General features: G+C 66.4%; 60 protein-coding genes and 1 pseudogene (2 of these 61 running past the window's edge). 15 read left to right on the plus strand and 46 right to left on the minus strand.

What is annotated here, in order from left to right:
- The 5 genes in view from carA to pyrR are tightly spaced (each overlapping or abutting the next) and all read right to left on the minus strand, a layout consistent with a single transcriptional unit that may run on beyond the window.
- Window positions 1-37, minus strand: the 5' end (the start) of a protein-coding gene (gene carA / locus AB4Z42_RS20030) for a glutamine-hydrolyzing carbamoyl-phosphate synthase small subunit (RefSeq protein ID WP_442010964.1). Its footprint begins 1,088 nt before the window's first position; only the first 37 of its 1,125 coding nucleotides appear in the window; the start codon lies at window positions 35-37; its stop codon lies beyond the left edge, outside the window.
- Complete coding sequence (locus AB4Z42_RS20035; RefSeq protein ID WP_442010965.1) at window positions 34-531, minus strand: PH-like domain-containing protein; 498 nt, start codon at window positions 529-531, stop codon at window positions 34-36. Before AB4Z42_RS20035 ends, carA begins: the two co-directional genes overlap by 4 nt.
- A complete protein-coding gene (locus tag AB4Z42_RS20040) occupies window positions 528-1,832 on the minus strand; it encodes a dihydroorotase (RefSeq protein WP_442010966.1) in 1,305 nt (434 codons plus the stop codon). The genes AB4Z42_RS20035 and AB4Z42_RS20040 overlap by 4 nt, the downstream gene beginning before the upstream one ends.
- On the minus strand, window positions 1,829-2,776 hold the full coding sequence (locus tag AB4Z42_RS20045; RefSeq protein ID WP_442010967.1) for an aspartate carbamoyltransferase catalytic subunit: 948 nt from the start codon (window positions 2,774-2,776) through the stop codon (window positions 1,829-1,831). The genes AB4Z42_RS20040 and AB4Z42_RS20045 overlap by 4 nt, the downstream gene beginning before the upstream one ends.
- Window positions 2,773-3,354, minus strand: a complete 582-nt coding sequence (pyrR, locus tag AB4Z42_RS20050; protein ID WP_442010968.1) for a bifunctional pyr operon transcriptional regulator/uracil phosphoribosyltransferase PyrR — start codon at window positions 3,352-3,354, stop codon at window positions 2,773-2,775. The genes AB4Z42_RS20045 and pyrR overlap by 4 nt, the downstream gene beginning before the upstream one ends.
- A 135-nt stretch (window positions 3,355-3,489) precedes the next feature.
- On the opposite strand from pyrR, the gene AB4Z42_RS20055 reads away from it, so the two are divergent.
- Window positions 3,490-4,695, plus strand: a complete 1,206-nt coding sequence (locus AB4Z42_RS20055; RefSeq protein WP_442010969.1) for a serine hydrolase domain-containing protein — start codon at window positions 3,490-3,492, stop codon at window positions 4,693-4,695.
- 16 nt (window positions 4,696-4,711) lie between these two features.
- Entirely contained in the window at window positions 4,712-5,935 is a 1,224-nt protein-coding gene (locus AB4Z42_RS20060; RefSeq protein ID WP_442010970.1) for an FAD-dependent monooxygenase, read from the plus strand.
- Between the two features lie 2 nt (window positions 5,936-5,937).
- Here the strand turns inward: AB4Z42_RS20060 and AB4Z42_RS20065 are convergent, their stop codons facing one another.
- Genes AB4Z42_RS20065 through AB4Z42_RS20080 form a run of 4 tightly spaced genes read right to left on the minus strand, consistent with a single transcriptional unit; the run spans window position 5,938 to window position 8,694 of the window.
- Window positions 5,938-6,492: a hypothetical protein gene (locus AB4Z42_RS20065; protein ID WP_442010971.1), complete on the minus strand. Its 555-nt coding sequence runs from the start codon at window positions 6,490-6,492 to the stop codon at window positions 5,938-5,940.
- A complete protein-coding gene (gene nusB / locus AB4Z42_RS20070) occupies window positions 6,492-7,025 on the minus strand; it encodes a transcription antitermination factor NusB (protein WP_442010972.1) in 534 nt (177 codons plus the stop codon). The genes AB4Z42_RS20065 and nusB overlap by 1 nt, the downstream gene beginning before the upstream one ends.
- Window positions 7,018-7,581, minus strand: coding sequence for an elongation factor P (efp, locus tag AB4Z42_RS20075; protein ID WP_442010973.1), 564 nt, complete (start codon window positions 7,579-7,581; stop codon window positions 7,018-7,020). Before efp ends, nusB begins: the two co-directional genes overlap by 8 nt.
- 18 nt (window positions 7,582-7,599) lie before the next feature.
- Window positions 7,600-8,694: a M24 family metallopeptidase gene (locus AB4Z42_RS20080; protein ID WP_442010974.1), complete on the minus strand. Its 1,095-nt coding sequence runs from the start codon at window positions 8,692-8,694 to the stop codon at window positions 7,600-7,602.
- 33 nt (window positions 8,695-8,727) lie between these two features.
- Here AB4Z42_RS20080 and AB4Z42_RS20085 point away from each other — a divergent pair, with 33 nt between their 5' ends.
- Together AB4Z42_RS20085 and AB4Z42_RS20090 are read left to right on the plus strand one after the other, a co-directional pair.
- Window positions 8,728-9,276, plus strand: coding sequence for a B-4DMT family transporter (locus AB4Z42_RS20085; protein WP_442010975.1), 549 nt, complete (start codon window positions 8,728-8,730; stop codon window positions 9,274-9,276).
- Between the two features lie 34 nt (window positions 9,277-9,310).
- Window positions 9,311-10,234: a hypothetical protein gene (locus tag AB4Z42_RS20090; RefSeq protein ID WP_442010976.1), complete on the plus strand. Its 924-nt coding sequence runs from the start codon at window positions 9,311-9,313 to the stop codon at window positions 10,232-10,234.
- On the opposite strand, the gene AB4Z42_RS20095 is transcribed toward AB4Z42_RS20090, so the two are convergent.
- From AB4Z42_RS20095 to pcaH, 6 genes are read right to left on the minus strand one after another with little or no spacing between them, the layout of a single operon-like run.
- On the minus strand, window positions 10,190-10,873 hold the full coding sequence (locus tag AB4Z42_RS20095; protein WP_442010977.1) for a 3-oxoacid CoA-transferase subunit B: 684 nt from the start codon (window positions 10,871-10,873) through the stop codon (window positions 10,190-10,192). The two genes, AB4Z42_RS20090 and AB4Z42_RS20095, sit on opposite strands and share 45 nt — an antisense overlap.
- Entirely contained in the window at window positions 10,870-11,571 is a 702-nt protein-coding gene (locus AB4Z42_RS20100) for a 3-oxoacid CoA-transferase subunit A (protein ID WP_442010978.1), read from the minus strand. Before AB4Z42_RS20100 ends, AB4Z42_RS20095 begins: the two co-directional genes overlap by 4 nt.
- Window positions 11,568-12,743 (minus strand): bifunctional 3-oxoadipate enol-lactonase/4-carboxymuconolactone decarboxylase PcaDC, encoded by a 1,176-nt coding sequence (gene pcaDC, locus AB4Z42_RS20105; RefSeq protein WP_442010979.1) that lies wholly within the window; start codon window positions 12,741-12,743, stop codon window positions 11,568-11,570. Before pcaDC ends, AB4Z42_RS20100 begins: the two co-directional genes overlap by 4 nt.
- Window positions 12,740-13,939, minus strand: a complete 1,200-nt coding sequence (locus tag AB4Z42_RS20110) for a lyase family protein (protein ID WP_442010980.1) — start codon at window positions 13,937-13,939, stop codon at window positions 12,740-12,742. Before AB4Z42_RS20110 ends, pcaDC begins: the two co-directional genes overlap by 4 nt.
- Complete coding sequence (gene pcaG, locus AB4Z42_RS20115; protein ID WP_442010981.1) at window positions 13,936-14,508, minus strand: protocatechuate 3,4-dioxygenase subunit alpha; 573 nt, start codon at window positions 14,506-14,508, stop codon at window positions 13,936-13,938. The genes AB4Z42_RS20110 and pcaG overlap by 4 nt, the downstream gene beginning before the upstream one ends.
- Entirely contained in the window at window positions 14,508-15,296 is a 789-nt protein-coding gene (gene pcaH, locus AB4Z42_RS20120; RefSeq protein WP_442010982.1) for a protocatechuate 3,4-dioxygenase subunit beta, read from the minus strand. The genes pcaG and pcaH overlap by 1 nt, the downstream gene beginning before the upstream one ends.
- A 71-nt stretch (window positions 15,297-15,367) precedes the next feature.
- On the opposite strand from pcaH, the gene AB4Z42_RS20125 reads away from it, so the two are divergent.
- A complete protein-coding gene (locus AB4Z42_RS20125) occupies window positions 15,368-16,117 on the plus strand; it encodes an IclR family transcriptional regulator (RefSeq protein WP_442010983.1) in 750 nt (249 codons plus the stop codon).
- Between the two features lie 56 nt (window positions 16,118-16,173).
- On the opposite strand, the gene AB4Z42_RS20130 is transcribed toward AB4Z42_RS20125, so the two are convergent.
- The 3 genes from AB4Z42_RS20130 to AB4Z42_RS20140 all read right to left on the minus strand — a co-directional run bounded on the left by AB4Z42_RS20130 (window position 16,174) and on the right by AB4Z42_RS20140 (window position 19,175).
- Window positions 16,174-17,532, minus strand: coding sequence for an MFS transporter (locus AB4Z42_RS20130; RefSeq protein WP_442010984.1), 1,359 nt, complete (start codon window positions 17,530-17,532; stop codon window positions 16,174-16,176).
- Window positions 17,533-17,577: 45 nt separating this feature from the next.
- Window positions 17,578-18,435, minus strand: coding sequence for a shikimate dehydrogenase (locus tag AB4Z42_RS20135; protein ID WP_442010985.1), 858 nt, complete (start codon window positions 18,433-18,435; stop codon window positions 17,578-17,580).
- A gap of 98 nt (window positions 18,436-18,533) precedes the next feature.
- On the minus strand, window positions 18,534-19,175 hold the full coding sequence (locus AB4Z42_RS20140) for a TetR/AcrR family transcriptional regulator (protein ID WP_442010986.1): 642 nt from the start codon (window positions 19,173-19,175) through the stop codon (window positions 18,534-18,536).
- A gap of 91 nt (window positions 19,176-19,266) precedes the next feature.
- Here AB4Z42_RS20140 and AB4Z42_RS20145 point away from each other — a divergent pair, with 91 nt between their 5' ends.
- Window positions 19,267-21,093 (plus strand): bifunctional sugar phosphate isomerase/epimerase/4-hydroxyphenylpyruvate dioxygenase family protein, encoded by a 1,827-nt coding sequence (locus AB4Z42_RS20145; RefSeq protein ID WP_442010987.1) that lies wholly within the window; start codon window positions 19,267-19,269, stop codon window positions 21,091-21,093.
- 13 nt (window positions 21,094-21,106) lie between these two features.
- Here the strand turns inward: AB4Z42_RS20145 and aroQ are convergent, their stop codons facing one another.
- From aroQ to AB4Z42_RS20210, 13 genes and pseudogenes are all read right to left on the minus strand, one after another.
- A complete protein-coding gene (gene aroQ / locus AB4Z42_RS20150) occupies window positions 21,107-21,568 on the minus strand; it encodes a type II 3-dehydroquinate dehydratase (RefSeq protein ID WP_442010988.1) in 462 nt (153 codons plus the stop codon).
- A 2-nt stretch (window positions 21,569-21,570) separates the two neighbouring features.
- On the minus strand, window positions 21,571-22,653 hold the full coding sequence (gene aroB, locus AB4Z42_RS20155) for a 3-dehydroquinate synthase (RefSeq protein WP_442010989.1): 1,083 nt from the start codon (window positions 22,651-22,653) through the stop codon (window positions 21,571-21,573).
- A 139-nt stretch (window positions 22,654-22,792) separates the two neighbouring features.
- A pseudogene (locus AB4Z42_RS20160) lies at window positions 22,793-23,293 on the minus strand (shikimate kinase); the annotation flags it as partial.
- Entirely contained in the window at window positions 23,293-24,507 is a 1,215-nt protein-coding gene (aroC, locus tag AB4Z42_RS20165) for a chorismate synthase (protein WP_442011248.1), read from the minus strand. The gene aroC and the pseudogene AB4Z42_RS20160, both read right to left, overlap by 1 nt.
- Window positions 24,508-24,553: 46 nt before the next feature.
- The gene (locus AB4Z42_RS20170) at window positions 24,554-25,156 is read right to left on the minus strand and encodes a TetR/AcrR family transcriptional regulator (RefSeq protein WP_442010990.1); all 603 of its coding nucleotides are present in this window, start codon (window positions 25,154-25,156) and stop codon (window positions 24,554-24,556) included.
- Window positions 25,157-25,190: 34 nt separating this feature from the next.
- Window positions 25,191-25,682, minus strand: a complete 492-nt coding sequence (locus tag AB4Z42_RS20175; protein ID WP_442010991.1) for a DUF3237 domain-containing protein — start codon at window positions 25,680-25,682, stop codon at window positions 25,191-25,193.
- Complete coding sequence (locus tag AB4Z42_RS20180) at window positions 25,679-26,062, minus strand: nuclear transport factor 2 family protein (RefSeq protein ID WP_442010992.1); 384 nt, start codon at window positions 26,060-26,062, stop codon at window positions 25,679-25,681. Before AB4Z42_RS20180 ends, AB4Z42_RS20175 begins: the two co-directional genes overlap by 4 nt.
- Window positions 26,063-26,106: 44 nt before the next feature.
- Window positions 26,107-26,538 (minus strand): prepilin peptidase, encoded by a 432-nt coding sequence (locus tag AB4Z42_RS20185; RefSeq protein ID WP_442010993.1) that lies wholly within the window; start codon window positions 26,536-26,538, stop codon window positions 26,107-26,109.
- 9 nt (window positions 26,539-26,547) lie between these two features.
- On the minus strand, window positions 26,548-27,360 hold the full coding sequence (locus AB4Z42_RS20190; RefSeq protein ID WP_442010994.1) for a shikimate dehydrogenase: 813 nt from the start codon (window positions 27,358-27,360) through the stop codon (window positions 26,548-26,550).
- Window positions 27,361-27,366: 6 nt separating this feature from the next.
- Window positions 27,367-28,638, minus strand: coding sequence for an endolytic transglycosylase MltG (gene mltG, locus AB4Z42_RS20195; RefSeq protein WP_442010995.1), 1,272 nt, complete (start codon window positions 28,636-28,638; stop codon window positions 27,367-27,369).
- Window positions 28,631-29,158, minus strand: coding sequence for a Holliday junction resolvase RuvX (gene ruvX, locus AB4Z42_RS20200; RefSeq protein WP_442010996.1), 528 nt, complete (start codon window positions 29,156-29,158; stop codon window positions 28,631-28,633). Before ruvX ends, mltG begins: the two co-directional genes overlap by 8 nt.
- Before the next feature lie 5 nt (window positions 29,159-29,163).
- Window positions 29,164-31,854, minus strand: coding sequence for an alanine--tRNA ligase (gene alaS, locus AB4Z42_RS20205; RefSeq protein ID WP_442010997.1), 2,691 nt, complete (start codon window positions 31,852-31,854; stop codon window positions 29,164-29,166).
- A gap of 126 nt (window positions 31,855-31,980) precedes the next feature.
- Entirely contained in the window at window positions 31,981-32,382 is a 402-nt protein-coding gene (locus tag AB4Z42_RS20210; protein WP_442010998.1) for a secondary thiamine-phosphate synthase enzyme YjbQ, read from the minus strand.
- 124 nt (window positions 32,383-32,506) lie between these two features.
- Between AB4Z42_RS20210 and AB4Z42_RS20215 the strand changes: the two genes are divergently transcribed.
- Entirely contained in the window at window positions 32,507-32,815 is a 309-nt protein-coding gene (locus tag AB4Z42_RS20215) for a GlsB/YeaQ/YmgE family stress response membrane protein (protein ID WP_442010999.1), read from the plus strand.
- A gap of 71 nt (window positions 32,816-32,886) precedes the next feature.
- On the opposite strand, the gene AB4Z42_RS20220 is transcribed toward AB4Z42_RS20215, so the two are convergent.
- From AB4Z42_RS20220 to AB4Z42_RS20240, 5 genes are all read right to left on the minus strand, one after another.
- On the minus strand, window positions 32,887-33,297 hold the full coding sequence (locus AB4Z42_RS20220; RefSeq protein ID WP_442011000.1) for a VOC family protein: 411 nt from the start codon (window positions 33,295-33,297) through the stop codon (window positions 32,887-32,889).
- Complete coding sequence (locus AB4Z42_RS20225) at window positions 33,297-33,770, minus strand: SRPBCC family protein (RefSeq protein WP_442011001.1); 474 nt, start codon at window positions 33,768-33,770, stop codon at window positions 33,297-33,299. Before AB4Z42_RS20225 ends, AB4Z42_RS20220 begins: the two co-directional genes overlap by 1 nt.
- On the minus strand, window positions 33,767-34,129 hold the full coding sequence (locus AB4Z42_RS20230; protein WP_442011002.1) for an ArsR/SmtB family transcription factor: 363 nt from the start codon (window positions 34,127-34,129) through the stop codon (window positions 33,767-33,769). The genes AB4Z42_RS20225 and AB4Z42_RS20230 overlap by 4 nt, the downstream gene beginning before the upstream one ends.
- A gap of 200 nt (window positions 34,130-34,329) precedes the next feature.
- Window positions 34,330-35,655 (minus strand): replication-associated recombination protein A, encoded by a 1,326-nt coding sequence (locus tag AB4Z42_RS20235; RefSeq protein ID WP_442011003.1) that lies wholly within the window; start codon window positions 35,653-35,655, stop codon window positions 34,330-34,332.
- Window positions 35,656-35,675: 20 nt separating this feature from the next.
- Window positions 35,676-36,509, minus strand: a complete 834-nt coding sequence (locus AB4Z42_RS20240) for a DUF3097 domain-containing protein (RefSeq protein ID WP_442011004.1) — start codon at window positions 36,507-36,509, stop codon at window positions 35,676-35,678.
- A gap of 23 nt (window positions 36,510-36,532) precedes the next feature.
- Between AB4Z42_RS20240 and AB4Z42_RS20245 the strand changes: the two genes are divergently transcribed.
- Together AB4Z42_RS20245 and AB4Z42_RS20250 are read left to right on the plus strand one after the other, a co-directional pair.
- Window positions 36,533-36,697 (plus strand): hypothetical protein, encoded by a 165-nt coding sequence (locus AB4Z42_RS20245; protein ID WP_442011005.1) that lies wholly within the window; start codon window positions 36,533-36,535, stop codon window positions 36,695-36,697.
- Window positions 36,694-37,119 (plus strand): hypothetical protein, encoded by a 426-nt coding sequence (locus tag AB4Z42_RS20250; RefSeq protein ID WP_442011006.1) that lies wholly within the window; start codon window positions 36,694-36,696, stop codon window positions 37,117-37,119. Before AB4Z42_RS20245 ends, AB4Z42_RS20250 begins: the two co-directional genes overlap by 4 nt.
- Here AB4Z42_RS20250 and AB4Z42_RS20255 read toward each other — a convergent pair.
- From AB4Z42_RS20255 to AB4Z42_RS20275, 5 genes are all read right to left on the minus strand, one after another.
- Window positions 37,103-38,158 (minus strand): zinc-binding metallopeptidase family protein, encoded by a 1,056-nt coding sequence (locus AB4Z42_RS20255; RefSeq protein ID WP_442011007.1) that lies wholly within the window; start codon window positions 38,156-38,158, stop codon window positions 37,103-37,105. The genes AB4Z42_RS20250 and AB4Z42_RS20255 overlap by 17 nt on opposite strands.
- Window positions 38,151-39,062, minus strand: coding sequence for a transglutaminase family protein (locus AB4Z42_RS20260; protein ID WP_442011008.1), 912 nt, complete (start codon window positions 39,060-39,062; stop codon window positions 38,151-38,153). The genes AB4Z42_RS20255 and AB4Z42_RS20260 overlap by 8 nt, the downstream gene beginning before the upstream one ends.
- The gene (locus tag AB4Z42_RS20265) at window positions 39,059-41,698 is read right to left on the minus strand and encodes a circularly permuted type 2 ATP-grasp protein (protein ID WP_442011249.1); all 2,640 of its coding nucleotides are present in this window, start codon (window positions 41,696-41,698) and stop codon (window positions 39,059-39,061) included. The genes AB4Z42_RS20260 and AB4Z42_RS20265 overlap by 4 nt, the downstream gene beginning before the upstream one ends.
- Window positions 41,698-45,015, minus strand: coding sequence for a transglutaminase family protein (locus AB4Z42_RS20270; RefSeq protein WP_442011009.1), 3,318 nt, complete (start codon window positions 45,013-45,015; stop codon window positions 41,698-41,700). Before AB4Z42_RS20270 ends, AB4Z42_RS20265 begins: the two co-directional genes overlap by 1 nt.
- Window positions 45,016-45,079: 64 nt before the next feature.
- A complete protein-coding gene (locus AB4Z42_RS20275; protein ID WP_442011010.1) occupies window positions 45,080-46,009 on the minus strand; it encodes a DUF389 domain-containing protein in 930 nt (309 codons plus the stop codon).
- Window positions 46,010-46,041: 32 nt separating this feature from the next.
- On the opposite strand from AB4Z42_RS20275, the gene AB4Z42_RS20280 reads away from it, so the two are divergent.
- The gene (locus tag AB4Z42_RS20280; protein WP_442011011.1) at window positions 46,042-46,422 is read left to right on the plus strand and encodes an MmcQ/YjbR family DNA-binding protein; all 381 of its coding nucleotides are present in this window, start codon (window positions 46,042-46,044) and stop codon (window positions 46,420-46,422) included.
- Here the strand turns inward: AB4Z42_RS20280 and AB4Z42_RS20285 are convergent.
- Window positions 46,419-46,889: a winged helix-turn-helix transcriptional regulator gene (locus AB4Z42_RS20285; RefSeq protein ID WP_442011012.1), complete on the minus strand. Its 471-nt coding sequence runs from the start codon at window positions 46,887-46,889 to the stop codon at window positions 46,419-46,421. The genes AB4Z42_RS20280 and AB4Z42_RS20285 overlap by 4 nt on opposite strands.
- 94 nt (window positions 46,890-46,983) lie before the next feature.
- Here AB4Z42_RS20285 and AB4Z42_RS20290 point away from each other — a divergent pair, with 94 nt between their 5' ends.
- Window positions 46,984-48,165 carry a thiolase family protein gene (locus AB4Z42_RS20290; RefSeq protein ID WP_442011013.1) on the plus strand — a complete coding sequence of 394 codons (1,182 nt, stop codon included), beginning with the start codon at window positions 46,984-46,986 and terminating at the stop codon, window positions 48,163-48,165.
- A gap of 52 nt (window positions 48,166-48,217) precedes the next feature.
- On the opposite strand, the gene AB4Z42_RS20295 is transcribed toward AB4Z42_RS20290, so the two are convergent.
- Complete coding sequence (locus AB4Z42_RS20295; protein ID WP_442011014.1) at window positions 48,218-48,649, minus strand: nitroreductase family deazaflavin-dependent oxidoreductase; 432 nt, start codon at window positions 48,647-48,649, stop codon at window positions 48,218-48,220.
- Between the two features lie 57 nt (window positions 48,650-48,706).
- Between AB4Z42_RS20295 and AB4Z42_RS20300 the strand changes: the two genes are divergently transcribed.
- Window positions 48,707-49,504, plus strand: coding sequence for an SDR family NAD(P)-dependent oxidoreductase (locus AB4Z42_RS20300; RefSeq protein WP_442011015.1), 798 nt, complete (start codon window positions 48,707-48,709; stop codon window positions 49,502-49,504).
- On the opposite strand, the gene AB4Z42_RS20305 is transcribed toward AB4Z42_RS20300, so the two are convergent.
- Together AB4Z42_RS20305 and aspS are read right to left on the minus strand one after the other, a co-directional pair.
- The gene (locus tag AB4Z42_RS20305) at window positions 49,501-50,409 is read right to left on the minus strand and encodes a DUF4436 family protein (protein ID WP_442011016.1); all 909 of its coding nucleotides are present in this window, start codon (window positions 50,407-50,409) and stop codon (window positions 49,501-49,503) included. The two genes, AB4Z42_RS20300 and AB4Z42_RS20305, sit on opposite strands and share 4 nt — an antisense overlap.
- Before the next feature lie 45 nt (window positions 50,410-50,454).
- Window positions 50,455-52,221, minus strand: a complete 1,767-nt coding sequence (aspS, locus tag AB4Z42_RS20310; RefSeq protein WP_442011017.1) for an aspartate--tRNA ligase — start codon at window positions 52,219-52,221, stop codon at window positions 50,455-50,457.
- Between the two features lie 75 nt (window positions 52,222-52,296).
- Here aspS and AB4Z42_RS20315 point away from each other — a divergent pair, with 75 nt between their 5' ends.
- Both AB4Z42_RS20315 and AB4Z42_RS20320 read left to right on the plus strand, forming a co-directional pair.
- Window positions 52,297-53,214, plus strand: a complete 918-nt coding sequence (locus AB4Z42_RS20315) for an oxidoreductase (protein WP_442011018.1) — start codon at window positions 52,297-52,299, stop codon at window positions 53,212-53,214.
- Window positions 53,215-53,278: 64 nt separating this feature from the next.
- Complete coding sequence (locus AB4Z42_RS20320; RefSeq protein ID WP_442011019.1) at window positions 53,279-53,779, plus strand: SRPBCC family protein; 501 nt, start codon at window positions 53,279-53,281, stop codon at window positions 53,777-53,779.
- Here AB4Z42_RS20320 and AB4Z42_RS20325 read toward each other — a convergent pair.
- On the minus strand, window positions 53,776-55,314 hold the full coding sequence (locus AB4Z42_RS20325; RefSeq protein WP_442011020.1) for a carboxylesterase/lipase family protein: 1,539 nt from the start codon (window positions 55,312-55,314) through the stop codon (window positions 53,776-53,778). The two genes, AB4Z42_RS20320 and AB4Z42_RS20325, sit on opposite strands and share 4 nt — an antisense overlap.
- Before the next feature lie 74 nt (window positions 55,315-55,388).
- On the opposite strand from AB4Z42_RS20325, the gene ypfJ reads away from it, so the two are divergent.
- Window positions 55,389-55,485: the start of a KPN_02809 family neutral zinc metallopeptidase gene (gene ypfJ / locus AB4Z42_RS20330; protein WP_442011021.1), read on the plus strand. 788 nt of this gene lie beyond the right edge of the window; only the first 97 of its 885 coding nucleotides appear in the window; it begins with the start codon at window positions 55,389-55,391; the stop codon falls past the right edge of the window.

Here is a 55,485-nt window from a genome sequence, read left to right on the forward strand (position 1 = left end):
CGTCTGCCAGAACCAGCAGTGCCGTACTAAAACTCATACCGCCTCCAGCCACGGCGTGTACGCGGCGCGGTTGTCGGCACGGAACCCGGTGTCGATCTCGGTGCCCGACGGCAATCGCCACCTGATCGCGAGGATCCCCTCATGCGTGAGCGCTTTACCGGCGACTCCCCGCTCCGTGCGGATGGCGGTGATGGATTCTTCGGGTATCCAGATCGGACCTGCGCCGGTGCGCTGCAACATTATTCCTTCGGGGTAACGGGTCAGCACCGCCTTGTGGCGGAAGCCGAGATCGCCAGCCGCGACGCGGTCGTTCCAGTTCGGGACGAGCGTGCTGCCGACGTACAGACCTTTGGTGGCGGGAATGATCGCCGATCCCACCGTGTCGGGCAGCGTCGGCAGGGTGCCGATCAGTTCGGCCTGACGCTCGGCGCGACGACGCCAACCGCGCAACATCCCCTGGATGATGAAGGCGATCAGCACGGCCAGTACCGCGGCCATGATCAGCGACCCGACAAGGGTTCCGGTGTTCATGCCGGGCTCTTACCATCGCGGGCGGTGACCTTGCCGCGCAACAACGTCAGCGTCACCGTCGCGGGTAACTCCATCGATTCGTACGGGGTGTTGTCGGAGCGACTCGCCAGCGCCGTACCTTCGACAGTCCAGGTGGCGTCGGGATCGACGACGGTGAGGTTGGCCGGCTCGCCGATCTCCAGGGGTCGCCCCTGGTCCGGCAATCCGACGATGCGCGACGGGCTTTCGCTCATGACGCGCGCGACGTCGCGCCATGTCAGCAGCCCTGGACGCACCATCGTCTCGACGACCACCGACAGCGCGGTCTGCAGCCCGAGCATCCCGGGCCGCGCGACGGAGAACTCGCAGAACTTCTCGTGCTCGGCGTGCGGCGCGTGGTCGGTGGCCACGCAGTCGATGACACCGTCGGCGAGTGCCTGGCGCAGCGCCTCTGCGTCCGCCGCCTCGCGAAGCGGCGGGTTCACCCGGTTGCGGCCGTCGTAGGTGGCCAGGCGCCGGTCGTCGAGCATGAGGTGGTGCGGTGTCACCTCGGCGGTGATCGAAATACCTTGTTCCTTGGCCCATCTCACGATCTCCACGGTGCCTGCCGTCGAGGCGTGGCAGATGTGCACGCGCGCCCCGGCGTCGCGGGCCAGCAGCGCGTCCCTGGCGACGATGGATTCCTCGGCAGCGCGGGGCCAGCCCGCCAGTCCCAGCAGTGCCGCATTGGGACCCTCATGCGCGACGGCGCCGACGGTGAGGCGAGGCTCTTCCGCATGCTGGGCGATGAGGACACCGAGGCCTGTCGCATATTCCAGTGCGCGGCGCATGATCAGCGGATCGTGCACGCAGATGCCGTCGTCGGAGAACATCCGCACCTGCCCTGCGCCGGCGGCCATCATGCCCATCTCCGTGAGCTGCGCGCCCGCCAGCCCCATCGTGACGGCGCCGACGGGATGCACGTCGACGAGTCCGACCTGCCTGCCGCGGTGCCAGACGTGGTCGGTGACGACCGGGCTGTCGGCGACCGGGTTGGTGTTGGCCATCGCGAAGACCGCGGTGAAGCCGCCCAGAGCCGCTGCCGCCGAACCGGTTTCGATGTCCTCGGCGTACTCCCTGCCGGGCTCGCGCAGATGCGTGTGCAGGTCCACGAAACCGGGCAGCAGGATCTGGCCGGTGGCGTCGACGACGTCCCAGTCGTTTTCGAATCCTCCGGACCCAGCGAGCCCCGGACCGATATCGGCGATCTGGCCGTCCGACACCAGAACATCGACCCGGTCACCCTCACCGTAGAGCCGCACCCCGCGGATCAAGACGCTCATGCGCTGATCGCTTCCGTCTCAGCGCCCACCAGCAGGTGAAACAACACGGCCATTCGGATGTGCACACCGTTGGAAACCTGTTGCAGGACCGCCGATTGCGGAGAGTCGGCGACCGAGAATGCGATCTCCATACCGCGCACCATGGGGCCGGGGTGCAGCACCACCGCATGGCCAGGGAGCATTGCCTGCCGCTTCTCGGAGAGCCCGTAACGCACCGAGTACTCGCGCGCCGACGGGAAGAACCCGCCGTTCATCCGCTCGGCCTGCACACGGAGCATCAGCACCGCATCGGCGACAGGCAGTTCGGCGTCGAGGTCGTGCGAGACGGTGACAGGCCAGCCGGCGACCCCGACCGGCAGCAGCGTGGGCGGTGCGACGAGCACCACCTCGGCGCCGAGCGTGTCGAGCAGCAATACGTTGGAGCGCGCGACCCGGCTGTGCAGGACGTCGCCGACGATCACCACACGCTTGCCCTCGATGTCGCCCAGCCGTTGGCGGATGGTCAGCGCATCGAGCAGCGCCTGGGTCGGATGCTCGTGGGTGCCGTCCCCGGCGTTGATCACCGCGGGCCCGCCCTGTTCGGTGGCCGTCCACTCCGAGAGCTGCTGGGCCGCCCCCGACGCGGGGTGGCGGATGATCAGCGCGTCCGCGCCTGCGGCACGCAGGGTGAGGGCCGTGTCACGAAGCGACTCACCTTTGGACACAGAGGATCCCGACGCGCTGACGTTGATGACGTCGGCGCTCATCCACTTGCCTGCGACCTCGAACGAGACCCGGGTGCGGGTGGAGTTCTCGTAGAACATCGTGATGATGGTGCGGCCACGCAGCGTCGGAAGTTTCTTCACCTCACGGCCGAGCAGCGCCTGACTGAATCGGTCGGCGTTGTCGAGGATGGCCACGGCGTCGTCGCGGGACAGGTCCGCGGCAGAGAGAAGGTGCTTCATCGTGGGGGCCCTCCCTGCGGGGCGATCCAGATCCCCTCGACTTGGTCGTCTTCGGTCAGACGCACCTTGACGTTCTCACTGCGCGAGGTCGGCACGTTCTTGCCGACGTAGTCGGCGCGCAGTGGGAGCTCCCGGTGGCCACGGTCGACGAGGACCGCGAGTTGGACGGCGCGGGGCCTGCCGATGTCGCGCAGTGCGTCCAGCGCCGCACGCACGGAGCGGCCGGTGTAGAGGACGTCGTCGACCAGAACCACGAGCGTGCCGTCGACGCCGCCCTCGGGGATCGAGGTGTCCTCCAGCGGCCGTGGGGGCTTGCTGTCGAGATCGTCGCGGTACAGCGTGTTGTCCAGGGAGCCGCGGGGAACGGTGACGTCGGCGAATTCCTTGATCTTCTCGGCCAGCCGTGCGGCCAGAGTGACGCCGCGGGTGGGAATGCCGAGCAGGATGACGCGGGGCGCATCGGGACCGTCGAGCGCAGTCTTCTCGATGATTTGATGGGCAATACGGGAGATCGTGCGGCTGACGTCCGCTGCGGACATCAATTCCCGGTCGGTGCCTGAAGAGCCTGGCGAGCCCACGTGACCCTGACCTCCTTCTCCGCCTCTCGGGACGGCTCTTTAAAGGATGTCGAAACTGCGGGGAGCTTAGCACCAGCTTTCCGGGCGGCGACAGGCGACACAGACCGTCACCGCCGCTTCAGTACGCTGACGCGGATGAAGCTCGACAGTAACCAGGCATCGATTCGCGAGGCGGTCGACGCGGGGCTGCTCGCCGGTGCGGTCACCCTGGTGTGTCGCGCCGGTGAGGTGCTGCAAGTCAACGAACTCGGCTATCGGGACGTCGACGCCGGACTGCCGATGCAGCGCGACACGATCTTCCGCATCGCCTCGATGAGCAAACCTGTCACCGTCGCCGCCGCGATGAGCCTGATCGAGGAGGGCAAGCTCGCGCTGACCGATCCCGTGGCGACGTGGCTGCCGGAGCTGGCCGATATGCATGTGCTCCTCGATCCACACGGTCCACTCGACAAGACCACTCCCGCCCAGCGGCCGATCACGATCGACGATCTGATGACGCACCGCAGCGGGCTTGCTTACGCGTTCACCGTGCTCGGTCCGTTGAGCAAGGCGTACGGCCGGATGTCCTTCCGCCAGGATCAGGACCGCTGGCTGGCTGAGCTTGCGACTCTACCGCTGGTCCACCAGCCCGGTGACCGACTCACCTACAGTCACGCAACCGACGTCCTCGGCATCGCGTTGTCGCGGATCGAGGGCAAATCGCTGTCTGATGTCCTGTCCGAGCGCATCTTTCAGCCGCTCGAGATGCCCGACACCGGCTTCTCGGTGGGCATCGCGGGACGCCCTCGCGCCGCGACGATGTACAAGCTCGACGCGAACATGGCGCTGCAGCACGACGTGATGGGCCCGGCGCACATCACCGATCCGCCGTTCTGCAGCGGTGGCGGCGGCCTGTGGTCGACCGTCGATGACTACCTGCGATTCGCCCGGATGCTGCTCGCGGACGGCACGCTCGACGGCATCCGGGTGCTGTCCGAGGAATCCGTGCGCCTGATGCGCACCGACCAATTGACCGATGAACAGAAGCGGCAACCCTTCCTGGGCGCACCGTTTTGGGTCGGCCGCGGCTTCGGGCTCAACCTCTCGGTGGTGACCGACCCCGCCAAATCACGTCAACTGTTCGGTCCCGGTGGACTCGGCACCTTCGGCTGGCCCGGTGCATACGGCACGTGGTGGCAGGCCGACCCGAGCAACGATCTGGTGCTGATCTACCTGATCCAGAATCTCCCCGAGCTCACCGCCGATACCGCCGCGGCCATTGCGGGCAATACCTCGTTGGCGAAACTTCAAAGCACGCAACCCAAATTCGTCCGCCGGACCTACCAGGCCCTCGACATCTAAGCGCTACGGTGACGCCATGACACAGCCCACCGTGGTGATCAGCGGCGCCGGGATCGCGGGTCCATCGCTGGCGTTCTGGCTGACCCGCAACGGATACCGCGTCATCGTCGTGGAGATCGGACCGGGCATCCGGCCGGGCGGTCAGACGGTCGACCTGCGCGGCGCGGGCGGCGACGTCGTCGAGCGGATGGGCCTCATCGACCAGATGCGCGACCGGGCACTGGAACAACGCGGTGCGGCTTGGGTCAAGTCGGACGGGAGCAGGCGCGCCGAAATGACGGTGACCGCCTTCGATGGAAACGGGCTGGTATCCAAGCTGGAGATTCTGCGCGGGGATCTGGTCGACGTGCTGTACCAAGCCACCAGGGACACCGCCGAATACCGCTTCGGAACCAGCATTTCGGATGTGACGCAGGCCGGCGACGGCGCCCAGGTCATTTTCGCCGACGGAACGGCGGTGCGGGCGGACCTCGTCGTCGGCGCCGACGGTCCGCACTCCGCGGTGCGGCGAATCGCCTTCGGCCCCGAGGAACAATTCGTGAAGCCGATCGGCGGGTATAACGCCTGGTTCTCGGCTCCAGATCGCGTCGGCCTGGACGGCTGGTTTCTGCTCTATCAAGCGCCGGGCGGTCTGAACGCCTCGATGCGCCCGTCACACGATCCGTCGATCGCGAAGGCGGGCTTGGCTTTTCAATCCGACCCGATTCCCTACGATCGACATGACCTCGACTGGCAACGCCAGCTCCTGATCGAGCGATTCGCCGGCGCGGGATGGGAATGCGACGCGCTACTGGCCGCGGCCCAGGACGCCGACGACTTCTACTTCGACTCCTTCGCACAGGTCGACATGCCGACCTGGTCGTCAGGGTGCGTCACGCTGGTTGGCGATGCCGGCTATTGCGCATCGCCGCTGTCCGGGATGGGCACCAGCCTGGCCCTGGTCGGCGCTTACGTCCTTGCCGGTGAACTCGGAGCGGCGGATTCGTTTGACGCCGAACATCTTCCGGCGAAGCTGTCCCGGTACGACAGTGTCATGCGCCCTTACGTCGACAAATGCCACGACCTGCCCAACACCATCGACCGGTTCGCCCCGAAGTCGGCGTCCGACATCGCCGCCAATGCCCTGGTGATGAAGTGGATGCAGCGATGGCCCTTCCGGCCGCTGGCCGCCAGGCTCTGGTTCACCGCGGCGGATTCGATCGAGTTGCCCGACTACGCCGACGCTTCGGCGGGCACGTAGCGCTATTCCATACAGCGCGACAGCACCCGACCGAACTGCAGTAGGCGCTGCATCTGGGCCAGACCGCCGTTGTCGACCGACTTGTAATAGCGGAACGATTCGCAGTAGATGTCGGTCTCGGTGAGCGACTTGTGCCGCGATCGCGTGACCAGTTGCGTGTACATCCGCAGTCGCACCTCGTACAGGCGGCGGGTGCCGTCGTCGAATGCCTCGTACTCGGTGGTGAGCACGTGATCGGTGATCGTCGACAGCAGGATTGTGCGGACCGAGGCGTTGAGCACCCGGCGCTCGCGGTCGTCGATGCTCGATGTCTCGTCGTCGGCGCGCCAGATGATCAGCCGGTGCCCGTCGGTGAGCACGATCTCCTGCCACTGGGGATTGTCGTCGGTGTCCCCCCACGAGCCCTCGCTGAAGCCGCGCGACATGATGAACGATCTGATCGCGGGAAGGTCGACGACTGAACGCAATTGGTCCAGTGCGAGCTCGGGATCACGCAGGTACACCTTGGCCGCCTCGTCCACACTCGAGTACGGCGCCCAGTCCTGCGGTGCTCCCACTATTCTCCCGCGCCTTCGTCTCCAGTCCCCCGGACTGCTTGCGCGGCCGCCCGGATCTGTGGTGTCACGAGCATTACCTGGCCCAGCACACCGTTGACGAAACCCGGTGAGTCGTCGGTGGATAACTGCTTGGCCAGCTCGACGGCCTCGTCGACGGCGACGGGTTCGGGAACGTCGTCGGCGTGCAGCAGTTCCCACACCGCCACCCGCAGGATCGCACGATCAACGGCAGGCAGCCGGTCCAGCGTCCAGCCCTGCAGGTGCGTCGCAATCAGATCGTCGACGTGTGCGCTGTGTTCGGTCACGCCTCGCGCCACCGTCACCGTGTACGGGTTCAGCGGTGAGACATCGGACTGCGTCTGCGCCAGGACATTCCGCGCGTCGGCGACATCGGCCGGGGTGAGCCCGCGCGCCTCGGCCTCGAACAGCAGGTCGACGGCGCGCTTGCGGGCCTGGTGGCGCCCACGGTCGGGCCGAGAAATCCCGCTCGAGTCGGATCTGCGGCTCTTCCCGTCGCCCCGGGAGTCAGGCATTCACCCTTCCCAGGTAGCTGCCGTCGCGTGAATCCACCTTGAGCTTGTCGCCGGTGTTGATGAACAACGGCACCTGGATCTCGGCGCCGGTCTCCACGGTGGCCGGCTTGGTGCCCGCACTGGAGCGATCGCCCTGCAGGCCGGGCTCGGTGTGGGTGACCACGAGTTCGACGGTGACCGGCAGTTCCAGATACAGCGGCGCGCCGTTGTGGAACGCGATCTGCACGGGCAGGCTCTCGAGCAGGAACTTGGCGGCATCGCCGACCAGCGACTCCGAGAGCGGGTGCTGCTCGTAATCCTGGGAGTCCATGAACACGAAGTCGGAGCCGTCGCGATACAGATAGGTGGCATCGCGACGGTCCACGGTGGCCGTCTCGACCTTCACACCGGCGTTGTAGGTCTTGTCCACGACCTTGCCCGACAGCACGTTCTTGAGCTTCGTACGGACGAAGGCGGGGCCCTTGCCGGGCTTGACGTGCTGGAATTCGATGATCTGCCAGAGCTGGCCGTCAATCTGAAGGACGAGCCCGTTCTTGAAGTCGGCGGTCGATGCCACGGTCGGTTGTTCTCCTGTTCAGAGGATCGCGAGTTCCTTCGGGAACCGGGTGAGTAGATCGGGAGTCTGTTGCGAGTCACTGCCGACGACGAGCGTGTCCTCGATTCGGACACCGCCGCGGTCTGGCAGATAGACGCCGGGTTCCACGGTCACCGCGGAGCCAGCAAGCAGTGTACCTGCGGATGAGGCGCTGATTCCCGGCGCTTCGTGGATCTGCAGACCCACGCCGTGTCCCAGTCCGTGGCCGAAGTTCTCGGCGTATCCCGCGTCGGCGATGATCTGCCGCGATGCCGCGTCGACCTCTTTGAGGCTGACGCCCGGTGCGAGCGCCTCCCGACCCGCGCGCTGGGCGCTCGCCACCAGTTCGTAGATGTCGTGCTGCCACTGTGCGGCCGGAGACAGCACGAACGTGCGGGTCATATCGGAGTGGTATCCGCACACCAGGGCTCCGAAGTCGATCTTGACGAAGTCGCCGGGAGCCAACACCGCGTCTGTGGGCCGATGGTGCGGGATCGCCGAGTTGGGTCCGGCGGCCACGATGGTCTCGAACGACACGCCGTCGGCACCATGATCGAGCATCAGCGCCTCGAGCTCGCGACCCACCTCTTTTTCGGTGCGCCCCGGCCGCAGCCCGCCGCGCTCGACCAGATCGTGCAACGCCGCGTCGGCCGCTTCACACGCCAACCGCAATAACGCGATCTCGCCCGCGTCCTTGACCTCACGTAACGCCTCGACTGTGCCGGAGGCACGGATCAATTCGGTCAGCTCGCCCGCGGCCTTGGTGAGCACACCGAACATCTCCACGGTGACCACGTGGCTCTCGAAACCGAGGCGTGACACCCCGTCGGCGGCCGCGCGCGCGACCAGATGGGGTCCGCAGGCCCGCTCGATGACGAGCTCGGCGTCGGGAGCCTGCTGAGCGGCCTGGGTGCGGTAGCGCCCGTCGGTGGCGAGCACCGGTGTCGCGTCCTCGGCCCGAATAAGAAGCGCGGCGTTCGACCCGGTGAAACCCGACAGATATCGGACGTTGACCAGGTCCGACACCAGCATCGCGTCCAGGTCGGCAGCGACCAGTCGCTCACGCAGCCGGTCCCGACGCTGAGAAAGAGTCACGGTTGATGAACCTACTCGCTAAGGTGTGGCCTCATGAGTAAGTGGTTGCTGCGCGGACTGGTGTTCGCGGGCCTGATGGTGATCGTGCGATTGCTGCAGGGAGCGTTGATCAACGCGTGGGAGACCAAGGCGGGGCTGATCAGCATCGTTCTTGTGGTCCTCTTCGCCGTCGCAGTGTTCGTGTGGGGGCTGGCCGACGGTCGCGCCGACGCCCGTGCCAACCCGGATCCGGACCGCCGCGGCGACCTGTCGATGACCTGGCTGCTGGCCGGCCTATTCGCGGGCATCGTGAGCGGCGCCGTCGCGTGGCTCATCCACATCTTCTACAAGAGCCTCTACGTCGAGGGGCTCATCAACGAGCTCACCACCTTCGCGGCATTCACCGCCCTGCTGGTGTTCCTGGTGTCCCTCGCGGGCGTCACGCTCGGCCGCTGGCTCGTCGACCGCAAGGCGCCCGAATTTGTACGCCACGGCGTACATGAGGACGAGCGGGCGGATACGGACGTGTTCGAAGCCGTCCGCCAGCCCGACGGTGAGCAGACGGAGGAGTACGAGACGACCGAGGCCCGTCGCGACAGCTAGGCCTGGCCCCATCCCGGCGTCCTGACCCTCCCCCATGAATCCGGACGAATTCTGTACGTCCGATCAGTGGAGTGCGCTGACGTCGGCGGCATCGCACTCCCAATTCGCCGGCGTGCTCGGCGGATTCCTGATCACCGCGATCGCGCTGCTGATGGACAAGAACAGCCGCGAGAGCGTTCACACGCTTGCGCTGTTCTCCTCGGCGGTGCTGATCCTGATGCTGGACAGCTTTCTGTTCAGCCTGATCACCGGCACCCAGGTTCCGTCCGAAGGCGATCGGCGCGGTATCTGCGCTATCGCGTGGACCCAGGGTGCGGTGTCGACGGGGATGCTCGCCGCGGGCGCGACGGCGCTGTTCGGCGGGTTGGGCTGGATGCTCGCCAGCCATGCGGTCAAGAAGATCTCAGAAGAGGACGCCGAAGACGCCGGCGCCTACAGCTTTCTCGCCGATCTGGGCGGCTGGCTGACTTTCGCGGCGACGATGACAACGACGCTGATCCTGTCCGAGACGACGATCGATTACCTGCATTTCATGTTCGGTCGCCGGCCGGACCTGTGGGCCACCGCCCTCATCGTCATCAGTGCGGCCGTCACCATCGGCGTGAATTTCCTGTTGGTCTACGTCCGAACCAGGACACTTCGCAAGTCGTTGGCCGACACTTCCGAGCCGACGCGTCTGGCGCTGCGCTCGATCAAGGTCGCCACCGTGACCCTGCTCGGCTTGGCGATCGTCGCCTCCTGGCTCGCCGTCAGCCTTGCCCGATTCCCCCAGGGCTGGTTGACCGAACCGAACATCGGCTTCGTCGTGTTCGTCGCGATGCTGACGTTCGTGCTGCCCACAATCGTGGCTACCGCGATCTGCTACTCGGTGGCCAGCACCGACGAAGGCTTGTCTATTCGAAACTGGCGACCGCTAGTGCAGCGGGACCGACATTCTGTCGCCCAGCGCACGAACTGAGAGCCCGAATGTCTCCAGCACCCGCAGCCCGCCGTCATCGGCGGAGTCGATCGCAAAGATGGCGTGATCGGTGTAGACGCGGCTGACGCACCTGACACCGGTGAGCGGATAGGTGCACTCTGGCACGAGTTTGGCGGTGCCGTCCTTGGCGAACAGGTTCATCATGACGAACACGTTCTTCGCTCCGATCGCGAGATCCATGGCTCCGCCGACCGCAGGGATGGCATCGGCCGCGCCGGTGTGCCAGTTGGCCAGATCGCCGCGCTGACTGACCTGGAATGCACCAAGGACGCAGACGTCGAGATGACCACCGCGCATCATCGCAAAGGAGTCGGCATGGTGAAAGTACGATGCGCCTGCGGTCTCGGTGACGGGCACCTTCCCCGCATTCGTCAGATCCCCGTCAACCTGATCGCCGACCGCTTCGCCGCCCATGCCGAGCATGCCGTTCTCGGTGTGCAGCACCACATCTGCTTCAGGCGGCAGGTACTCGGCGACGGTGGTCGGCTGCCCTATGCCGAGGTTGACGTATGAGCCGGGCGGAATATCGCGAGCGATGATGGCGGCCAGTTCCCGACGATCCAGCGGTCCGCGATCGAGATGTTCGACCGTGGTTCGGCTTGGGACATGCAGCGTCACGATGCCACCTCCGTCATATGGTCGCCCGATACGGCCGACAGATCGAGGATGCGGTCAACGAAGATTCCCGGCGTGACCACAGCTTCCGGATCGATGGCACCCGCGTCGACGACGCGGGACACTTCGGCGATCGTGAGTGACGCCGCAGTGGCCATCACCGGACCGAAATTGCGGGCGGTCTTGCGGTACAACAGGTTTCCCGCCCGGTCGCCGACATGGGCGCCGATGAGTGCGACGTCGCCGCGGATCGGATACTCCAGTACATAGGCGCGGCCGTCGATCGTGCGGGTCTCCTTTCCCTCTGCGAGGGGGGTGCCGACACCGGTCGGGCAGAAGAACGCGCCGATGCCCGCACCAGCCGCCCTGATCCGTTCGGCCAGATTGCCCTGCGGCACCACCTCGAGCACGATCCTGCCCGAGCGGTACAGCTCGTCGAACACATACGAATCAGACTGTCGCGGATACGAACAGATGACCTTGGTGACGCGACCGGCCGCCAGAAGCGCCGCGAGGCCGGTGTCACCATTGCCTGCGTTGTTGCTGACGATGGTGAGATCGCCGGCGCCCTGTTCGATCAGTGCGTCTATCAGCGTGGTCGGCATGCCGGCCATCCCGAATCCGCCGACGAGAACTGTTGAACCATCCTCTATTCCGGCGACTGCTTGTCGGGCGGTCTCGCAGATCTCGGTGCGGCTCATGGCCTATCCCCCTTGTCGTCGAAGTCGGGTAGCACGTCGGCGGCAATCCGAAACGCCGTGTTGGCGTCCGGCACTCCGCAGTAGATCGCTGTCTGCATCAACAGTTCCTTGATCTCGTCGTTCGTCAGGCCGTTGCGACGTGCGGCAACCAGGTGCATCTTGAGCTCCTCGTGATGGCCGCGCGCCACCAGGGCAGTAAGCGTGATCAGTGACCGGCTTCGGCGGTCAAGGCCCGGTCGGGTCCAGATTGAGCCCCAGGCATATTCGGTGATGAACCGCTGGAAGTCCGCGGTGAAATCGGTGGTCGCTGCGATGGCCCGGTCGACGTGCGCGTCACCGAGGACCTGACGCCGCACTGCCAGCCCGCCGGCATACACCTCGTCCGTGCTCATCGGCGCCGTCGACGCGTGTGCGTGTTCGGCGATCAGTTGCGCAACACGAACCGGGGCCTCGGCGGGCGCAAGATGGCCGACGCCGTCCAGCACGACCAGTCGGCCGTCCTTGACCCCGGAGGCGATGCGCTGCAGATCGTCCGGCGGAGTCGCGACGTCCTGGGCGCCTGCGACCGCAAGGACCGGTGTGCTGATCTCCTGAAGTCGGTCGGTGACGTTGAATTCGGCCAATGCGTCACACACCTGGGCATAGGAGCCCGAGTCCGCGTGACGCAACGCATCGAAAAGCCCTGAGCTGACAGCGGGCTCACGCTCGGCGAAGTCAGTGGAGAACCACCGCTGTGCCGCTGCGGCCTCCATGATATCCGTTCCCTGTGAACGGACGGTTGCCGCGCGCTCCCGCCACGCCTGCCGGGTGCCGATCACCGCACCGGTGCACAGCAGGGTGGCCGACGCGATCCGGTACGGCGCGTCCAGCAACAGTTGCAACCCGACGCAACCTCCGACCGAATCACCTGCGTAATGGAACGTTTCGCGGGTGTACTCGTCGGCGAGTGTCAGTACGCCCTCGGCGAGTTCGGCGATGGTGAAGTCGTCCGAGATCCCACCACGGCCGTGTCCTGGAAGGTCCCAGCCCACCACACGCCAGGTCTGGCTCAGCTCGACGGCGGCCTCGCTCCACAACGTGGCGGCCGAGCTGCCCAGCGACGGGCCGAGAAGAAGCAGAGGGGCGGTCGGCGGTCCGCCGAACTCGGTGCCGACAATGCGCGGAATACTCACGGCGTGTCCTTGAGATAGTGCGTGGCGCGCTGGACTGCGGACTCGACGAGCTGTTCGGCGGCTCCGAGATAATCCGGATTCGGTACGCGTCCGGTCAGTTCGGCCATCGTCTGCTGTTCGGACATCACGCCGTCGGCGGCTGCCAGATTCGCGGCTGTGCGTGCCGCGTCGATCTGCAACCCGGCCAGCAGTTCGGTCGCGTGGGAGGCGGCGACGACGGTGCGTCGCGCCAATGTGCGCAGTGTCGCCCATTCGGTATGCCATGCGCCGTCGGCGCGTTCGTCGACGGACATCCCCGATGCGGTGTGCAGTGTGGCGGCCAGCGGGCCTGTGGTCATCGCGGCGCGACGGATCAGCACGGAGCGCACCGGATTGTTCTTGTGGGGCATGGTCGACGACCCGCCCCCGCCCGTTTCGGCCAACTCAGCGATCTCGGGTCGGCTGCCGGTGGCGACGTCGGTGGCGATGTAGCCCCACGCGTCGCAACAGGTGGCCAGGGCATCGCCGATGCGAGTGACCACGGAACGCGTTGTGTGCCAGGGTGGCGCCGGTTCGAGCCGCAGCGCGTCCGCCAGCGAGTCGCCAAGGCCGATCGCGCCTTCCACCGATCCGCTCAGCTCGACGGCTGCGGCCAGGGTGCCCGCCGCCCCTCCGGCCTGGACCGGCAGCCTCAACTCTGCAAGTGTTTCCGCGGCGTCCAGCACCGCCAAGAGCCACCGCGCCACCTTCACACCGGCGGTACTCGGCAACGCCGCCTGCGTGAGGGTCCTGGCGAGCATCGGTGTGGCACGGTGCGTTTCGGCCAGCCGCGACAACGTCCGCACCTGGTCGGCAAGTTCCTCGCGGATACGGGCGAGCGCATCCCGTATGCAGAGCATCAGCGCCGTGTCGACCACATCCTGGCTCGTCAAACCACGATGCAGCCATTGGGCGGTCGGCCGCTCCGTGCGCTCGCGTAGCAGCGCAACGAGACCGCTGACCGGATTGCCGTCGACATCGGCGCCGCGTGCAATCGCTTCGAGGTCGCCGTCGGCCAGATGCCCGCCGAGGTCGGCCCGTGCCGACGCCGGTGCGATTCCGGCACCGATCAGCGCGTCCAGCCACGTCTGTTCGACGGCGACCATGGCAGCCAGAAGCGCACGGTCGCTCATCAGAGTGCCGGCGCGATGATCGCCGGGCCAGAACAGGTCGGTCATGGTCGATGTCCTGGGTAGCTGAGGAAGACGGTTTCGCCGTCGGCTTGTGCGCTGGCCTGCAGCTTGATGTCGAACCGCAGGCCGGCCGCGTCGCGGGAGCCGATCAGGGTCTGACGCCGTTGCGCGGGAAGCGAATTCAGAAGCGGGTCATTGGCGATCCGATCACCGGGGAGGTAGGCCCTGGTGAACAGCCGGTTGAGCAGTCCGCGGGCGAACACGGTGACGTGAATGAACGGCGCCGAGCCGGGAGCCGTCGCGCCGGGTAGCACCGTGGAGAAGCTGTAACGGCCGGCATCGTCGGTGGCGGCGCGGCCCCAGCCGGTGAACGTCCAGCCGTCGCGCCGCAGCGAGCCGGTGGCCGACGGAATCGCACCGTCGGCGTCGGCCTGCCAGATCTCCAGCAGCGCATCGGGAACCGGGTTTCCCATGCCGTCGGTGACCACGCCGTGAAACTGGATCGCACCGGGCGAACCGGGCGGCACGAGATCGCTGCCCCGGTCGAACGGCAGTGCGTAGCCGAAGAACGGCCCGACGGTCTGTCCGGGGGTGGCGGTCAGCAGTGTGGACATCAGTGATCGGTTCCTTCCTCGACGGGGGTCCGATTGGAACCGGTCAGCACGATGTCCCAGCGGTAACCGGTGGCCCATTCGTGGGTGGTCACGTCGTGGTCGTAACTCGCGACGAGCCGATCGCGCGCCTTCTGGTCGGTGATCGACTGGTAGATGGGGTCCAGCGCGAACAGCGGATCGCCCGGGAAGTACATCTGGGTGATCATGCGCTGCGTGAATTCGGTTCCGAACAAGGAGAAGTGGATGTGCGCGGGCCGCCACGCGTTGTGGTGGTTCTTCCACGGATACGGCCCGGGTTTGATGGTGGTGAACCGGTAGTAGCCGTCGTCGTCGGTCAGGCAGCGTCCGACACCGGTGAAGTTGGGGTCGATCGGCGAGGGATGCTGGTCGCGCTTGTGGATGTAGCGCCCGCCCGCGTTGGCCTGCCAGATCTCGACCAGCTGCCGACGCACCGCCCGACCCTCGCCGTCGACGATTCGGCCGGTCACCACCATCCGTTCGCCGATCGGTGCGCCGGTGTGCTGAATCGTCAAGTCGGATTCGAAGGAATGGACGTCACGCCCGCCGAAACACGGTGTCCACAACTCGACACCTTCCGGATCGGCGTGATGGAGATCCTTCGTGGGGTGGCGCAGCAGGCTGCTGCGGTAGGGCGCGTAGTCGAGGCGCGGCTGCGTCTCCTCGACCCCCGAGCGCTGGTAGGCCGATTCGATCGCACCGATCTCGCTGCTGATCTCGGCCTGACTTGCCGAAGCGCTGTCGGAGTTGATCGCGGGCGTTGCTGTCATGATGTGCACGGTATCGGGCCCTTCGGTGCGCCGTGAAGACTAGACTTCCGCTCAGCGGAAGGAATGAAAGAATGGCGGGGAACACCTCGACGCCGGGCACGACCGTCACAAGTCGTTTGCTCGCAATCGTCGGCGCATTTGACGAACGGCACCGTAGCCTGTCCCTTTCGGAGCTCGCCCATCGCGCGGATCTGCCGGTTCCCACCGCACATCGGTTGACCGCCGAGCTCGTCGCCGGACACGCACTCCAGCGCCGGGAAAACGGGCGCTTCGAGGTGGGCAGGTTGCTGTGGGATGCGGGCCTGCTGGCACCCGTCGAAGGCAGATTGCGTCAGATCGCCGAGCCTTTTCTGCACGACGTCTATGCGGCGACACTGGCTACCGTGCACCTTGCGGTTCGGGAGGGCGACGAGGTGCTCTATCTCGAGCGGATGATGGGCCGCGCATCGGTGCCCATCGTCAGCAGCGTGGGAAGCAAACTGCCCATGCACTGCACCGGGGTCGGCAAGGTCCTGCTCGCCAACGCACCGGCGGAGGTTCGGGAGCACGTGTTTGCCAAACTGACCCGCATCACGCCCTACACGATCGTTGCGCAACCGGTCCTCGCGGCGCAGCTCGAGCGTGTCCGTCGGGACGGTGTAGCCACCACCATCGAGGAGATGACGCTCGGCGCGTGTTCGCTGGCCGTTCCCGTATCGCGGTCGTCCGACGACACCGTGGCGGCGGCGATCGGGGTGGTCGTGCCGAATCTCAAACGCGGTCGCCAGAGACTGCTCGGTGCCCTGCAGGTCGCTGCGCGCGGCATCGGCCGCTTGCTGTGACATTCCCGCCCAGCTCCGCCCGCCCGCTGACCGGCAGGGCACCATGGCGCGACTCCTCAGTGGTCGACGAGTTGCCGCGCCGAATCGGGAGCCTTGTGGCCGAGCAGCGCGGTCGGCACGTCCTTCGTCTCTCTCGCCGTCAGTGCGGCAGCACTGGCGATGAGGCAGACGACTGCGGTGAAGATACTGGTCGCCACCCAGCCGCCTTCGCTGACACCACCGAGCGCGGTGACGATCGCAGGCGCGAAACCCGCTACCAGGAAACCCAATTGGGTGCCGATCGCGAGTCCGGAGAAACGGACCTTGGTGGAGAACATCTCGCCGTAGAAGGACGGCCAGACCGCGTTGGCCGCTGCGTAGCCGAAGGAGAAGGTGGCTATCGCCAAGGCGAACATCAGTACGTCGTTGCCACTGGTCATGGACAGCAGATACAAGGGCATCAGTGCCGCAGACGACAGCGCACCGTAGATGAACACCGGCTTGCGTCCGATGCGGTCGGCGAGCTTTCCGAACATGGGCTGAGTGCCAAGCGCCACGATGTTGGCGACCACGACCAGCCAGAGCGTCTCATCGGCGTTGAGCCCCATCTTCTTGCCGTAGGCGATGGCCAGGTTGGCAAACACCGTGGAGACCGCGGCGATGAAGGCGCAGAAGATCACTCGCAGAACGTCGCGCCAGTGGTCACGCAGCAGCGGCTTCAGCGGCATCCGGGCGATGGTGCCCGCGGCTTTCGCCTCTTCGAATTCCGGGGTCTCGTGCAGGCGGCGACGAATGAAGTAGGCGACCACCACAACGACGGCGCTGAGCCAGAACGGCACCCGCCAACCCCACGCGAGCAGGTCTTCCTCGGGCAGCGCCACGACCGGGATCACCACGAGTGAGGCCAGAATCAATCCGCCCTGGGTGCCGGTGAGTGTCCATGAGGTGAAGAACGCCCGCTGGTGGTCGGGGGAATGTTCAAGCGTCAGCGAGCTGGCGCCGGCCTGTTCGCCAGCGGCCGAGAAGCCTTGAAGCAGCCTGCACGCCACCAGGAGTATGGGTGCGAGTGCCCCGACCGACGCGTAGGTCGGTAGGCAGCCGATCGCGAAAGTCGACGCGCCCATGAGGATCAGCGTGAACATCAACACGTTGCGACGCCCGATACGGTCGCCGAAGTGCCCGATCACGAACGCGCCGATCGGCCGGGCGATGTAGGCGACCCCTAGGGTGGCGAACGACTGGGCCAGCGCGACCGTCTCGTTGCCCTCGGGGAAGAAGATCTTCGGAAAGACAAGGGCGGCAACGAAACCGAATACGAAGAAGTCATAGTACTCGACGGCGCTGCCCATGAAACTGGCCAGGGCTGCTTTCTTCGGCGTCCGCTCCGGTGTGCCCGCGGGCGCACCATCGGGCGGATTACCATCGACGACGCTCATGGGTTCCTCCTAGTTTCTGATGAAATGGTTCTCACGGAAGGGAATTCACCCGACAAGACTGCGAAAGTGCCGGGACATGCGATCGGCGTCCGGGGAGATCCCGGTGATCAGTTCGAAGGCGGTAGTGGCCTGGTGCACGGCCATGTGGCCGCCGTCGAGTGTTCGGCAGCCGACTTCACGCGCCGCGGCCAGCAATTCGGTCTTCAGCGGTCGATAAACGATGTCGGCGACCCACAGCCCGGGATGCAGGAGTGCCGCCTCGAACGGCATGCCCGGGTGATCAGCCATTCCCGTCGGCGTGCAGTGCACTACCCCATCGCTGACCGGCAGCAGCACCGACAGCTTGTCGAATGCCGACGCGTCGACCCGAGCGTTAGGGTGCCTGCCTGCCAGCTCGCGAGCCAGAACGGTCGCCCGATCGACGTCGAGGTCGACGACGGTCAGATGTTCGGCGCCCAAATCGAGCAGCGCATGCCCGACCGCGGCACCCGCCCCGCCTGCGCCGACGAGCGTCACGGTCTGCATGGCCGCTCCGGGTAACCCCTCGTTGAATCCGATGCCGAAGCCAGGCGCGTCGGTGTTGTAGCCGACCGTGCGGTCGGCCTCGAACACCACGGTGTTCACCGCGCCGAGCGCCGCTGCGCCCTCGTCGAGTGCGTCGAGGTGATCGATCACCAACCGCTTGCAGGGGTGGGTGACGTTGAGCGCGTTGTAGCCCAGCGCACGCGCCCACACCAGAACCTCGCCGATGCGCTCGGGCGCGATGTCTGCGGTGGTCAGGTCGATGGTGCGGTACACGTAGTCGAGGCCGTTCGCACGGCCTTCTGCCATGTGCAGTGCCGGCGTCAGCGACGGTCCGACACCCTGGCCGACGAGGCCGACGAGATATGGGTTTGAACTCACGGTGCACCGTCCTGACTAATGTACTAACTAGTACGTACGTGAAGTAGAACATTGTGGTCCGCGTCTCGTCAAGGGTCAGGGGTGACGCAGCTCTCTGATCAGCGAGCGGTGAGCCAGCCGACGACGACATCGCCGATCATGCGTCGCAGGTGCGCCCGCCGGCTGACCTCGGTGAAGTCGACACCGAACAGGAATCCGAACGTGTAGCGGTTTGCGACCTGGAATACGCAGTAGGCACTGATGACCATGTGGACGTCCAACGCATCCACGTCGTCGCGAAACACGCCCTGTGCGTGGCCCCTGGCCAGGATCTGGTCCAGCAGCGACGTGGCCGGCTGTGAGAGATCGCGCAGTGAGTCGAGGCGACTGATGAATTGGCCCCTGTGGATGTTCTCGATCGACACCAGCCGGATAAAGGCCTGGTGATCGAGGTGATGATCGAAGGTCAACTCGGCGAGCCTGCGCATCGCCACGACGGGATCGACATGGTCGACCTGCAGTCGCTGCTCGGCTTCGCGGATGCCGCGGTACGCGTTCTCCAAGACCGCCATGTAGAGCTGTTCTTTGCCGCCGAAGTAGTAGTAGATCATCCGCTTCGTGGTGCGGGTGCGCTCGGCGATGTCGTCGACGCGGGCGCCGGAATAACCGGATTCGGCGAAGACCTCCGTCGCGACCGCGAGCAACTCAGCGCGCGTGCGCTCGGCGTCGCGCTGAAGCTCGGGGCGGGACTCGGCGGTCACCTTCGGCAGCTTACTGGCAGGTGCGGCGCTTTAATCAACACTCTTCCAAAGTAATTAACTAATTGGTACATTATGTTCGAATGGAGGCATCATGAAGACGTCCATCGCCACGGTCTCGATCAGCGGCTCCCTCACGGAGAAATTGCATGCCTGCGCAGCGGCCGGATTCGACGGCGTCGAGGTGTTCGAACCCGACCTCATCGCCAGTGACCACAGTCCCGAGGAGATTCGCAGCCTCGCCCGACGCCTGAGCCTGTCACTGGATCTCTACCAACCGCTCCGCGACATCGAGGGCGTCGACGAGACGACATTCGCGGAGAACCTTCGCCGCGCGGAAGCCACCTTCGTCACCGCCCAACGGCTGGGTATCCGGACGGTCCTGGTGTGCAGCAACGTCGCGACCGCAACCGTCGACTCCGACGAACACTCCGCCGACCAACTTCGCCGATTGGGCGAGCTGGCGCAGAGGCACGACATCAAGGTCGCGTTCGAGGCACTCGCCTGGGGTCGTTTCGTCGATGACTACCGGCGATCGTGGCGGATCGTCGAGTTGGCCGACCATCCGGCGGTCGGACTCTGCCTGGACAGCTTCCACGTGCTTTCCCGCGGTCACGACACCTCGGCCATCGAAAGCATCCCCGGCCACAAGATCTTCTATCTGCAGCTTGCCGACGCTCCCGCGTTGTCCATGGATGTACTGTCCTGGAGCCGCCACCACCGGCTGTTCCCCGGTGAAGGCGACTTCGACCTCGCGACCTTCGTATCGCGTGTGCTCGCGACCGGCTACGACGGACCGCTGTCATTGGAGGTATTCAATGACACGTTCCGCCAGACCGACCCGGACCGGACCGCCGTGCACGCGCTTCGCTCACTGGTATGGCTGCAGGACAAGGTGGCCGCACAGCAGACACCGGCAGACCGCACACGATTACAGCCGGTGACAGATGCCAAGCCGCCCAACGGCTTTGACTTCGTTGAGCTGAAGGCCGAGGACACCACCGAGGTCGAGGTGCTCCTCGAGCAGCTCGGCTTCACTCCGCGTGGACGGCATCGAACCAAGCCGGTGTCACTGTGGGTCGCCGGCGACGCCCGCGTCGTCCTCAATGAACAGCAGGCTCGCGATCTGGATCCACATGTCGCCGCGATCGGCCTGCAGGTGCCCGACGCCGCCGCCACCACCCGACGGGCCGAGGATCTGATGGCTCCGCCCGCATACCGACGCACCTATGCCTCCGAGCAGCCGATGGGCGGCGCCGTCGCGCCGGACGGATCCGAGATCTTCTGGGTCACCGCGCCTCCGACGGGGCTGCCGCCGGCGTGGGTCGACGAGTTCGAGAACGGGATGCCTGTCGACTCGAACACCGCGGTGCGCGCCATCGATCACGTCAACCTCGCGCTGCCATGGCAGACCGCCGATGAAGCGGTCCTTTTCTTGACGAGCGTCTTGGGACTGTCCGCTGATGCTCCCACTGAGGTGGCCGCACCCACCGGGCTGGTGCGCAGTCAGGTGATGCGAACTGTCGACGGCGCGGTGCGGTTGCCGCTCAACGTCGCCCCGCATGTGCTCGCCGATTCCCGGATGCCCCAACACATCGCCTTCGCATGCACCGATGTCTTCGAGGTGGCACGCCGCGCCCGTGACCGTGGGCTGCCGTTCCTGTCGATTCCCGACAATTACTACGACTACGTCGCGGGCCGCTTCGGCGTGGACACCGGTGCGGTCGCGGCGCTACGCGAGCTAGACCTGCTCTTCGACAGAAGCCCTCATGGCGAATTCATACACTTCTACACCCGCACGATCGGGTCGGTGTTCTTCGAATTCGTCGAGCGGCGCGGCGACTACGACGGCTACGGCAGCGATAACGCGCCGGTCCGGCTGGCCGCCCAACGGGCAGGCCGCGTCAGCTCACTGCGATGAGAAGGCGCGTAATCTACTGGACCGCCGCGATATACCGCAGCGCCAACACGTAACCCTGCACGCCCAGTCCGGCGATCACGCCCGTCGCGACAGCGCTGATGTAGGAATGGTGCCGGAACTCCTCGCGGGTATGCACATTGGTGATGTGAACTTCGATCAACGGCGCCCGCAGCTCGGCGCACGCGTCGCGGAGAGCCACCGAGGTGTGCGTGAGCGCCCCGGCGTTGAGAATCACCGCGTCGCCCGCGTCGGCCGCGGCATGAATCCAGCCCAGCAGGTCTGCTTCACTGTCGCTCTGTCGCACAATGGCTTTCAGGCCAAGCCCCTCGGCTTCGCGTTCGATGAGAGCGACCAACTCGTCGTGGGTCGTGCTGCCGTACTTCTCGGGCTCACGGCGGCCGAGCCTGCCGAGATTGGGCCCGTTGAGCACGAGAACAGTTGACGGTCGCTGATGCTCTTCGGCCACGTCGCTCATCTCTAGGTCACCTTTCCGATCACCGAGTATGCCGCCGCCAGCAGCGACGGATCCGGCCCCTCCAGGCGCCCCGGCTTGCCCAGTCCGTCGAGTACGACGAAACGCAGCACACCGGCACGGGTCTTCTTGTCGCCCGCCATGTACTCCAGCAGTTGTGGCAGCGCGTCGGCGTCGTACTCGACCGGAAGCCCCAGCGCCTCGAGGACGGTCCTATGCCGGTCCGCGGTGCCGTCATCCAGACGTCCGGCCAGCCGGCCCAGTTCGGCGGCGAACACCAGGCCAACCGACACCGCCGCACCGTGGCGCCATTCGTAACGCTCGCGCCGTTCGATCGCGTGGGCGAGGGTGTGGCCATAGTTGAGAATCTCGCGAAGCGCGGACTCCTTCTCGTCGGCCGCGACGACTTCGGCCTTGACGGCGATCGCGCGCCTGATCAATTCGGGCAGCACCGTTCCCGTCGGGTCCACTGCGGCCTCGGGATCGGATTCGATCAGGTCGAGAATGACAGGGTCGGCGATGAAACCCGCCTTCACGATCTCGGCCATTCCGGCCACGAGCTCGTTGCGCGGCAACGTTTCCAGCGTCGCGATGTCGACGAGCACGGCCGCGGGCTGATGGAACGCACCGACGAGGTTCTTGCCCGCGTCGGTGTTGATCCCGGTCTTGCCGCCGACCGCGGCGTCGACCATTCCGAGCAGCGTGGTGGGCACGTGCACGATGTCGATTCCGCGCAGCCAGGTCGCCGCGGCGAAACCGGCGACGTCGGTCGCGGCGCCACCGCCGAGGCTGACGACAGCGTCCTTGCGGCCGACCCCGATGCGGCCGAGCACTTCCCAGATGAATCCGAGTACCGGTAGGTCTTTACCCTTCTCAGCGTCGGGGATCTCGATGCGATGCGCGTCGATTCCCTTGTCCGCCAGAGCGTTCCGAATGGTTTCGGCGGTCTTTCCAAGCGTCGGCTGATGCAGGATGGCGACCTTGTGCCTGCCTGCCAGGGTGCGTTCCAGGTCGCCGAGCAGACCGGTGCCGATGATCACCGGGTACGGCGGGTCGACGAGTACCTCGACGGTTACCGGTTCAGCCATGGGGACCCGCCGCTTTCTTTGCCGCCATGTCCGCAGGCGACGGGGGCGCCTCGGTCGTCGGGGCCGGTGTCAGCGTCGTTGGAGTTCGACGCCACGGTGGACGGCGGCGTCGCCGGTGCTGACGCGACGATTCGGAGTTCTCCAGCCGCTCGACGATGTAGCGCACCACCGCGCCGGGATTGCGACGGTTGGTGTTGACCCGCAATGTCGCGACTCGCCGGTACAGCGGGACACGTTGGGTCATCAGCGTTTTGAACTTTTCGCCACGGTCGCCACCGGCCAGCAGCGGTCGCACCGTAGGGCCGCTGGTACGGCGTACGCCCTCTGCTGCGTTGATCTCCAGGTAGATGACGGTATGGCCCGCCAGCGCGTCGCGGACACCCGCCGTGGTCACCGCTCCCCCGCCAAGAGACAACACCCCGTCATGGGACACCAGCGCGGACCGGATGACGGACTCCTCGATACGGCGGAACTCGTCTTCGCCGTCGGCGGCGAAGATGTCGGCGATGGTGCGGCCGGTGGTCTCCTCGATCGCAGCGTCGGTGTCCAGCAGCGTGAGATTCATCGCCTTGGCCAGCCGGCGGCCGATCGTCGACTTGCCCGATCCGGGCAGCCCGATCAGCACAGCCTTCGGCGCCATCAGCCCGACGCCTGGACCGGCTGCGACGACGGTTCGCGATCGGAGACCGCGCGCAGATAGTTGTCGACGTTTGCTCGCGTCTCGTTCAGCGAGTCGCCACCGAACTTCTCCAGCGCCGCACGCGCCAGAACCAGCGCCACCATCGTCTCGACGACGACGCCCGCGGCGGGTACCGCGCACACGTCGGAACGCTGATGGATTGCGACGGCCTCTTCGCCGGTCGCCATGTCGACGGTGGCCAGCGCCCTCGGCACGGTCGAGATGGGTTTCATCGCCGCACGCACCCGCAGCGGCTGACCGTTGGTCATCCCGCCCTCCAGACCGCCCGCACGATTGGTCGAACGCATCACGCCATCGGCGCCGGGGTAGATCTCGTCATGGGCGACGCTGCCGCGCCGGCGTGCGGTCTCGAACCCGTCGCCGATCTCCACGCCCTTGATCGCCTGGATGCCCATCACGGCACCGGCCAGCTGGCTGTCGAGGCGGTTGTCACCGCTGGTGAACGAGCCGAGCCCGACAGGTAGCCCGTGGACCACCACCTCGACGATTCCGCCGAGCGTGTCACCGTCCTTCTTCGCCGCCTCTATCTCGGCGATCATCGACTCCTGTGCCGCCTCGTCGAACGCGCGAACGGGACTGTCGTCGATGGCCGCCAGATCGGAGAACTGCGGCGGTGGCCCGTCATAGGGTTTCGAGGCACCGATGGAGATCACATGCGACAGGACCTCGACGCCGAACGCCTCCCGGAGGAGCGCTCTGGCGAAGGTGCCCGCCGCGACCCGAGCGGCCGTCTCGCGTGCGCTGGCCCGCTCCAGGACGGGCCGCGCATCGTCGAAGCCGTATTTGAGCATGCCCGCGTAGTCGGCGTGACCTGGTCGCGGCCGGGTCAGCGGCGCGTTGCGCGCACTCTCCTCTTGGAGCAGAGACTCGTCGACCGGGTCGGCGGCCATCACGGTCTCCCACTTCGGCCATTCGGTGTTGCCGATCTCGATGGCGATCGGACCGCCGAGGGTGAGGCCGTGTCGGACTCCCGCGAGCATCGTGACCTGGTCCTGCTCGAACTTCATCCGGGCGCCGCGGCCGTAGCCCAGCCGGCGCCGGGCGAGTTGTCCGGCGATGTCGTCGGTGGTGACGTGGACGCCCGCGATCATGCCTTCGACCATGGCCACCAAGGCGCGGCCGTGTGATTCACCAGCTGTAGTCCATCGCAACACGCGTCCCATTTTCGCACAGTGCTCTTTGGGCGCTTGCGCCCCTGAATCAGCCGATGGCGAGGCCGTCCAGGACCCGGCCGATCTCGGCGACAGCCTGCCGTTGCGCCGTCTTCTGATCGTCTGCCCTCGCAACAATCATCGCCACCTCGCAGGTCGCGCCGAAGAGGAAGTGAGCGAGCGGGCCGGGCGGTCTCTTGGCGATGCGGCCGGCGTCGACGGCACGCGAGATCGCGAGCTCCATCAATTCCAGCAGTGGGGCTTCCAGCCGGCGGATGCCCTCCCACCCGATTGCTGCGGGCGCATCCAGCAGAACGATCCGCTGCAGTCCGGGCTCCAGACACTCGTCGAGGAACGCGCGGCTTGCCGCCTTGAAGGCGTCCCACGGGTCCTTCTTTCGTGTGTACGCGGCCGCGAGCGGGGTCGTGATTCGCTCGATTTCACGACTGAACACGGCTTCGAACAGCTGCCGCTTTCCGTCGAAGTGGTGGTAGACGGCGCCTTTCGTCACGCCCGCCCGCGCCGCCACCGCATCGAGTGAGGTCGTGTCGTAGCCATCGCGGGCGAACAGCTCACGTGCGGCGTCGACCAGCGCGGCGGTAGTCGCCTCGGTGCGCTCCGCCTGCGTTCGTCTGGCCACCCTTGTCGCCACGGGCCGACCATAGTCGAACGTCACCTCCGGCGGATCACAGCACCTGATAGACGCGGTAGTCAATGTGGTTCGGCGACAGGATGTTGTAGCCGACGGAGACGAGGGCGGACAGCCACGCGTAGCGCTCGTCGGCCGTCTCGAATGTCGGCGTGGTCCGCACATACGTTTCACCGAAGGGCAGGACGTCGCCCGCGGCGAGCCGTTCGAGCCCATCCGCCGGAATCTTGATGGTTCCCCGTGCCTCGTAGTGGATCAGCACGCCGTCGCGGGTTCGAATGGTGGCGCGGACGTCGACGCGGCCCACACCGTCGGCGCCGATCATCAGCCAGTCGCCACCGCCGGGCAGGACCTCCCCCTGGAGTTTCGGCCCATCGATGGCGCCGCCTGTCGTGATGAAGGTCATCCGCAGCCCGACGGGTGTCGTGATCGGTTGCGCGGGCTCAAGATCGACGTGCATGTCGAACAGATGCTCAACGGGCAGCGCGTCAATCAGCGGCAACTGGTCGGCCGGCGTTGCAGTAGTCACGCGATCGCCTCCAGCGCCGCCTGCAGTTGTGTGGCGTCGACGAAGGTGTCCTTGCGGGCGACGAGGCCTTCCGGCGTCACATTGACGACGTCGAGGCAGTCGAATCGGACATCGCCGGAGATCAGTGCCCAGTCGAGAATCCAGTGGTCCTCGCCGAGGAGCACCCGGTATGTCTCCCAGGTCAGATCGGGGAATTGGGCGAAGATCTCGGCGAAGGTGACGCGCACGGCGTCACGGCCGACAACGGGGTCACCGCCCATGTGCATCCAGAATTCAGTGTCGGGCGTGTGCAGCGCCACGATCGCGTCCGGATCGTGGGCCGCCCACGCGGCGAAATAGCGCTCAGAAACGGTTTTCAGATCTAGCTTGGTGATTTGCATACCTTGAGTATGCATTAACCTACCTAGGGTATGCAATAGTGAAATCAGAGCACGGCGAGCGCTGTCGCCGCAGCCGCGGTCACACACATCGAAGGACCATGCGGCACACTGTGTTCCGCGCTCCTGACCCTGACGACCAGCGCCCATCCGGCGGTCAGCAGCGGTGCGCCCAGGGCCGCGAGCGACCACACATCCACGCCGAACGACCCGGTCAGCGCCCCGATCCCGGCCGCCAGTTTGACGTCACCGGCGCCCATCGCCGTCGGCGTGACCAGATGCAGTGCGAGGTAGATGGCGAACAGCGACGCGGCGCCGGCCACTGCGGCTGCGCCATGGCCCACCGCCACAGCACATGCCAGGATCGCGACGGCGCCGGGCACCGTCAGCCAGTTGGGCAGTCGACGCTGCCGCATGTCGTACCAACTGAGCCCGACAAACCAGGCCAGCACACATACGCCGGCCGCCCCCGCCCTCATCCATCGAGGCTAGGGCCGGTACAGCGCCGCCCTCATCACCTCTTTCGGTGCGGGCATGCCCGTGAACTGTTCGACCTGGGCGAAGGCCTGATTCAGCAGCATGTCCAGACCACTGGTCACGCGTCCGCCCCCGGCTTCGACGGCGGCCGCCAGCGGTGTGGGCCACGGGTCGTAGATCGCGTCGAGCAGCAGCGGGGTGCGGGCCAGCGTAGGCACATACGGCTCCACGGCGTCGGCGGGGACGGTGTTGACCATGACGTCCACGTCGGCGACACAGGACGCCAACTCTGCGCCCTCGATGGCACACCAGCCGCCCTCGACACCTGACCTCGTGGCGAGATCGACCAGCGGTGCCGCCCTGTCCGCATTGCGAGCCACCACGGTGATCCGTTGCGCACCCAACTCGGCGAGACCCACAACCACCGCAGGCGCCGTGCCGCCGGAACCCAGCACCATCGCGTGGCCGGACACCGGACCCAGCGCGCCCTTGACGCCGTCGATGTCGGTGTTGTCGGCACGCCATCCCTTTTCGGACCGCACCAGGGTGTTGGCCGAGCCCACCAGCTCTGCCCGCGGCGTGCGTTCGTCGGCGAATTCCAGTGCGGCGAACTTCCCGGGCATCGTCACCGACACGCCGACCCACTCGGGCCCGAAATCGCCTACCAGGCCGGCCAACTGCTCTGCGGTGCACTCGATCCGCTCATAGGTCCAGCCGTCAAGGCCGAGTGCGCGGTAGGCCGCGAGATGAAGCTGCGGTGACCGGGAATGCGCAATGGGCGACCCGAGCACCGCGGCCTTTCGTGGACCGCTCTGCTGCCTCATCGGCGCTCACCGCGAGGAATCGAGGACACCGTTGCGCATGGCGAGTTCGATATTCGCCAGATGCTGTTGATAGTCCCGGGTGAACAGTGTGGTGCCCTGCATGTCGATAGTTACGAAGTACAGCCAGTCTCCCGGTTCCGGCTTCTCCGCCGCGGCGAGTGCGGGCTGCCCCGGCGAACAGATCGGCGTGGCCGGAAGTCCCGGCCGCACATAGGTGTTCCACGGCGTGTGCTGCCCGCGGTCGCCGTCCGTGGTCGCAACTTCGATCCTGTCGAGCGCGTAGTTCACCGTCGAGTCGAACTCGAGCGTGCGGTTCTCGGCCAGCCGGTTGTAGATGACCCGCGCAACCTTGCCGAAGTCCTCCGGTGCGGCTTCCCGCTGCACCAGCGAGCCGACGGTCAGGATCTGATACGGCGACATCTTCATCGCCTTCGCGGTATCGAGCAGCCCGCCCTGCGTGTACTGGGTTGCGCTGGCGCCGACCAACGTCGCCAGGATGTCCTGAGGCTGTGCGGACGGATCGATGTTCCATGTGCCGGGGGCGATCAAGCCCTCCAGCCGACGATGGTCTGCGCCCATCGCGGTGACCGGATCGACGGCCCAGTCGGGAACCGACAGCGCGGACAAGTCGGCCGTTTTCGCCGACTCCCTGAGTGCGTCCGGTGCGACGCAGTTGCGCTCACCATCGAGATCCACACACGTCGCCTTGGAGATCAGGCTGAGGATGCCGTCAGTGACGGCGTCCGTCTTGACGTCGCGGACATCGTCGAGCTGACGTCCTTCGGGAATCACCAGTTTGCCGACCCGGTTCTGTGGATCGGCAAGCCGCTCAACGGCATTGGCGGCGGGTATTTCGGTGCGCACCTTGTAGAAGCCTGGCTGGATCGACGAGATCGCGGCATTACCCTGTGCAGCTTCGACGAATGCGGTCGAGGTGGCCACCACGTTCCCGTCCTGCAGGGTTTTGCCGATCGCGGTCGTGGAATCCCCCTCATTTACCTGGATCACCACATCGTTCACGCCGTCACCGGTGAAGTCGCTGCCCGTGCCGAACACGTTGTGCCACAGTTTCGAGCCAAGGAACACCACCCCGATGACGACGACAATCAGGATGCCGAGTGCCACCACGCTGGCCGTGCGGCGCTTGCGGCGCCCTCGCGCCTCCCGCAACCGCTCGGCACGGGTCCTTCGACGCCGTGGTGGGCCGACCGCCATGGGCTCCACCCGCTCCCGGCGCCAATTGGGCTCTGCAGATTCGCGGCCCCAGTCGTCAGACATCTCCGACCTCTCCATGCGCGGCCAACACCGCGCGCCGCTGGTCCAGCCAGTTCTGCAAGATGCCGACCGCGGCAGCCTGGTCGATCATCGATCGCTGCCCCTTGGCTCGTATCCCGGCCTCTCGCAGCGACCGCGCAGCCGCAACGGTAGTCAGCCGCTCGTCGGCCAGCCGCACCGGCACCGGCGCGATACGTGCGGCCAGTTGATCGGCGAGGCCGATGGCGTCGTGGGCGGCCGAACCCGACCGGTCGGCCAGCGTTCGCGGTAGCCCGACGACCGCCTCGACCACCTCGTACTCATCGACCAGCGCCGCCAGTCGGCGCACGTGCTTGTCCGACCCCTTCCGGCGGTCCCGCACGACCGTTTCCACCGGTGTGGCGAGGATTCCGTCCGGGTCGCTGACCGCGACACCGATGCGCACACTGCCCGCGTCGATGCCCAGCCGCCTGCCGCGGCCAGGATCGGGGGGCGCCAGCGTGGAGCCCGGCCGATCGGGGTGGCGGTCTGATTCGTTGGGCACGCGGTTCAGCTCCGGCCCAGTTCGGCGCGCAGCGCGGCCAATGCCGCGTCGATCCCCGCCGCCCCTTTACCGGAACCCTGTGCCAGATCAGCCTTGCCGCCCCCGCGGCCGTTCACCGGCGCACCCAGTTGCTTCACCAGATCGTTGGCGCTCAGGCCGAGGTCCTGCGCCGCCGCGTTCACCGCCACCACGTACGGAACGGCGTCGTCGTCGCCCTCGGCGATCAGCGCGACTACCGACGGCTCACTGCTCAGCCTGCCCTTGATGTCGCCGACGAGCGTCCGCAGGTCGCCCGCCGACATTCCGCCGGCCATCCGCTGCGCCACGAGGTGGACCTTACCGACCTGCTCGGCACCGGCGGCGGCATTCGCTGCCGCGGCACGCGCGTTCGCCAGCCGCATCCGGTCGAGTTCCTTCTCGGCGGCGCGTAACCGTTCGACGAGATTGGCCACGCGCCCGGGGACCTCCTCGGATGGCACCTTCAGCGATGACGCCAGACCGGCCATCAGGGCGCGTTCCTTGGCCAGGTGGCGGAACGAGTCCAGACCGACATAGGCCTCCACCCGGCGCACGCCGGATCCGACCGACGATTCGCCCAGGATCGTGACGGGGCCGATCTGAGCCGAACCGCGCACGTGTGTACCGCCGCATAGTTCGAGGGAGAAGGGACCACCGATCTCGACGACCCGAACCTCGTCGGGGTAGGCCTCGCCGAACAGCGCCATCGCGCCCATCGACTTGGCCATCTCGAGATCGGTCGTGAAGCTGTGCACCTCGAAGTCGGCCTCGACCGCCTCGTTGGTGACTTCTTCGATTTGGGTTCGCTGGTCCTCCGAGAGGGCGCCCTGCCAGTTGAAGTCGAACCGCAGGTAGCCCGGACGGTTCAGGGATCCGGCCTGAACGGCGTTGGGGCCCAACACCTGCCGCAGCGCGGCGTGCACCATATGGGTACCGGAGTGCCCCTGGGTCGCGCCGTGGCGCCACTTCGGGTCGACCGCGGCAACCACCGTGTCGCCCTCGACGAACTCGCCTGACTCGACGTTGACGCGGTGTGCCCACAGTGTTTTGGCGATCTTCTGCACATCGGTCACCGCAGCCTTGGCCGCCGCGGATGCGCCCGCACCGGTGATCGTGCCCTCGTCGGCGATCTGGCCGCCGGACTCCGCGTAGAAGGGGCTGCGATCGAGGACAAGCTCGACACGGTCGGCGTCGTGTGCCCCGTGGCCGATCACAGGTACCCGCTTGCCGTCGACGAAGATGCCGAGAATCCGCGCCTCGGAGCTCAATTCGTTGAATCCGGTGAACTCGGTGGGGGCGGTGTCGACGAGTTCGCGGTAGGCCGACAGATCGGAGTGCGCCTGCTTGCGGGCGGCCGCATCGGCCTTGGCGCGCTGGCGCTGTTCGGCCATCAGGCCGCGGAAACCCTCTTCGTCCACCGAAAGGCCGGCCTCCGCCGCCATCTCGAGGGTCAACTCCAGCGGGAAGCCGTAGGTGTCGTGCAGGGCGAACGCATCGGTCCCGGACAGCACGGAAGCACCCGATGCCTTCGTCGCGCCCGCCGCCTCGTCGAACAGGCGCGACCCCGACGCGAGCGTCCGATTGAACGCGGTCTCCTCAGCGACCGCGATTCGCTGGATCCGATCGAAGTCCGCGACCAGTTCCGGATACGACGGGCCCATCGTGTCGCGCACCGTCGTCATCAGTTGCGCCACGATCGGCTGCTCGACGCCCAGCAGCTTCGCGGCCCGGATGATCCGCCGCAGCAGCCGGCGCAGGACGTAGCCGCGGCCCTCATTGCCCGGGCTGATGCCATCGCCGATGATGATCGCGGCAGTACGGCTGTGATCAGCGATGATGCGGTAGCGGACATCGTCTTCGTGGCTGCCCTTGCCGTACCCGCGCGGGGCGACGGCGGCTATCAGGTCGATGACCGGGCGCAGCAGGTCGGTCTCATAGACGTTGTCGACTTCCTGCAGCAGACAGGCCACCCGCTCGATGCCCATGCCGGTGTCGATGTTCTTGCGCGGCAACGGGCCGAGGATCTCGAAGTCCTCCTTGGAGGTGCCCTCGCCGCGCTCGTTCTGCATGAAGACGAGGTTCCAGATCTCGATGTAGCGGTCTTCGTTGGCTACGGGCCCGCCCTCGATGCCGTACTCAGGTCCTCGGTCGTAGTAGATCTCCGATGACGGCCCGCACGGGCCGGGAATGCCCATCGACCAGTAGTTGTCGGCCATGCCGCGGCGCTGGATGCGCTCGGGGGGCAGCCCGGCGACTTCCTGCCACAGCGCGATCGCCTCGTCATCGTCGAGATAGACCGTCGCCCAGACCCTTTCGGGGTCCAGTCCGTACCCACCCTGCTCGACGGGGTTCGTCAGCAGCGTCCAGGCGAACTCGATGGCGCCCTTCTTGAAGTAGTCGCCGAAGCTGAAATTGCCGGCCATCTGAAAGAAGGTGTTGTGGCGGGTGGTGATGCCAACCTCGTCGATGTCCGGGGTCCGGATGCATTTCTGGACGCTCACCGCGCGATTCCACGGCGGTGTGCGCTGCCCGAGGAAATAGGGCACGAACTGCACCATGCCGGCGTTGACGAACAGCAGATTGGGGTCGTCGAGGATCACCGAGGCACTCGGCACCTCGGTGTGGCCCGCCTTCACGAAGTGATCAAGGAAACGCTTCCTGATCTCGTGTGTCTGCACGTTCTTACTGTTCCTCGTCACTATGGGTGGTTTCGCAATTACCTGCGACTATTCGACCGCACCACAGTACCGGTCGCGGTCGCCGCACCTGAAAGGCCAACGAACCAGCGGGGCCGCAGGTGCCTGCTACCCGCCGATGAAGCTCAGTCGCACCTTGCGCTGCGGATTGTCGTCGTTCAGGTCGACCAGCACCACGCTCTGCCACGTTCCGAGCAGCGGCTTCCCGCCCTGCACCGGCACCGTCACCGACGGTGAGATGAGCGCGGGCAGCACGTGGTCGGCCCCGTGCCCGGGCGAACCGTGGGAGTGGCGGTAGCGGTCGTCGCGGGGCAGCAGGCGTTCGAGCGTGTCGAGGAGGTCGTCATCGGATCCGGCACCCGTCTCGATGATCGCGACGCCCGCGGTGGCGTGCGGGACGAACACGTTGCACAGGCCGTCCTGATGCTCGTTGCAGAAGGCGCGCACCGCGTCCGTGAGGTCGACGATGCGGCGCCGGGTCGTGTCGATATCGATTACATCGGTGTCCACGCCATGAGCCTACGAGCGTGCGCCCAGATTGACGCGAGCGTTTATTACCGCGGGGCCAGGGGTATCGCTGATTCATCAGGGTGATCGACCACACAAGCCCTATTCACTAGACCTCGGAGGCATCGTGACTATCACCAGTGTTATCACCGCAATACTCATCGGCATCGTGGTCGGCGTACTCGGCCGCCTGGTACTGCCCGGCAAGCAACCGATCGGCATGTTGTTGACCGTCGTCGTCGGCATCGTGTCCGCATTCCTCGGCACGGCGATCGCGAGGGTGCTCGGCATCCCCACCATGACGAACGGCATCGACTGGCTTGAGCTGTTCGTCCAGGTCGTCGTCGCCGCCTTGGGCGTCGCGCTCGTCGCGTCCTTGATGGGACGCCGGCGCACCGGCTTGATGGGTGGCAGGCGCTCGGGCCTTCTGCGCTGACCAGTAGCTCACCCACTCCACCCCAAATGGCGATCCCGGCTGAACCCCTGCAGCCGGGATCGCCCCCTTTTCTAGGCCTGGCGCTGGAGCAACGGTTGGTCGGCGCGAGCCGTAATCTGTTGCACCACCCACGTATTGCCGTCGGGGTCGGCGAATCCGAACAGCGTTCCGCCATCGCGATCGTCGATGATCTGCATCTCTTCTGCGTCCACCCCGCGTGCCAACAGTTCGTCCCGTGCGCGATGAGCGTCAGCGACGACGAGTTGCAGTCCCTTCAGAGAGCCCGGCGCCATGACCGGACCGCCCGGAAGTTCTCCGATGACGATCGAGCAACCCGAACCCGGGGGCGTGAGTTGCGCGAAGTTCATGGCGGCGTTCTGCGTGTGGTGATCCAGGTCGAAGCCGAGCTGGTCACGGTAGAAGGCGATGGCCCGCTCGGTATCAGCGACCGGGACCACCACCACTTCCAGCGTCCAGTCCATTACAGACTCGCCAGCAGCACGTCGAGTTTCTCGTAGCCCTCGGTCATTCCGCCTTCCATGCCAGAGGACAACAGCGCGTCGCGCGCCTCTGTATTCGGGCATATCGAGCGGCCCCGTAGCCGGGAACGGCCATTGCCGAGGTCCTCGAACCACATGAACTCGATGTTCACCATGTCAGGCGCGCCCTCGAATTCGAATGTCTGCAGGATGAACTCGTTGTCGCGCACGGTGTGGAATGTGCCGTTGAAGCCGAACGTGCCGTGATCGTTGGAATGCGTATAGCGATAGCCCCCATGGCTTTTGAAGTTCCACTCGCTGATCTCCATCTTGAGATCGTGCGGACCGAGCCACTGCTTCATCAGTTCAGGGTCGGCGTGCGCGCGGAACAGCGCCTCCACCGGTGCGTCGAACTCGCGGGTGAATTCCATGGCCAAGGTATCGACCGGGGCCGTGAGGTCCAATGCTTTCGTCATCTCTTCTTTCCCTTCTCGTGTGTGTCGGTCATGCCTGCCAGCAGGGTGTCCAGCCGGCGGTAACTGCGTTCGGCCTCGAGCCGATACCGGTCGATCCATGCAGTCAGCCTCTCCAGCGCGGCCGCGTCGAGATGCACCGGCCGTCGCTGGGCATCGCGGGTCCGGGTGACCAGACCCGCATGCTCGAGCACCTGAATGTGCTTGGACACCGCCTGTTTGGTGATGTCGAACGGCGCGGCCAGCTCGTTGACCGTGGCGGCCCCCCTGGACAGCCGCGCCACGATGGCACGACGGACCGGGTCCGCCAGTGCGAGGAAGGCGCGGTCGAGCCGTGCGTCCGCATCGTCATCACTCTCCATAATCAACCTTGTGTTTGATCAATGCTTTGGTTGATTACAACGGTAGAAGGGCCCCACCGCGACTGTCAAGGGCCTTTTCGCGACGAAGAGCGACTCAAGACGCCGAAATCCGACTTTGGTACACGAAGTGCGAGTAGACGCCTACAAAACCCGGATTTCGGCGTGACTAGGCGCGGGGGGCGAAGCGTGGGTTTCTCGGGCTAGCGCTTCTTGCGGATGATCGCGCGCAGCTTGTCCAGGCGAGTCGCGATCTCGCGTTCGGCTCCGTGGGTGGTCGGCCGGTAGTAGTCGACGTCGACCAGATCGTCGGGCGGATACTGCTGGGGCACAACACCATCGGGGTCGTCGTGTGCGTACCTGTAGCCGATCGCGTTGCCCAGCTTCTCGGCGCCGGAGTAGTGGCCGTCGCGCAGATGGGTGGGCACCTGACCGGCCTTACCGGACCTGATGTCGCTCATCGCGGAACCGAGCGCGGTGGTAACGGCATTGGACTTCGGCGCGGTCGCCAGGTGAACGGTGGCGTGCGCCAGCGTGAGCTGCGCCTCCGGCATGCCGATCAGCTGCACCGTCTGAGCTGCGGCGACGGCAGTCAGCAGCGCCGTCGGATCGGCCATGCCGATGTCCTCACTGGCGAGGATCATCAGGCGCCTGGCGACGAAGCGCGGATCCTCCCCCGCGACCAGCATCCGGGACAGGTAATGCAGAGCAGCGTCGACATCAGAGCCGCGGACCGACTTGATGAACGCGCTGATGACGTCGTAGTGCTGGTCGCCGTCGCGGTCGTAGCGGACGGCCGCCTTATCGAGCGACTGCTCGATGACCTCGACGGTCACGTCCTCCCCCGATTCGGCGGCGACCTCCAGCGCAGTCAGCGCGCGGCGCGCATCGCCTGCCGACAACTGGACAACAAGCTCGACCGCCTCATCGGTGACGGCGACCTTGCCGCCGAGCCCCCGGGCATCATCGATCGCACGGCGAACCACGGCGCGGACCGCCTCGGCATCCAACGGCTGCAGCTGCAGGATCAGCGAGCGCGACAGGAGCGGTGCGACAACGGAAAACGACGGGTTCTCGGTGGTCGCCGCGACCAGCAGCACGACGCGGTTCTCCACCGCGGACAGCAGTGCGTCCTGTTGCGTCTTGGAGAACCGGTGCACCTCGTCGATGAACAACACCGTCTGCTCGCCGTGCGCGGCCGCGCGTCGTGCAACCTCGATGACGGCACGGACCTCCTTGACGCCGGCCGACAGAGCGGACAGCGCCTCGAATCGTCGGCCGGTCGCCTGTGAGATCAGCGACGCGAGCGTCGTCTTACCGGTCCCGGGCGGACCGTAGAGGATGACCGACGCCGCTCCGGAGCCCTCGACCATCCGCCGCAGCGGCGACCCCGGCTGCAGCAGGTGATCCTGCCCGACGACCTCGTCGAGCGTCGCGGGCCGCATCCGCACCGCCAACGGCGTCGACGCACCGACGAGAGCACCCCCTGACGACTCTTCGCCGGGGACGTCAAACAGACCGTCGGCCACGGTCTCTGCTTACCACGACGCTATGACGCAGGGGTCGTCACGAAGTCGATGAGTTCCTCGACGCGCCCGATGAGTGCAGGCTCCAGATCGTTCCAGTCGCGCACGCGACCCCGAATGCGCTGCCACGCCCTCGCGGTGTCGGCCTGTTGGGCGTGCGGCCAGCCCAGCGCCTTGCACACGCCCTTCTTCCAGTCCGTGCCCTTGGGGATGACGGGCCACGCTGGGACACCGATCCGACCCGGTTTGACCGCCTGCCAGATGTCGATGAACGGATGGCCGACGACCAGGGTGTGCGCACCGCCGGGTCCCCGGCGCACCGCCTCCGCGATCCGTGCCTCCTTCGAGCCTGCAACCAGGTGGTCGACGAGCACGCCCAGTCGTCGCCCCGGTGCCGGACGGAAATCCTCGACGATCGCGGCGAGATCGTCGACGCCACCCAGGTATTCGACGACGACACCCTCGATGCGCAGGTCGTCACCCCACACCTGTTCGACGAGTTCGGCGTCGTGGCGACCCTCCACGTAGATCCGGCTCGCCAGCGCCACCTTCGCGCGGGCGTCGGACACCGCGACCGAACCGGAGGCCGTGCGCGAAGCCTTCGGCGCGGCCCGCCGGGGCGGTGTGAGGATGACTGGTCTGCCGTCGATGAGATAGCCGGGGCCGACCGGAAACGGCTTCTTCCGACCGCGCCGGTCCTCGAGTTCCATCCGGCCGTACTCGATGCGCATCACCGCGCCGACGAACCCTGTTTCTGCGTCCTCGACCACCATGCCGATTTCCACCGGAACCTCGACCGAACGCGGTTTCGAGTGCGGATTGGTTGCCAGAACGTCTGAGCCATAGCGATCAGCCACCGGGTGATCGTAGGGTCAGCGTCGTGCTGCTCAACCGCGACACGGCCGAGGGAATCGCTAACGGCAGCATCACACTTGTGCTGCGCCGCTGGGACGCGCCGAGAGCCAGGGCGGGAGGCACGCAACGCACCGTGGCGGGCACGATCCGCATCGACGACGTCACCGAATACCCGGCAGGCACCGCGTGACCGCCGCGCAGGCGCGTGCGGCGGGCTATCCGGACGCCGCGACCGCCAACAAGGATCTGGACCGACGGCCAGCCAAGCACACGTATGCAATCGCGGTGTCCTACTTGGCGCCCGACGAGCGGCCCGACCTCGCCGCCGACGATCGCCTTTCGGCCGCGGATGTCGAGGCGATCGCCGCGCGTCTGGACCGGTGGGACACGGCCTCGCAGCCGTGGACGAGGCAGTACCTGGCCATGATCGCGGCCAACGAGGCCGTGCGCGCGCCGGATCTTGCGGACAGTATCGGCATGGACGTGCCGCGGTTCAAACGACGCGTACGCCAATTGAAGTCGCTCGGGCTGACGATCAGCCTCGACGTCGGCTACCGCCTATCCGCGCGCGGCCGCGCGTTTCTGCGGCTCAGCGCTAGACGCCGTTCCTAGCGACCGCGGGCGGTTGCGAGGTGATCTCGTCGATCACCGTGTGCACGAACTTCATCTTCTCCAGCACCGTGGCCGGTAGCACGAACGGGTAGAGGTCCTCTTTGCCCATTGACCGGTTGATCATGTTCAGCGCCCAGGCCAGCGGGAGCCAGATGTCGATGATCGTCTGAAATCCACTGGGCCCCAGCACACCTCGCTCGAATGTCGCAGAGGCCGGCGCGAACGTGAACGCCGCGGCGGTGTCGAGGGTGTCACGGATGTGCAGGTAGTGGGCGAACGTCTCGGCCCAGTCCTCGGCCGGATGCATCGTGGCGTAGGACGAGACGTAGTTCTTGTTCCAGTCCGGCGGCGGGCCCTCGTTGTAGTGACGGTCGAGCGCGGCCTGGTAGCCGGCGTCGGCGTCGCCGTACAGATCGACGAACCGGGCCTTGTAGTCCGCGGAGGGATCGACCAGGCGGTAGTAGTAGTAATGCCCGATCTCGTGCCTGAAATGGCCGAGCAGCGTGCGGTAGGGCTCTTCCATCGCCACCCGCAACTGCTCGCGGTGCACGTCGTCGCCCTCGGCGAGGTCCAGGGTGATCACGCCGTTCTCGTGACCAGTGAACACCTTCTCCTGCTCGCTGGACAGCAGGTCGAATGCGAGGCCGAAATCCGGATCTTCGTCGCGCCCGACGATCGGCAATTTCATTTCGTGCAGTTCGGCGATCAGCCGCCGCTTCGCCTTCTCGGCCTCGGCGAACGCCGCCATGGCCTTGGTGTCGGCATCGTTGGGCCGGGTCCGTGTCAGGGCGCACGACGCACACAGCCTTCGGACCGGCGCCCGCTCGACCAGCCAATTGCATTTGGCGCGATACAGATTCGCGCACAACTGATAGTTGCTCTGCGGCACGGCTCCGGCGTGTTCGCTCTCGTCGTCGGGTGCGATGACCAACAGGGCCATGTCCTGCAACGAGAACCCCAACGAACTCCCGCACGACAGGCACAGCGAGTTCTCGAACGCCAGCCGCTGGCCGCAGTTGGGGCATGTGAAGTCACGCATGCAGAGCACCACCCTCACAAGGCGCGACATCGACGGAGACATCGATCACGCTGCGTTCGGAGTCGGTGTAAATGATGCCGCGCAACGGAGGCACGTCGGCGTAATCGCGGCCGTAACCGACGGTGATGTAACGCTCGTCAACCATCTGGTCGTTGGTGGGATCGAAACCGAGCCATTGATTCTGCGGCGTCCATACGGACGCCCATGCGTGAGTGGCGTCGACGCCCACCATACGTTCCTTTCCCGGGGGTGGATCGGTCGCCAGATAACCGGACACGTAGCTGGCTGCCAACCCGTTGGCACGCAGGCAGGCGATGGCTAGCCGCGCGAAGTCTTGACATACCCCCTCGCGCGCCGCCAAAACCTCGCTCACCTGAGTCGACACGGTGGTCGACCCGGACCGGTAGGTGAAGTCGGTGTAGATCCGCGACGACAGGTCTGCCAGCACCTCGGCGAGAGGACGCCCGGGCTCGAAACTCGGTGCGGCATAGTCACGTAGCTCGTCGGTGATCTCGGGCGGCCGCAGGTCCAGGGTGAATTCGGTGGCCAGTGCGCCGTCGGGCCCCACGGGTCTGGAAATCTCCCACGGCGCGCGCGCTGATCCGCCGTTGTAGAGATCTGCGGGCGGCGGATCCACCTCGACCACCGAACTGCTCGTGACCGACAGCATCTCGTGCCGCTCGGTGACATGGAAGTACGAGCTGATGTTGCCGAAGGCGTCGCGGCTCGTCGAGCTGTCCGCCGCCTCCGGTTCGATCAGCAACTCATGCGACAGGCAGCGCTGCCGCGCGGAGTCGCGCGGGGTGAGGAAGCCCCGGCCGTAACTGCTGGTGACGACATCGGAGTACCGGTACACCGTGCGGTGCGTCACCTGATAGCACCGGCTCGATCCCGAGGCCGTCACGGCATCACCCTCCGCTCGTCGGGTCCCCACAGCGGCTGCATGCCGCCGGGCAGCGACAGATGGGTGGCGGTGATGACGCCGGACAGGTCGCGCAACTCGGCGTGCGTGTCGTTGAGCAACGCGGTGAGGTCGGCGCGACGGCCATCGGACGCCACCGCTTCGAGGTCGACGGGCTCGATGCGGCGCAGCCGGGTGACGATCTCCTCCACCAGCCGTTCGGGCCGTGAGGAGCCGGACGATCCCGGCAACGACTTCAGTCCGGTACGAAGCCGCTCGAGCTGGTAGGCCAGCGACCGTGGATTTTCGGCGTCGAACAACACCAGGTCGGCCACGGCGGCAACGCTAACCGTGCCTGGGTTGCGTCGCCGATAGATGACCGACGACTCACACGCCACCAGCGTGGATTCGGTGATGGTTTGCTCAGCACCCGCGCTGCGGACCGTCGTGAGAGTGGCACGTAGTAAGGCCGTCAACCCGAGGCCTCGTTCGATGCGTTTGCCGATGTCCATCATCGTCCAGCCGACGTCGTGGACCATGGACTCGGCGGCCACCCCGGACAGGGCCAGCATGCCCGCCAATGTGAGATTGCTTGTCGAGGACAAGAATGCGTCGCCCTCGGCCCTGGACTCGGGCGGCGAGTCGGGGGCGTGCAGAAGTGCGCGCTCCACCGCCGCCAACACCATCCACGTGTCGTTGGACATCTGGTCGCGCACGGCGCGGGCGGCGAGGCCGAGGCGCTCGACGGACTGTGCGAGAGAGCCGGAACGGTGCCGGTCGGCGGTCAGTGACCACAGCGTTGTCGGCGCCGTCGCCACCATCTCCGCGTAGTCGCCGTCCCCGGCGCTGGTTCCAGTGATCTTGCCCAGTGCGGTCAGCAGCACGGGCACACACTCGCTGCCCGCCAACTCACGGCGGTAACGGAATTCGTGGTAACGCTCGCGGGTCACGGTGAGCAACCGGGCCATGTGTTCCGCGCGTTCGGCGTAGCGGCCCATCCAGAACAGATCGGACAGCACACGAGGCGAACTGACCGCCCTGGTGGGGCTGGGCATGAGGGCAGGCAGCTCGACAGGGGCCGCGGTCGGGATGCGCTCGGCAGTCACCCGTGTCGGGGTGCGTACCCAGATATCCTTGGCTGCAACGGTATTCATTTTGAACCCGGAGTTCCCGGGTGCGACGAGGTACCCGAGCCCACCGATCATCGGCGCGTATCCGCTTCGTTGCGACACCGTGAACAACCGCATGCCCACACTCGCCGCCGACAGGCCGCCCGGGTAGTAGTCAGTCGGAGCCGACGAGAACTGCGGCAATTCCTGGCCGACAAATTGCCACGGCGTCGCCTCGATACGCACCCCGAGAGCTTTGCGCTGCGCGGATGTCAGGGCCGGGCCGACGATCGCGTCGCCGCCCGTCACCGGCCGGATCAGCAGCGACGACAGCTTGCTCAACAGGTGCGAACGTTCGGTGTTGATGCCGCCCCAGTACATCGGCGCCGTGCGCAACAGCGGCGTCTCCCCCAGTAGCCGCTCGGCCAGCTGCGGCAGAAAGCGAAGCAGCCCAGGGCTTTCCAGAATTCCGCTGCCCAGGGTGTTGACCACCGTCACCGCACCGCGGCGCAGCACCTCGACGAGCCCGACGACGCCGAGGCGCGAATCCTTGCGCAGGTCAAGCGGATCCGCATAGTCGGCGTCGACCCGGCGCAGCACCACGTCGACGCGCTTGAGTGTGCCCATCGATCGCATCCACAGCTTGCCGTCGCGCACCACCAGGTCCGCGCTCTCCACCAGCGGGAAGCCCAGCACACTGGCCAGGTAGGCCTGGTCGAAGGCCGTCTCGGAGTGGATTCCCGGGCTGAGCACCACGACCACCGGTTCCTCGGCGGACTCCGGCGCGGCGTCGATCAGCGCGAGGCGCAGTGCCTGCGCCCATGGTGATGCCGGACGCGGCCCGATGCGCTCGTACAAGTCGGGAATGGTGTGCGCCACCACACGGCGATCCGCCAGGGCATAGCCCGCACCCGAGGGCGCCTGCGTCCAGTCCGCGTTGACCTGGAAGCTGCCGTCACGCACGCGGCTGATGTCGCAGCCGTGCATGAACAACTGATGCCGGCCGGGCACCTCGATGCCCCGCGCCGCCCGGATGTACCCGGGATGGGCGAAGAGCAGCTGCGGGGGAAGCACGCCACTGGTCACCGAGATCCGCGGGCCGTACAGGTCGGTCAACACTGCGTCGAGCAGCCGTGAGCGCTGCAGCACACCGGCTTCCAACACGTCCCAGTCGGGCGACGAGATCACAATCGGCAACGCATCGAGATGCCACGGCCCCGGCTCCGCCGCCCCGGATCCGTTCGTAATGGCGTCACCGTTGCGGTCCACCTGAACGTAGGTGATGCCGTCGTTGTCGACAAGGCTGCGCACCGTCGACCGAAGCTGGTTCAGGCCGATGCGGCCGCGTTCGCCGACGCACTCGGCGAGTTCCTGCCACGCCGGCCGGATATTGCCTGCGGCGTCGACGAATTCGTCGTATCCGCCGCCCACCCCACCGCGCACGTCGAACAGCGCCTGCTGGGCTCGCGCGCTGCGATACCGGGACAGCAGGTTGTCGATGTCGTGTGGACTCGCCGCGGGTAGGACCATCACTGCAGAACGGTACGCACCCGGCGCAGATCCAAGATCCCCGGCGCGCCCACGTCGGTGGACTGGCGCGCCTGCTTCTCCCGGATGTCGGACAAGTCGACCCTGCCAGGGGTGAAGCCGGTGGTCTCGAAACGGCGGCCGCGCCGCGACTCTGCTTCCACGGCGTTGACGGGCGGATGATCGTAGGAGCGGCCACCGGGGTGTGACACGTGGTAGGTGCAGCCACCACGGGACACGCCGGTCGCGGTGTCCACGAGTTCGAAACGCAGCGGCCCGTCGACGGTGATGGTGGGGTGCAGCGCGCTCGGCGGCTGCCACGCCCGGAACCTCAACCCGCCCACCTGGACATCGGGGTTGTCCGTGGCGAGCAGCGGCACCGGGTAGCCGTTCGCGGTGACGACGTAGCGTTGGCGGTCGGCCCCGATGAGCCGCACCTGGATGCGCTCGATCGACGAGTCGACGTAGCGGGCCGTCCCACCTGTTGTCGACTCCTCCCCCAACACATTCCACGGTTCGATCGCCCCGCGAAGCTCGATCTCGACGCCGTCGAACACGGCCGTCCCGATGCGGGGAAACCGGAACTCGGTGAAGGGGTCCAGCCAACTGGTGTCGAAGTTGATGCCGTGCGCCCTCAAGTCGGCAGCCACATCGGCGATGTCGTGAATGATGAAGTGCGGCAACAGATAACGCCCGTGCAGATTGGCGCCGTGGCGGATCAGCGGTGCGCGCAGAGGTTCATCCCAGAACCATGCGACCAGCGACCGCACCAACAACGACTGCACCATCGCCATCTGGTAGTGCGGCGGCATCTCGAATCCGCGTAATTCCAGGAGTCCCAGTCGGCCTCGTGCACCGTCGGGACTATAGAGCTTGTCGATGCAGAACTCGGCCCTGTGCGTGTTGCCGGTGATGTCAGTCATCAGATGCCGCAGCGCACGGTCGATGATCCACGGTCGGGGCCCGCCCTCGTCTGCCGACAGCCGCGCGATCTCGGCGAACGCGATCTCGAGTTCGTACAGCGCGTCGGCGCGACCCTCGTCGGCACGGGGCGCCTGCGACGTCGTGCCGATGAACCGACCCGAGAACAGGTAGGACAGCGACGGGTGACGCTGCCAGTACGTCAGCATCGACACCAGCAGATCGGGACGCCGCAGCATCGGCGAATCCGCGGGCGTGATGCCGCCCAGGGTGATGTGGTTGCCGCCGCCGGTGCCGCCGTGGGTGCCGTCGACGTCGAAAGACTCGGTCGACAATCGGGCCAGTCGGGCTTCGCTGTAGAGGGTTTCCAGTTGCTGCCGCTGCGCGGCGAATCCGGCGGTCGGCGCCACGTTGACCTCGATGACACCGGGGTCGGGCGTGACGCTCGCCGACATGATCCGCGGGTCCGTCGGAGGCCCGTAACCTTCGAGGACGACGGGGCAGTCGACCTTCGCCGCCGCGGCCTCCACCCGTCGGGTCAGGTCGACGAAGTGCTCGGCCTCATCGGTCGGCGGCAGGTAGATGTAGAGCAGGCCTTCGCGAACCTCGGCCACGACCGCGGTGGTCGGCATCGCGTCGGCGTCCACGACTTCCGCATCGTCTTCGCCTGCCTCGACGGGCAATTCGTCGCGGCGCGCCAACGGATCTGTCTCGTGGCCTGCCGGCGGTGGACGCCAGCTGATCGATTTCAGCGGCAGGCGCAGCCCCGCCGGTGAGTCGCCGTCGAGCAGCACGATTCGTCCGCGCCGCAACCGCCAGTCGGCGCTTGCCCAGCCCGAGCCGTCGTCGGTTCGATGCAACGGCAGGATGTAGGCGGCCGGTTCGTTGACCGTCTCCTCGATCCGCGCAATCAGGGCGGCCCGGGCATCGACGGTGTCAGCCTCCAGATCGTCTGCCGCGCTGACGGGTTCGCCGTCGGGTAGCCGCGTCGCCGCGGCCAGCCGGCTCAACGCGTCTTCGTACGCGGGTCGAATCTGGGACGCAGGCAATCCGAGTCCGTCGACGAGTGCGCCGAGCACCTGCAGTCCGGCATCGGGCGCGACTTCGATCGACTCCGGAGTCGACGACCACGGATCGGCAAGCAGCGAATCGTCGCGCCACAAGGGCTCACCGTCGGTGCGCCAATACAATCCGATCTGCCAGCGCGGCAACGGTTCTCCCGGATACCACTTGCCCTGGTTCCGATGGACCAGACCCTGCGGCGCCCACACCTTCTTCAACCGCGCCGCGAGATCGGATGCCAGCCGGCGTTTGTGCGGCCCGTCGGCGTCGGTGGTCCACTCCGCGTCCACCTGGTTGTCGATCGAGACGAACGTCGGCTCTCCGCCCATCGTCAGACGGACATCACCCGCGGCCAACCGCTCGTCCACGCGGCCGCCGAGCTCGCATATGGCACCCCAGGCGGCATCGGTGTACGGGAGCGTGACCCGGGGATCCTCGTGTATGCGCGTGACGATGTTGGTGAAGTCCAGTGTTGTCTCACACGGCTCGGTGGCGCCGGTGATGGGTGCCGCGGACTCCGGGTGCGGCGTGGCCGACAGTGGGATATGGCCCTCGCCGGCGAACAGCCCCGACGTCGCGTCCAGGCCGATCCAGCCTGCGCCGGGGATGTACACCTCGGCCCAGGCGTGCAGATCCGTGAAATCGGCTGCCGGGCCCGACGGTCCGTCGAGTGCCTCGACATCCGAGGTGAGCTGAACCAGGTAGCCGGAGACGAAACGCGCGGCGAGTCCGAGCTGACGTAGGACCGACACCAGCAGCCAGGCCGAGTCGCGGCACGAGCCGATCCCGGTTCGCAACGTGTGGTCGGGCGTCTGCACCCCGGGTTCCATCCGCAGGCTGTAGCCCACGTCGGCATTGACGGCCCGGTTGAGGGCGACGAGAAAGTCGATGGTGCGGGTACCCGGTGCGACGGAGAAGTTCGTCACCCACGCCTGCACAAGGTCACCGGGCCCCGTTCCCTCGTCGGCCTCGTCGACCGGCCGTAGGTACGGCTTGAGGTCCTCGGCGAGAGACTTCGGGTAGCTGAAGCCGATCAGTTCGGCGTACTCCTCGATAAAGAAGTCGAAGGGGTTGATCACCTTCATATCGGCGATCAGGCCGACGGTGATCGTCAGGCTGCGGGCGCGGTTCGGGAAGACGAGCCGTGCGAGGAAGTTTCCGAAGGCGTCCTGTTGCCAGTTGATGAAGTGATCGGCGGGCTCGACGGTCAGCGAGTACGCCTCGATCGGAGTACGCGAATGCGGCGCCGGGCGCAGCCGGACGATATGGGGGTGCACCTCGACCAGCCGGTCGAACGTGTAGCTGGTGCGATGCTCCAGCGCCACCTTGATGCCCATCGCAAGATCCCATCACAACGTAGGAGGGCGCGCATTGCGGAATCACCCGCCTTGCGCCTCGATCTCAGGTCTGTGCCACGCGCGGAATGAGTGTGCCCTTCGGGCGCAGCACAAGCACCAGTACCCCGGCAACGACGATGCCCACCAGGTTCACCGCCAGCTGAAGCGCTGACTTGGCGGCGACATCCCATTGTCCGACGGTGGCCGCGACGACGGCGAAACCGGCCGCAGTGATGGTGTACACCGAGATGAAGACACCGACCAGCCCCGTCGCCCTTGCCGAGACCAGAGACAACATGCCCGCCGCACCGGCCAGCAGTGCGACCACGAACGACATCGGTCCGACCTTGAAGATGAAGTCCACCTCGTCGACGTGTGCCACGGAATCGACGGTCAGCCAGCCGACCGCCTGGGCGGCCCCTGTCGCGACCGCAGTGATCCCCATCGCGATCGGAAAGCCGATGAGCAGTGCCAAACCCGCGCGCCTCGCCAGGTTGCGCCTGCGTTGCACCAGGGCCACTGAAAGCGCGGCAAGCGGTCCGAACTCCGGGCCGAGCACCATTGCGCCGACGATCGTCACGGTGGAATCGGTCACGACACCGACCGCCGTGAGCAGACAGGCCAGAGTCAAGAACGTGACGAACGTGACGCTCAACGTGGCTTCTTCGCGGGTCCGCCCGATCAATTCATCCCAGATCACTGCGTCGGCAGGGTCGCCCTCGGCCTCGTCCTCAGCTTTGTGCGCGCGACTGGAGAGCACCGTGTCGAGGACTTCGAGGCTGATTCCGCCGCGGCGGTGCACGTCGAGGGCCTTCAGTTGCTTGATGACTTCGTTGGCGCATTCGCGGGCGATGTCGGCGGAGATCTCGTCTCCCGGGGGTTCCAGGGCCGCCCCTGGATGCAGCACGATGTTCGCGACGCCGACTTCGCGGCGGAGGACGTCGAGGACGTCCTCACGCAGCTCCTCGGGCGCTATCACCCGCAAATGCAGCACTGGTGAACCCTAACCGCGCACAATCGTCTTCCGTGGCCACCTGGAAGGACGTCGGGCGAATCGTCGGACTGTTGCCGGAGACAACCGAAGCCTCACCTCGAAAATGGCGGGTCCGCAAGAAGCTCATGGTCTGGGAGCGGCCGTTGCGCAAGGCCGACTACGCCGCACTGGGCGACGGCGCTCCCACAGGTGACATCCTCGGCGCGCGTGTCCCGGATGAAGGCGTGAAGTTCGCACTCATCGCCGAGGATCCCGACGTGTACTTCACCACGCCGCATTTCGACGGCTACCCGATGGTGCTGGTCCGGCTGCGAGCGATCGGCGTGCGTGAACTCACCGAGCTCGTCACCGAGGCCTGGCTGTCGCAGGCGCCCAAGACACTGGTCACGGCGTTCCTCGCCGAGGAGCGCTAACTCCTGACGGCGCGGACGATCAGCTCGTCGGGCGGCACGAGATGTCCTTTTGCGCAACGGATCTCCACGCCCGCCTCGGCCCCGCAGTCGGCGTGCGCCAGGCGCAGCGGTGAACGGTTCGGCAGGTGGCGTCGACCCCACTCGAACATCGCCCAGACCACGGGCATGAATTCGACGCCCGCCTCGGTCAGCACGTACTCGTCGCGGCTGCGCTGTCCCGGCTCCTGATAGGGCCGCCGTTCGAGCAGGCCCACCTCCACGAGCTCGGACAGGCGCGCGGCGGCTGCGGCCTTGGTCACACCGATGCGGCGCCAGAAGTCGTCGAAGCGGGTGGTGCCGTAGAAGGCCTCGCGCATGATCAGCATCGCCGATTTGGTCCCCAGCAGCGCCATTGTCTTCTCGACCGGGCATTCACCCACCGCCGACCAGGCGTCGCGGTCCGCCAGCCGCCCCTGTAGCACTGTCATGGAATTCACCCCTCCTCTGAGTTGTTCTAAGTATACCCAGGTGATATAGCTGGGTATAGAACGCAGTACTCAGAGACGAGTTCAGGAGGCCGAAATGGCTGGATATGCAGGTCGAGACGCGGTCATCGTCGAGGCGGTACGCACGCCGATCGGAAAAGGCAAGGCTAGCGGTGCGCTGCACGACGTGCTGCCCGTCGACCTCCTCGCTCACAGCCTCAAGGAGCTGATCGCCCGCACGGGCATCGACCCCGCCCAGATCGACGACGTCATCACCGGCGCCGTATCGCAGGTGGGCGACCAGGCCGTCAACATCGGACGCAACGCGCTCCTTGCGGCGGGCTTCCCCGAGACCGTGCCCGGTACGACGGTCGACCGTCAGTGCGGCAGCAGCCAGCAGGCGATCAGCTTCGCCGCGCAGGGCGTGATCGCGGGGGCATACGACATCGTCGTCGCCGCGGGCGTGGAATCGATGTCACGCGTTCCCATGGGCTCCAGTGTGCTGCCCGGCAGCGACCCGTTCGGCGCCATGGCGCAGCGTTACCCCGAGGGTCTGGTGCCGCAGGGCATCAGCGCCGAACTGATCGCCGCGAAGTGGGGCTTCTCGCGTCAACAGCTCGACGAGTTCTCCGCAGGCAGCCACGAAAAGGCCGCGCAGGCAACCAAAGAGGGCCGTTTCGACAACGAGCTGATTCCGATCGCGGGACTGGCCACCGACGAGATCATTCGCCCTGGGACCACCGTGGAGACGCTGGCCGTTTTGAAGCCCGCGTTCTACAACCCCTCCTACGAGGCGCGGTTCCCGCAGATCAAATGGGAGATCACTCCCGGCAACTCGTCTCCGCTGTCGGACGGCAGCGCGGCGGTGCTGATCACCACGAGTGAGGTCGCCAAACGGCTGGGCCTGCGCCCGCTGGCCCGGATCCACACGACGACCGTGGTGGGCTCCGATCCGCTCTACATGCTGACCGGCGTCATCCCCGCGACCGAGAAGGTCCTACAGCGGGCCGGACTGACCCTGGCCGACATCGACCTGTTCGAGGTTAACGAGGCCTTCGCACCGGTCGTGATGAGTTGGGCGCACGACGTCGGGGCTGACCTGGCCAAGACGAACGTCAACGGAGGAGCCATCGCGATCGGTCACCCGTTGGGCGCTTCCGGCGCGCGCATCATGACGACTTTGGTCAATGCGTTGGAGCAGCGAGGCGGACGCTACGGACTGCAGACGATGTGTGAGGGCGGCGGCATGGCCAACGCCACCATCATCGAGCGCCTGTAATCAGCGATTTGTGTGCGTTTGGGAGCGCTCACCGCTCCTGAACGCACACAAATCACAGCTTATGAAGCTCGAAGAGTGGAATCACCCTGCTGGTCTTGGCCTGGTAGTCGCCGAAGCCCGGCGCGACGGCGACGACCTTCGGGTACAAGTCATCCCGCTCGGCGCGGTCGAGTTCATGGGCGTTGACGTCGTAAGAATCGGCACCCACTTCGACGTGCGCACGCGGGTTGGCCCGCAGGTTGTGCACCCAGTCGGGGTTGGTGTCGGCGCCGGCCTTGGAGCCGACGATGATCACCCTGCCGTCGATGGTGAAATACGCCAGCGGCGCCAGTCGGGGCTGCCCCGACTTGGCTCCGGTGGTGGTGAGCAGGAGCAGGTCTGCCCCGGCGAACTGGCCGCTCACCTTGCCTCCATTGGCGCGGAACTCGTCCACGATGCTCTTGTTGAAGGCCCGCATGGTCTCTGCGTCGGGTATCTCGGTCATGCCCAAACCAAGCCCATGCGCGACCGCATCTATTCCACGTCGACATAATCGTCAGACATGCGGGTGATCGTCACAGGCGGCAACAGCGGTGTGGGCGCGGCGACAGCGACGGCGCTGGCCGCGCAGGGGCACAGCGTCGTGATCGCGTGCCGCACCATCGACAAGGCGCAGCGAGCGGCCGCCGCGATGCCCGGCGACGTCGAGGTGCGTCCCCTGGATCTCGCCGACCTGGCCAGCGTGCGTGCGTTCGCCGAATCGGTGGAAAGCGTTGACGTGCTGGTGAACAACGCGGGTGTGATGGGCATGCCGCTCACCCGTACCGCCGACGGTTTCGAAGCGCACATGGGGACCAACCACCTCGGCCATTTCGCGTTGACCTGTCTGCTCGGTGACCGGATCAAGGATCGCGTGGTGTCGGTCGCGAGCGCGACGTACCTCTACACCCGGATCGACCTGGCCGACCTCAACTGGCACACCCGCAAGTACTCGAAGTGGATCGCCTACGGCCAGTCCAAGCTGGCCAACCTGCTCTTCGTCCGCGAACTCGCCGCGCGCGGCGTCCGGGCCTATGCATCGGATCCCGGTGCGACCGACACCGACATCACCAGGTCGCTGGGCATGGGTGAGCACAACGGGATGCGCAGGTTTCTGCACACGCCTGCCCAAGGCGCGCGGGCCAGCCTGCAGGCCGTGTCGACCGATCTGCCCAGCGGTACCTATCTCGCGCCGCGCTTCAATCAGCTCGGCCCACCGAAGGTGACCAAACTGCGGCGCAAGGCGACCGATCCGGTGATGGCCCGCCGGTTATGGGAGCGTTCCGCCGAGCTGACCGGATGCGATTGGTCCGGCGTCTAGTTCGAGGGTCGCGATCGCCACCACGCCGTGACGTACATGATCATGGCCGCCGCCACGGCGAGCAGCACCCACAACACCACCAGCTGATCGATCCAGGCGCCCGCAGGCGGCGCACCGGGCAACAGGTTGCGCAGCGGGATCACCGAGAAAAGCACTGCGGCGAACCAGGTCATCACCGGCGGCAGGAACGGCGTGCGACCGGCCAGCGTCTGGATTGCGACGAACAACGCGGCTGCAGGCAAGGCCAGCAGCACCAGGATGAGGCCGATGTCGAATGAGAGCGCGGCGGGCGATCGCTCCAACGTGAGCCGGACAGTCTGCGACGGCGCGGGCGGCGAGTCGACGGTTCCGGCTTCGCTGCCGATATTCCAGCCGTTGATGTGTCCGGCGACGATGATCCCCGCCGAAACAGGCTGGCGCTGCGGGCTGGTGCCGCTGAAGAGTTCGACCCCGATGACGTCGGTCGTGTACGAGTCGAAGGGCCAGTTGTCGGGGTCGCCGATCGCAACCAGCGTCGTAGCGGTGTCGGGGGCGACGTCGGCGTGGAGGTAGATCAGGTCGCCGGACGGCGTCCACGAGCTCAACCGAATGGCCATCTTGTCCACCGATTGCGGGTCCTTGCTCAGCAGATCGCGGCCGGGATGGACAAGGACGTCGACCGACAGGGTGTTCTGCAGCGTGTCGAATTGGCGCAACCGAATGATGACCGACGTCTCGGTTTCCGGCGATGCGTCGGTGAACGAGAAGTCGCGATACGTATCGTCAGACGCGCGATATCCGAGCATCGATGCGAGATACAGCGCGATGACCCCGCCCACTGTCGCCAGCACGATGATGCGCCACATACGCCGATTGTCAGGACGTGGCGCGGACTCTTCCTGTGGTGCCTGCGCCTCTTCGTTCACGCGCGGATCGTAGCGTTGCGCGTGACGCACACGGTGCGGATTGGATCAGTCGGTCTTGGGCTTGGCGTCGATGCCCGATTCCTTGCGCTGTTGCGCGGTGATCGGCGCGGGCGCATCGGTCAGCGGATCGACTCCGCCTCCGGACTTCGGGAATGCGATCACTTCGCGGATCGAATCTAATCCGGCGAGCAGTGCGGTGATGCGGTCCCACCCGAACGCGATGCCGCCGTGCGGTGGGGCGCCGAAAGTGAAGGCGTCCAACAGGAATCCGAACTTCTCCTGGGCCTCATGGTGGTCGATACCCATCATCGCGAACACCCGCTCCTGGACGTCGCGCCGATGGATACGGATAGACCCGCCGCCGATCTCGTTGCCGTTGCAGACGATGTCGTAGGCATTGGCCAAGGCGGAGCCCGGATCGGTGTCGAATGTCGCCTCCGATTCCGGCTTGGGCGAGGTGAATGCGTGGTGCACGGCGGTCCATGCGCCGGACCCCACCGCCACATCGCCTGCGGCAGTAGCCTCGTCGGCGGCCTCGAACAGCGGCCAGTCCACCACCCAGGTGAACGCCCACGCATCGGGATCGATCATGTCGAGGCGCTTGGCGATCTCGATACGGGTCGCCCCGAGCAGTGCGCGCGCGGCCTTCGTCGGGCCCGCGGAGAAGAAGACGCAGTCCCCCGGCTTCGCCCCGACATGTGCGGCGAGACCGTCACGTTCGGCGTCGGTGAGGTTCTTGGCCACCGGACCGCCCAGTGAGCCGTCGTCGGCGACGAGCACGTACGCCAGCCCCTTGTGCCCGCGCTGCTTGGCGAACTCCTGCCAGCCGTCCAGCGTGCGCCGCGGCTGCGACGCGCCACCGGGCATGACGACGGCGCCGACGTAGTCGGCCTGGAACACTCGAAATGTGGTGTCGGAGAAGTACTCCTTGCACTCGACCAGTTCCACGCCGAATCGCAGGTCGGGCTTGTCGGAGCCGAATCGGCGCATCGCTTCGGCATAGTTGATCCGCGGGATCGGCGTCGGCAGGTCATAGCCGACCAACGCCCAGAGCGCCTTGAGAACCTCTTCGGACACTGCCATCACATCGTCGGCCTCGACGAAGCTCATCTCCATATCCAGCTGGGTGAACTCGGGTTGGCGGTCGGCGCGGAAGTCCTCGTCGCGGTAACAGCGGGCGATCTGGTAGTAGCGCTCCATGCCCGCCACCATGAGCAACTGCTTGAACAGCTGCGGGCTCTGAGGCAGTGCGTAGAAGCTGCCCGGTTGCAGACGGGCGGGCACCAGGAAGTCGCGTGCCCCCTCGGGGGTGGAACGTGTCAGCGTCGGCGTCTCGATCTCGACGAAGTCGTGACGGGCAAGTACGTCGCGCGCCGCCGCATTCACCTTGGAACGCAGGCGAATCGCGTGCCCCGGGCCCTCACGCCGCAGATCGAGATAGCGGTATTTCAGCCGGGCTTCCTCGCCGGCCTGCTCGTCGAGCTGGAACGGCAGCGGTGCACTCTCACCGAGCACGGTCAACGACGTGGCGTTGACTTCGATATCACCCGTGGGGATTTCGGCGTTGGCATTGCCTTCGGGGCGTATCTCGACAACACCCTCGACCGCGATGCAGTACTCCGCGCGCAACCGGTGCGCGTTCGCGAGCACGTCTGCTTCGCGGAACACCACCTGCGACACCCCGGTCGAATCGCGAAGGTCGATGAAGATGACGCCGCCGTGGTCGCGGCGACGCGCAACCCAACCGGCCAGCGTCACCGTTTGACCGGCGTCGGCGGACCGCAACGAACCGGCGGCATGACTGCGCAGCACGAAATCTCCTGTGAATGGCCTGACGGAGGACTGCCACAGTGTAGTGGGGCCGCCGAGGCCGGTAGCTTGGCGTTGGTGGATGAGCGCTTGCGCGAAGACCGTGTCCCAGGCGTCCGCATCGCACTCGTCGGACCCGGCGCGATCGGGTCGACCGTCACCGCCCTGCTGTATGCCGCAGGCCACCAGGTGACGCTGTGCGGCAGAACCGCGCGCGACTCCATCGAGGTAAGGGCCGACGACAGGGAACCGATCGTCGTGCCGGGCCCCGTGCTGACCGACCCCACCGAGATCACCGAACCCGCCGACGTCGTACTGCTGGCCGTCAAGGACACCCAGAACGAGCAGGCCGGTGACTGGCTGACCAGGCTGTGCGATGACCGCACGGTGGTGTGTGCGCTGCAGAACGGCGTCGAGCAGGTCCAGCGGGTCGGCCGGTTCTGTCCGACGGCAGCGGTGGTGCCGACGGCCATCTGGATCTCCGCGGAACCGGACCCGCAGGGGTGGGTACGGCTGCGCACCGGCGTCCGGCTGGTGCTGCCCGTCTCGGATGCGGCCAAGGGACTCGCCGAGCTGTTCGGCGGCGCGGGAATCTCGGTCGAGCTCGATTCGGACTTCATCAGCGCGGCCTGGAACAAGTTGCTGGTGAACGCCGTGGTCGGGTTGATGGTGCTGACCGGCCGGCGCATGGGCATGTTCCATCGCGACGACGTCGCCGCACTGGCGCGACGCTATCTCGCGGAATGCCTCGCGGTCGCCCGCGCGGACGGCGCCACCCTCGGCGACGAGGTGATCGACGACATCATGAATCTGTTCGGTCAGTCCCCCGCCGACATCACGACGTCGATGCTGACCGACCGCGAGGCGCACCGGCCGCTGGAATGGGACATCCGCAACGGCGTGATCTCCCGCAAGGCCGCCGAACACGGGATAGCCACCCCGATCAGCGACGTCCTGGTGCCGCTGCTGGCCGCCGCGAGCGACGGCCCCGGATAATCTCAGCGCGTGCCCGAACTGTTTGCATGCGATCTAGACGGCTAGACACTGTCGGCTAACGTGTATGCCCATGCACGCATGTGAGCGGGTTGACCTGGACTTCATCGACAACGCGCCATTCCGGTTCGTCAGCACCGTGGACCTGAACATCACGCCCGAGCAGCTGTTCGAGGTGCTCGCCGACGCGGAGTCCTGGCCCCATTGGGCGACGGCGATCACCAAGGTCACCTGGACCAGCCCCGAACCGCGCGGTATCGGCACCACCCGGACGGTGAACATGCGCGGCGGTATCACGGGCGACGAGGAGTTCCTGGCCTGGGAACCCTTTACCCACATGGCTTTTCGGTTCAACGAGGCGTCCAGCACCAGCATCTCCGCGTTCGCAGAGGACTACCGGGTCATCGAGACCGCAGCCGGCTGCCACCTGACATGGGTGATGGCAATGAAGCCGAAAGGTGCCGCGGGCCGGATCGGTATGGCGCTCGGCAAGCCGCTCATGGCGCGCACGTTCCAGAAATTTCTCTACAACCTGCGCGACTACTCAGACAAGCGGTACTCGGTCTAGTAGAGCCCGGCCCAGACTTTTCGTCGCTCGGCGTCGGGATCCTCCATAACGGTGTCGCGCGCGGTCTCGATGATGCGGGTGACGCGGCGGTCGGTGTCGTACACCGGCCAATCGTGGCCGTTGGACCACTCGATCTCACCGGTTGGACGCTCTTCGCGCGAGCGCTCATCGCCGGTGTCCCAGCCCTTGGCGGCGAAGTCCAGCCACGCCCGCTGCATGCGCCTGCCGACCGGCGGCTGCAGGCGGCGCCCGAGCGGGTGCAGCTTGCGCCCGATGAACGACGCGTAACTGTGTTGGATGTGCACGATCTCGCTGCCGTGTGTGGCGCCAAGACCCAGGACCCGCAGGCTCCAACCGACATGGTCGAACCGGTACACGTGCGTCGGGGCAAGGGCGCTGTACGCATCCGCGAACGCCCATGCCGGGCCGCCGAACATCGCGTCGGAGCCGAACGCGATCAGCGCTCGCCGCTTCGGATAGTCCGGGTATGCGGACAGCACCTCGTCCTTGGAATCGGGCGCGACGCGGTCGAGATACGCGCTGATCGACGACGTCGTGGTCGGCAGCATCGGCGGCTTGGTCCAGGCGAACATCGATGCCTCGTGGCTGTTGGTGCCGATGATCAGCGGCATTCGTTGAATGGCTCCGGTGCGGGCGGCATCCACCGGATGTCGCGGCAGTAGGTCGACCCCGTAGGTCAGTCCGTAGGCGAGATGCGGTGCGGTCGAAGCACTCTTCAGCTGCACCATGCCCGCAGCGCGCCGCAGTTGGCGCTGCGGCAGCGCCTTGACCTCGTTGGCCGCGACACCCAACCGCTTCAGGAATTCATGAGCCTGCCTGGCCCTGGTCTCGCGTTCACCGATCAGTGGCAACGGCGGACTCTGTGCGATCGCCCTGCTGAACAGTCCGGTGGCCGCCGGGCTGGCCAGAAGAGCCAGCACCGAGGTGGCGCCCGCCGACTCGCCGAAAATCGTCACCCGGTCGGGATCGCCGCCGAACGCCGCGATGTGGTCGCGGATCCAGCGCAGCGCCGCCATCTGGTCGCGCAGCGCGAGGTTGTCGTCGAAACCGTCACCGAGGTCGCTGAGCTCGAACCCGCCGAACACCCCGATCCGGTAGGTGACATTGACCACCACCACGTTTCCATTGGCGGCCAGCCGCGAGCCGTTGTAGAGCTGAAACTGTCCGGCGCCGTACACGAATGCGCCACCGGGAATCCACACCATCACCGGAAGCGACGCGCTGGTGTCCGGCGACCACACCGTCAGCGTCAGACACGCTTCGTCGCGAACCTTCGGATCGTCGCGGCCGCCACCGACGAACGATTTGGTCTGCGGCGGCAGTGGTCCGTGTTCGAGCGCGTCGCGCACACCGGTCCACGGTTGCGGCGGAGCGGGCGCCAGGAAGCGACGGTCCCCCACGGGCTGCTCCGCGTACGGCACACCGCGCCAGACCCCGACATTCCCTTCGGTCGTCCCACGCAGGTCTCCCAGTTCCGTGTGCACGACGGTGGAATGTCCGACAACGACTGTCACGTCTGAATCGTAGTGTGCAAAGCTGAATACGGACCGGTGCGGCGAGTGCCTCCGATCGAGAAAGTAGGGGCGCGATGACCTTCCGCGAAGGCATGGAGATCGACACCAGTACCACCTCGACTAGCGGTGGCGGCGGTGGCGGTCGCGGTATCGCAATCGGAGGCGGCGTCG

This window comes from Mycobacterium sp. 2YAF39, from assembly GCF_052114565.1.
Lineage (GTDB): Bacteria > Actinomycetota > Actinomycetes > Mycobacteriales > Mycobacteriaceae > Mycobacterium.

What these genes read in the sequence shown, in the direction of transcription:
- AB4Z42_RS20045 (WP_442010967.1), bottom strand. Translation starts at nt 2,776, where the DNA reads ATGAAGCACCTTCTCTCTGCCGCGGACCTGTCCCGCGACGACGCCGTG.
- pcaG (WP_442010981.1), bottom strand. Translation starts at nt 14,508, where the DNA reads ATGTCCACACTGCTGACCGCCACCCCCGGACAGACCGTCGGGCCGTTC.
- aroB (WP_442010989.1), bottom strand. Translation starts at nt 22,653, where the DNA reads ATGGCTGAACCGGTAACCGTCGAGGTACTCGTCGACCCGCCGTACCCG.
- AB4Z42_RS20090 (WP_442010976.1), top strand. Translation starts at nt 9,311, where the DNA reads ATGAATCCGGACGAATTCTGTACGTCCGATCAGTGGAGTGCGCTGACG.
- aroQ (WP_442010988.1), bottom strand. Translation starts at nt 21,568, where the DNA reads ATGAGCGACGTGGCCGAAGAGCATCAGCGACCGTCAACTGTTCTCGTG.
- AB4Z42_RS20270 (WP_442011009.1), bottom strand. Translation starts at nt 45,015, where the DNA reads ATGGGCATCAAGGTGGCGCTGGAGCATCGCACCAGCTACACGTTCGAC.
- AB4Z42_RS20100 (WP_442010978.1), bottom strand. Translation starts at nt 11,571, where the DNA reads ATGAGCCGCACCGAGATCTGCGAGACCGCCCGACAAGCAGTCGCCGGA.
- mltG (WP_442010995.1), bottom strand. Translation starts at nt 28,638, where the DNA reads ATGTCTGACGACTGGGGCCGCGAATCTGCAGAGCCCAATTGGCGCCGG.
- AB4Z42_RS20220 (WP_442011000.1), bottom strand. Translation starts at nt 33,297, where the DNA reads ATGGACTGGACGCTGGAAGTGGTGGTGGTCCCGGTCGCTGATACCGAG.
- AB4Z42_RS20225 (WP_442011001.1), bottom strand. Translation starts at nt 33,770, where the DNA reads ATGACGAAAGCATTGGACCTCACGGCCCCGGTCGATACCTTGGCCATG.
- AB4Z42_RS20040 (WP_442010966.1), bottom strand. Translation starts at nt 1,832, where the DNA reads ATGAGCGTCTTGATCCGCGGGGTGCGGCTCTACGGTGAGGGTGACCGG.
- AB4Z42_RS20110 (WP_442010980.1), bottom strand. Translation starts at nt 13,939, where the DNA reads ATGACCGACCTGTTCTGGCCCGGCGATCATCGCGCCGGCACTCTGATG.
- pcaH (WP_442010982.1), bottom strand. Translation starts at nt 15,296, where the DNA reads ATGACAGCAACGCCCGCGATCAACTCCGACAGCGCTTCGGCAAGTCAG.
- nusB (WP_442010972.1), bottom strand. Translation starts at nt 7,025, where the DNA reads ATGCCTGACTCCCGGGGCGACGGGAAGAGCCGCAGATCCGACTCGAGC.
- AB4Z42_RS20060 (WP_442010970.1), top strand. Translation starts at nt 4,712, where the DNA reads ATGACACAGCCCACCGTGGTGATCAGCGGCGCCGGGATCGCGGGTCCA.
- AB4Z42_RS20055 (WP_442010969.1), top strand. Translation starts at nt 3,490, where the DNA reads ATGAAGCTCGACAGTAACCAGGCATCGATTCGCGAGGCGGTCGACGCG.
- AB4Z42_RS20255 (WP_442011007.1), bottom strand. Translation starts at nt 38,158, where the DNA reads ATGCGTGACTTCACATGCCCCAACTGCGGCCAGCGGCTGGCGTTCGAG.
- AB4Z42_RS20035 (WP_442010965.1), bottom strand. Translation starts at nt 531, where the DNA reads ATGAACACCGGAACCCTTGTCGGGTCGCTGATCATGGCCGCGGTACTG.
- AB4Z42_RS20230 (WP_442011002.1), bottom strand. Translation starts at nt 34,129, where the DNA reads ATGGAGAGTGATGACGATGCGGACGCACGGCTCGACCGCGCCTTCCTC.
- AB4Z42_RS20125 (WP_442010983.1), top strand. Translation starts at nt 15,368, where the DNA reads ATGGCGGGGAACACCTCGACGCCGGGCACGACCGTCACAAGTCGTTTG.
- AB4Z42_RS20300 (WP_442011015.1), top strand. Translation starts at nt 48,707, where the DNA reads ATGCGGGTGATCGTCACAGGCGGCAACAGCGGTGTGGGCGCGGCGACA.
- AB4Z42_RS20295 (WP_442011014.1), bottom strand. Translation starts at nt 48,649, where the DNA reads ATGACCGAGATACCCGACGCAGAGACCATGCGGGCCTTCAACAAGAGC.
- AB4Z42_RS20130 (WP_442010984.1), bottom strand. Translation starts at nt 17,532, where the DNA reads ATGAGCGTCGTCGATGGTAATCCGCCCGATGGTGCGCCCGCGGGCACA.
- AB4Z42_RS20145 (WP_442010987.1), top strand. Translation starts at nt 19,267, where the DNA reads ATGAAGACGTCCATCGCCACGGTCTCGATCAGCGGCTCCCTCACGGAG.
- AB4Z42_RS20185 (WP_442010993.1), bottom strand. Translation starts at nt 26,538, where the DNA reads ATGAGGGCGGGGGCGGCCGGCGTATGTGTGCTGGCCTGGTTTGTCGGG.
- AB4Z42_RS20085 (WP_442010975.1), top strand. Translation starts at nt 8,728, where the DNA reads ATGAGTAAGTGGTTGCTGCGCGGACTGGTGTTCGCGGGCCTGATGGTG.
- AB4Z42_RS20285 (WP_442011012.1), bottom strand. Translation starts at nt 46,889, where the DNA reads ATGACAGTGCTACAGGGGCGGCTGGCGGACCGCGACGCCTGGTCGGCG.
- AB4Z42_RS20320 (WP_442011019.1), top strand. Translation starts at nt 53,279, where the DNA reads ATGCCCATGCACGCATGTGAGCGGGTTGACCTGGACTTCATCGACAAC.
- AB4Z42_RS20290 (WP_442011013.1), top strand. Translation starts at nt 46,984, where the DNA reads ATGGCTGGATATGCAGGTCGAGACGCGGTCATCGTCGAGGCGGTACGC.
- AB4Z42_RS20190 (WP_442010994.1), bottom strand. Translation starts at nt 27,360, where the DNA reads ATGAGGCAGCAGAGCGGTCCACGAAAGGCCGCGGTGCTCGGGTCGCCC.
- AB4Z42_RS20180 (WP_442010992.1), bottom strand. Translation starts at nt 26,062, where the DNA reads ATGCAAATCACCAAGCTAGATCTGAAAACCGTTTCTGAGCGCTATTTC.
- AB4Z42_RS20265 (WP_442011249.1), bottom strand. Translation starts at nt 41,698, where the DNA reads ATGGTCCTACCCGCGGCGAGTCCACACGACATCGACAACCTGCTGTCC.